The 55,139-nt window shown below is 66.7% G+C and carries 58 protein-coding genes (2 of these 58 cut by a window edge); 34 read left to right on the top strand and 24 right to left on the bottom strand.

The annotated features are described in order from the left end of the window. From M5C96_RS06370 to M5C96_RS06340, 7 genes are all read right to left on the bottom strand, one after another. A protein-coding gene (locus M5C96_RS06370; protein ID WP_272567953.1) for a class I SAM-dependent methyltransferase crosses the window boundary here: on the bottom strand, positions 1-331 show its 5' portion. Its footprint begins 842 nt before the window's first position; the window shows 331 of its 1,173 coding nt (coding positions 1-331); the start codon lies at positions 329-331; its stop codon lies beyond the left edge, outside the window. A 39-nt stretch (positions 332-370) separates the two neighbouring features. Next, positions 371-892 carry a GNAT family N-acetyltransferase gene (locus M5C96_RS06365; protein ID WP_092744242.1) on the bottom strand — a complete coding sequence of 174 codons (522 nt, stop codon included), beginning with the start codon at positions 890-892 and terminating at the stop codon, positions 371-373. A 119-nt stretch (positions 893-1,011) separates the two neighbouring features. Further along, complete coding sequence (locus M5C96_RS06360) at positions 1,012-2,448, bottom strand: coniferyl aldehyde dehydrogenase (protein ID WP_272567952.1); 1,437 nt, start codon at positions 2,446-2,448, stop codon at positions 1,012-1,014. A 222-nt stretch (positions 2,449-2,670) separates the two neighbouring features. Then, on the bottom strand, positions 2,671-3,015 hold the full coding sequence (locus M5C96_RS06355; protein WP_272567951.1) for a hypothetical protein: 345 nt from the start codon (positions 3,013-3,015) through the stop codon (positions 2,671-2,673). 28 nt (positions 3,016-3,043) lie between these two features. Beyond that, positions 3,044-5,653: an ATP-dependent chaperone ClpB gene (clpB, locus tag M5C96_RS06350; protein ID WP_272567949.1), complete on the bottom strand. Its 2,610-nt coding sequence runs from the start codon at positions 5,651-5,653 to the stop codon at positions 3,044-3,046. A 175-nt stretch (positions 5,654-5,828) separates the two neighbouring features. Beyond that, a complete protein-coding gene (gene moaE, locus M5C96_RS06345) occupies positions 5,829-6,350 on the bottom strand; it encodes a molybdopterin synthase catalytic subunit MoaE (protein WP_272567947.1) in 522 nt (173 codons plus the stop codon). A 34-nt stretch (positions 6,351-6,384) separates the two neighbouring features. Next, a complete protein-coding gene (locus M5C96_RS06340) occupies positions 6,385-6,624 on the bottom strand; it encodes a hypothetical protein (RefSeq protein WP_272567946.1) in 240 nt (79 codons plus the stop codon). 178 nt (positions 6,625-6,802) lie between these two features. Here M5C96_RS06340 and M5C96_RS06335 point away from each other — a divergent pair, with 178 nt between their 5' ends. The 4 genes from M5C96_RS06335 (at position 6,803) to M5C96_RS06320 (ending at position 9,351) form a co-directional block, all read left to right on the top strand. Further along, complete coding sequence (locus tag M5C96_RS06335; RefSeq protein ID WP_272567945.1) at positions 6,803-7,057, top strand: hypothetical protein; 255 nt, start codon at positions 6,803-6,805, stop codon at positions 7,055-7,057. A 12-nt stretch (positions 7,058-7,069) separates the two neighbouring features. Continuing rightward, positions 7,070-7,396: a hypothetical protein gene (locus M5C96_RS06330; protein ID WP_272567944.1), complete on the top strand. Its 327-nt coding sequence runs from the start codon at positions 7,070-7,072 to the stop codon at positions 7,394-7,396. A 379-nt stretch (positions 7,397-7,775) separates the two neighbouring features. Further along, on the top strand, positions 7,776-8,084 hold the full coding sequence (locus M5C96_RS06325; RefSeq protein ID WP_272567943.1) for a hypothetical protein: 309 nt from the start codon (positions 7,776-7,778) through the stop codon (positions 8,082-8,084). A gap of 310 nt (positions 8,085-8,394) precedes the next feature. Beyond that, positions 8,395-9,351 (top strand): dihydrodipicolinate synthase family protein, encoded by a 957-nt coding sequence (locus M5C96_RS06320; protein ID WP_284428023.1) that lies wholly within the window; start codon positions 8,395-8,397, stop codon positions 9,349-9,351. A 34-nt stretch (positions 9,352-9,385) separates the two neighbouring features. Here M5C96_RS06320 and M5C96_RS06315 read toward each other — a convergent pair whose 3' ends face one another. From M5C96_RS06315 to M5C96_RS06285, 7 genes are all read right to left on the bottom strand, one after another. Continuing rightward, entirely contained in the window at positions 9,386-9,823 is a 438-nt protein-coding gene (locus tag M5C96_RS06315) for a nuclear transport factor 2 family protein (protein ID WP_272567941.1), read from the bottom strand. Between the two features lie 36 nt (positions 9,824-9,859). Next, positions 9,860-10,117, bottom strand: a complete 258-nt coding sequence (gene moaD / locus M5C96_RS06310; protein ID WP_272567939.1) for a molybdopterin converting factor subunit 1 — start codon at positions 10,115-10,117, stop codon at positions 9,860-9,862. Next, positions 10,114-11,346, bottom strand: coding sequence for a molybdopterin molybdotransferase MoeA (locus M5C96_RS06305; protein WP_272567936.1), 1,233 nt, complete (start codon positions 11,344-11,346; stop codon positions 10,114-10,116). The genes moaD and M5C96_RS06305 overlap by 4 nt, the downstream gene beginning before the upstream one ends. Further along, positions 11,347-11,904, bottom strand: a complete 558-nt coding sequence (gene mobB, locus M5C96_RS06300; RefSeq protein ID WP_272567934.1) for a molybdopterin-guanine dinucleotide biosynthesis protein B — start codon at positions 11,902-11,904, stop codon at positions 11,347-11,349. Between the two features lie 96 nt (positions 11,905-12,000). Next, entirely contained in the window at positions 12,001-13,428 is a 1,428-nt protein-coding gene (thrC, locus tag M5C96_RS06295) for a threonine synthase (RefSeq protein WP_272567933.1), read from the bottom strand. Beyond that, positions 13,428-14,789 carry a homoserine dehydrogenase gene (locus tag M5C96_RS06290; protein ID WP_272567932.1) on the bottom strand — a complete coding sequence of 454 codons (1,362 nt, stop codon included), beginning with the start codon at positions 14,787-14,789 and terminating at the stop codon, positions 13,428-13,430. The genes thrC and M5C96_RS06290 overlap by 1 nt, the downstream gene beginning before the upstream one ends. 76 nt (positions 14,790-14,865) lie before the next feature. Continuing rightward, positions 14,866-16,095: a pyridoxal phosphate-dependent aminotransferase gene (locus M5C96_RS06285; protein ID WP_272567931.1), complete on the bottom strand. Its 1,230-nt coding sequence runs from the start codon at positions 16,093-16,095 to the stop codon at positions 14,866-14,868. Positions 16,096-16,265: 170 nt separating this feature from the next. Between M5C96_RS06285 and M5C96_RS06280 the strand changes: the two genes are divergently transcribed. The 4 genes from M5C96_RS06280 (at position 16,266) to M5C96_RS06265 (ending at position 19,634) form a co-directional block, all read left to right on the top strand. Beyond that, on the top strand, positions 16,266-16,637 hold the full coding sequence (locus M5C96_RS06280; protein ID WP_272567930.1) for an Mth938-like domain-containing protein: 372 nt from the start codon (positions 16,266-16,268) through the stop codon (positions 16,635-16,637). A 163-nt stretch (positions 16,638-16,800) separates the two neighbouring features. Continuing rightward, the gene (locus M5C96_RS06275; RefSeq protein ID WP_272551605.1) at positions 16,801-17,286 is read left to right on the top strand and encodes a peroxiredoxin; all 486 of its coding nucleotides are present in this window, start codon (positions 16,801-16,803) and stop codon (positions 17,284-17,286) included. A gap of 154 nt (positions 17,287-17,440) precedes the next feature. Continuing rightward, on the top strand, positions 17,441-19,252 hold the full coding sequence (locus M5C96_RS06270) for a PhoH family protein (RefSeq protein WP_272567929.1): 1,812 nt from the start codon (positions 17,441-17,443) through the stop codon (positions 19,250-19,252). A 16-nt stretch (positions 19,253-19,268) separates the two neighbouring features. Continuing rightward, positions 19,269-19,634, top strand: coding sequence for a hypothetical protein (locus M5C96_RS06265; RefSeq protein WP_272567928.1), 366 nt, complete (start codon positions 19,269-19,271; stop codon positions 19,632-19,634). A gap of 92 nt (positions 19,635-19,726) precedes the next feature. Here the strand turns inward: M5C96_RS06265 and dnaB are convergent, their stop codons facing one another. The 5 genes from dnaB to rpsF all read right to left on the bottom strand — a co-directional run bounded on the left by dnaB (position 19,727) and on the right by rpsF (position 22,774). After that, positions 19,727-21,139 (bottom strand): replicative DNA helicase, encoded by a 1,413-nt coding sequence (gene dnaB / locus M5C96_RS06260; protein ID WP_272567927.1) that lies wholly within the window; start codon positions 21,137-21,139, stop codon positions 19,727-19,729. 185 nt (positions 21,140-21,324) lie between these two features. After that, positions 21,325-21,777, bottom strand: a complete 453-nt coding sequence (rplI, locus tag M5C96_RS06255; protein ID WP_272551600.1) for a 50S ribosomal protein L9 — start codon at positions 21,775-21,777, stop codon at positions 21,325-21,327. A 12-nt stretch (positions 21,778-21,789) separates the two neighbouring features. Beyond that, the gene (gene rpsR, locus M5C96_RS06250) at positions 21,790-22,071 is read right to left on the bottom strand and encodes a 30S ribosomal protein S18 (protein WP_011794373.1); all 282 of its coding nucleotides are present in this window, start codon (positions 22,069-22,071) and stop codon (positions 21,790-21,792) included. A gap of 18 nt (positions 22,072-22,089) precedes the next feature. Continuing rightward, complete coding sequence (gene priB, locus M5C96_RS06245) at positions 22,090-22,380, bottom strand: primosomal replication protein N (RefSeq protein ID WP_272551598.1); 291 nt, start codon at positions 22,378-22,380, stop codon at positions 22,090-22,092. A 16-nt stretch (positions 22,381-22,396) separates the two neighbouring features. Continuing rightward, on the bottom strand, positions 22,397-22,774 hold the full coding sequence (gene rpsF, locus M5C96_RS06240) for a 30S ribosomal protein S6 (protein WP_272551597.1): 378 nt from the start codon (positions 22,772-22,774) through the stop codon (positions 22,397-22,399). A gap of 218 nt (positions 22,775-22,992) precedes the next feature. On the opposite strand from rpsF, the gene grpE reads away from it, so the two are divergent. The 9 genes from grpE (at position 22,993) to leuB (ending at position 31,875) form a co-directional block, all read left to right on the top strand. Further along, positions 22,993-23,553 (top strand): nucleotide exchange factor GrpE, encoded by a 561-nt coding sequence (gene grpE / locus M5C96_RS06235; RefSeq protein ID WP_272567926.1) that lies wholly within the window; start codon positions 22,993-22,995, stop codon positions 23,551-23,553. A 104-nt stretch (positions 23,554-23,657) separates the two neighbouring features. Continuing rightward, entirely contained in the window at positions 23,658-25,613 is a 1,956-nt protein-coding gene (dnaK, locus tag M5C96_RS06230) for a molecular chaperone DnaK (RefSeq protein ID WP_272567923.1), read from the top strand. A gap of 88 nt (positions 25,614-25,701) precedes the next feature. Continuing rightward, entirely contained in the window at positions 25,702-26,847 is a 1,146-nt protein-coding gene (gene dnaJ, locus M5C96_RS06225) for a molecular chaperone DnaJ (RefSeq protein ID WP_272567922.1), read from the top strand. 150 nt (positions 26,848-26,997) lie between these two features. After that, positions 26,998-27,933 (top strand): LysR family transcriptional regulator, encoded by a 936-nt coding sequence (locus M5C96_RS06220; RefSeq protein ID WP_272567919.1) that lies wholly within the window; start codon positions 26,998-27,000, stop codon positions 27,931-27,933. Between the two features lie 39 nt (positions 27,934-27,972). Beyond that, the gene (gene leuC / locus M5C96_RS06215; RefSeq protein ID WP_272567918.1) at positions 27,973-29,394 is read left to right on the top strand and encodes a 3-isopropylmalate dehydratase large subunit; all 1,422 of its coding nucleotides are present in this window, start codon (positions 27,973-27,975) and stop codon (positions 29,392-29,394) included. Between the two features lie 67 nt (positions 29,395-29,461). Next, the gene (locus M5C96_RS06210; protein ID WP_372588273.1) at positions 29,462-29,560 is read left to right on the top strand and encodes an entericidin A/B family lipoprotein; all 99 of its coding nucleotides are present in this window, start codon (positions 29,462-29,464) and stop codon (positions 29,558-29,560) included. A gap of 41 nt (positions 29,561-29,601) precedes the next feature. Continuing rightward, the gene (locus M5C96_RS06205) at positions 29,602-30,009 is read left to right on the top strand and encodes a hypothetical protein (RefSeq protein WP_272567914.1); all 408 of its coding nucleotides are present in this window, start codon (positions 29,602-29,604) and stop codon (positions 30,007-30,009) included. A gap of 38 nt (positions 30,010-30,047) precedes the next feature. Then, a complete protein-coding gene (leuD, locus tag M5C96_RS06200) occupies positions 30,048-30,713 on the top strand; it encodes a 3-isopropylmalate dehydratase small subunit (protein ID WP_272567913.1) in 666 nt (221 codons plus the stop codon). A gap of 91 nt (positions 30,714-30,804) precedes the next feature. Next, positions 30,805-31,875 carry a 3-isopropylmalate dehydrogenase gene (gene leuB, locus M5C96_RS06195; RefSeq protein WP_272567912.1) on the top strand — a complete coding sequence of 357 codons (1,071 nt, stop codon included), beginning with the start codon at positions 30,805-30,807 and terminating at the stop codon, positions 31,873-31,875. A gap of 102 nt (positions 31,876-31,977) precedes the next feature. Here leuB and M5C96_RS06190 read toward each other — a convergent pair whose 3' ends face one another. Further along, a complete protein-coding gene (locus M5C96_RS06190) occupies positions 31,978-32,775 on the bottom strand; it encodes a hypothetical protein (protein ID WP_272567911.1) in 798 nt (265 codons plus the stop codon). Between the two features lie 307 nt (positions 32,776-33,082). On the opposite strand from M5C96_RS06190, the gene asd reads away from it, so the two are divergent. The 7 genes from asd (at position 33,083) to accD (ending at position 41,838) form a co-directional block, all read left to right on the top strand. Further along, entirely contained in the window at positions 33,083-34,213 is a 1,131-nt protein-coding gene (gene asd, locus M5C96_RS06185; RefSeq protein WP_272567910.1) for an aspartate-semialdehyde dehydrogenase, read from the top strand. A gap of 263 nt (positions 34,214-34,476) precedes the next feature. Beyond that, entirely contained in the window at positions 34,477-37,176 is a 2,700-nt protein-coding gene (locus tag M5C96_RS06180; protein WP_272567909.1) for a FimV/HubP family polar landmark protein, read from the top strand. Between the two features lie 49 nt (positions 37,177-37,225). After that, positions 37,226-38,065, top strand: coding sequence for a tRNA pseudouridine(38-40) synthase TruA (truA, locus tag M5C96_RS06175; protein ID WP_272567907.1), 840 nt, complete (start codon positions 37,226-37,228; stop codon positions 38,063-38,065). Further along, positions 38,062-38,811 (top strand): phosphoribosylanthranilate isomerase, encoded by a 750-nt coding sequence (locus M5C96_RS06170; protein ID WP_272567906.1) that lies wholly within the window; start codon positions 38,062-38,064, stop codon positions 38,809-38,811. Before truA ends, M5C96_RS06170 begins: the two co-directional genes overlap by 4 nt. Beyond that, positions 38,811-40,079 (top strand): tryptophan synthase subunit beta, encoded by a 1,269-nt coding sequence (gene trpB / locus M5C96_RS06165; RefSeq protein ID WP_272567905.1) that lies wholly within the window; start codon positions 38,811-38,813, stop codon positions 40,077-40,079. The genes M5C96_RS06170 and trpB overlap by 1 nt, the downstream gene beginning before the upstream one ends. Next, positions 40,076-40,897 carry a tryptophan synthase subunit alpha gene (gene trpA / locus M5C96_RS06160; protein ID WP_272567903.1) on the top strand — a complete coding sequence of 274 codons (822 nt, stop codon included), beginning with the start codon at positions 40,076-40,078 and terminating at the stop codon, positions 40,895-40,897. Before trpB ends, trpA begins: the two co-directional genes overlap by 4 nt. Positions 40,898-40,965: 68 nt before the next feature. Then, the gene (gene accD, locus M5C96_RS06155; RefSeq protein WP_272567902.1) at positions 40,966-41,838 is read left to right on the top strand and encodes an acetyl-CoA carboxylase, carboxyltransferase subunit beta; all 873 of its coding nucleotides are present in this window, start codon (positions 40,966-40,968) and stop codon (positions 41,836-41,838) included. A 104-nt stretch (positions 41,839-41,942) separates the two neighbouring features. Here the strand turns inward: accD and M5C96_RS06150 are convergent, their stop codons facing one another. Continuing rightward, entirely contained in the window at positions 41,943-42,491 is a 549-nt protein-coding gene (locus tag M5C96_RS06150; RefSeq protein WP_272567900.1) for a YggT family protein, read from the bottom strand. 81 nt (positions 42,492-42,572) lie between these two features. On the opposite strand from M5C96_RS06150, the gene M5C96_RS06145 reads away from it, so the two are divergent. Genes M5C96_RS06145 through M5C96_RS06135 form a run of 3 tightly spaced genes read left to right on the top strand, consistent with a single transcriptional unit; the run spans position 42,573 to position 45,733 of the window. Beyond that, positions 42,573-43,241: an LON peptidase substrate-binding domain-containing protein gene (locus M5C96_RS06145; protein ID WP_272567898.1), complete on the top strand. Its 669-nt coding sequence runs from the start codon at positions 42,573-42,575 to the stop codon at positions 43,239-43,241. A 40-nt stretch (positions 43,242-43,281) separates the two neighbouring features. After that, positions 43,282-44,400, top strand: a complete 1,119-nt coding sequence (locus M5C96_RS06140) for a glycosyltransferase (protein ID WP_272567897.1) — start codon at positions 43,282-43,284, stop codon at positions 44,398-44,400. 7 nt (positions 44,401-44,407) lie between these two features. Then, positions 44,408-45,733, top strand: coding sequence for a sugar transferase (locus M5C96_RS06135; protein WP_272567896.1), 1,326 nt, complete (start codon positions 44,408-44,410; stop codon positions 45,731-45,733). 76 nt (positions 45,734-45,809) lie between these two features. Here M5C96_RS06135 and M5C96_RS06130 read toward each other — a convergent pair whose 3' ends face one another. Next, on the bottom strand, positions 45,810-46,751 hold the full coding sequence (locus M5C96_RS06130; RefSeq protein WP_272569625.1) for a GDP-L-fucose synthase family protein: 942 nt from the start codon (positions 46,749-46,751) through the stop codon (positions 45,810-45,812). 23 nt (positions 46,752-46,774) lie between these two features. Then, entirely contained in the window at positions 46,775-47,860 is a 1,086-nt protein-coding gene (gmd, locus tag M5C96_RS06125) for a GDP-mannose 4,6-dehydratase (RefSeq protein WP_272567895.1), read from the bottom strand. A 47-nt stretch (positions 47,861-47,907) separates the two neighbouring features. Between gmd and M5C96_RS06120 the strand changes: the two genes are divergently transcribed. The 7 genes from M5C96_RS06120 (at position 47,908) to M5C96_RS06090 (ending at position 54,995) form a co-directional block, all read left to right on the top strand. After that, positions 47,908-49,185 carry a lipopolysaccharide biosynthesis protein gene (locus M5C96_RS06120; protein ID WP_272567894.1) on the top strand — a complete coding sequence of 426 codons (1,278 nt, stop codon included), beginning with the start codon at positions 47,908-47,910 and terminating at the stop codon, positions 49,183-49,185. Continuing rightward, positions 49,175-49,975 carry a DUF268 domain-containing protein gene (locus M5C96_RS06115; protein ID WP_272567893.1) on the top strand — a complete coding sequence of 267 codons (801 nt, stop codon included), beginning with the start codon at positions 49,175-49,177 and terminating at the stop codon, positions 49,973-49,975. Before M5C96_RS06120 ends, M5C96_RS06115 begins: the two co-directional genes overlap by 11 nt. Next, the gene (locus M5C96_RS06110; RefSeq protein ID WP_272567892.1) at positions 49,972-50,829 is read left to right on the top strand and encodes a hypothetical protein; all 858 of its coding nucleotides are present in this window, start codon (positions 49,972-49,974) and stop codon (positions 50,827-50,829) included. Before M5C96_RS06115 ends, M5C96_RS06110 begins: the two co-directional genes overlap by 4 nt. Beyond that, positions 50,826-51,617, top strand: coding sequence for a glycosyltransferase family 2 protein (locus tag M5C96_RS06105; protein WP_272567891.1), 792 nt, complete (start codon positions 50,826-50,828; stop codon positions 51,615-51,617). The genes M5C96_RS06110 and M5C96_RS06105 overlap by 4 nt, the downstream gene beginning before the upstream one ends. Positions 51,618-51,692: 75 nt before the next feature. Further along, a complete protein-coding gene (gene lysS, locus M5C96_RS06100; RefSeq protein WP_272567890.1) occupies positions 51,693-53,231 on the top strand; it encodes a lysine--tRNA ligase in 1,539 nt (512 codons plus the stop codon). Positions 53,232-53,352: 121 nt separating this feature from the next. Continuing rightward, positions 53,353-54,333 carry a GGDEF domain-containing response regulator gene (locus M5C96_RS06095; RefSeq protein ID WP_272569624.1) on the top strand — a complete coding sequence of 327 codons (981 nt, stop codon included), beginning with the start codon at positions 53,353-53,355 and terminating at the stop codon, positions 54,331-54,333. A 32-nt stretch (positions 54,334-54,365) separates the two neighbouring features. Continuing rightward, positions 54,366-54,995, top strand: a complete 630-nt coding sequence (locus tag M5C96_RS06090; RefSeq protein WP_272567889.1) for a mechanosensitive ion channel family protein — start codon at positions 54,366-54,368, stop codon at positions 54,993-54,995. Positions 54,996-55,070: 75 nt separating this feature from the next. On the opposite strand, the gene M5C96_RS06085 is transcribed toward M5C96_RS06090, so the two are convergent. Further along, on the bottom strand, positions 55,071-55,139 hold the end of the coding sequence (locus tag M5C96_RS06085; RefSeq protein WP_272567888.1) for a DUF3300 domain-containing protein. 1,827 nt of this gene lie beyond the right edge of the window; only the last 69 of its 1,896 coding nucleotides appear in the window; the start codon falls outside the window, past its right edge; it ends in the stop codon at positions 55,071-55,073.

The following is a 55,139-nucleotide window of genomic DNA, read 5'->3' as shown; positions in this document are numbered from 1 at the left end:
CACGTTGCGCCTGGGCCTGCCGGTGCAGATGGAAGGCCTGAGCAGGGATCGTGCTCTCGGCTGCAGAGCCTGCGGCCTGGGCCTTGCGACCGCCCTTGGCCCCTTTGGCCTTGGGCTTCTTGTCCGCGCGGCGCATGAGCGCCTGGAGCAGGTGCCGCGCGTTCTGGAAATCGCCGCGCCACAACAGGCCCGTGCCCTCGCACGCCAGCCGATAGGCGGTGTCGGCCGCGAGCGTGTCGTCGGCCAGCACCACGCGCCGGGGCGCCGCAGCGTTGCTCTCGCTGCGCCAGGGCGCTGAGCGCTCCTCGCCGTGCTCGGTCCAGTGGATCATGAAGGGTGTGCGAAAAGGAAAGTCAGGGGAGGCTGCAGATCAGTTCAAGGGGCGCTTGAGGCGCACTTCCTCGATCTTCACACCGCCGACGACAGCGGTCTTGGCCGTGGACATTTCGCGCTTGAAGCCGGCCAGTTCATGGAAGCGCAGCGCGCGCTCGTTGCGCAGCGGCACCCAGGCGGTGACGTTGGTGCAGCCCTCTTCCTGCAGGCCGTCGCGTGCGGCGTCCCAAAGGGCCACGCCCACGCCCTGGCTCCAGTGGGTGGGGGCGGCGTAGATGGCCCAGATTTCACCGGTGGTGGGGCGCGATTTTTCATCGCGCGAGCGGTCGAAGCCGACGAAGCCGACGATCTTGTCGCCGTCCACGGCCACCTGGACCTGGGGCTCACAGTACTCGATGGCCTCGCGCCAGTAGGCTTGGCGCTTCTCGACCGAAGAGAGGGATTTCAATTGGTCGTCAGGCAACAAGCCACGGTATACCTCGGCTGCGGAGACGGTATGGATCTGTGCAATGGCTTTGGCATCGCGAAGCGTGGCGGGACGGACCTGGATACTGGACATGGAAAAAACGGGACGAAAACAGGGGATGAAAAAACGAAAGGAGCGGCATTGTCGCCGCAAATGGTTTTTCCACTCCAGCCCCCGGCTGTCCCGGGCCCTGTGCGAGGGCCCCGTGGCGGCTAAAGCCAGCGGCGCAGCAGGCCCATGACGCGGTCGAAACGCGCGCCATACGGCGGGTAGAGCGCCGAGCCCATGGACCAGCGCGATTGCACCAGCACCGACTTCTGGTGGCAAAAGCGCAGAAAGCCCGCCTCGCCGTGGTAGGCGCCCCAGCCACTGTCGCCGACCCCGCCGAACGGCAGGTTGTCGTGCGTGATGTGCATGAGCGTGTCGTTCACCGTGACGCCGCCGCTCACCGTGCGGCGCAGCACATCGTCGCGCACGGCTTCGTTGCGGCCGAACCAATACAGCGCCAGCGGCCGCGGCCCGGCGTTGATGTGCGCGATGGCGTCGTCCAGCCGCTCGTAGCCCAGCACGGGCAGCACGGGGCCGAAGATCTCTTCCTGCATCACCTGCATGTTCAGGCTGGCGTTGAAGACCAGCACCGGCGGCATCTGCCGCCCCACCCCGTCTCCGATGCCCTGCGCGGGCGGTGGCGGGGAGCCGGGCACGGGTTCGAGCACCTGCACGTCGGCGCCTTGCGTCTGCGCCTGCTGCAGCATGGTGCGCAGGCGAGCCAGCTGCCGGGGGTTGATGACGGAGGCGTAGTCGGGGTTGCCCTCGAAATACGGAAAGAGCCGTGCCACGGCGGTGCGGTAGGCCTCGCCGAACGCGGCTTCGCGCCCGCGCGGCAGCAGCACATAGTCCGGCGCGATGCAGGTCTGGCCCGCGTTCAGCAGCTTGCCGTGCGCGATCTTGAGCGCGGCGTCCTGCAGGTCGCAGTCCGCATCGAGGATGCACGGGGACTTGCCGCCCAGCTCCAGCGTAGTGGGTGTCAGGTGCACGGCGGCGGCCTGCGCCACCTTGCGCCCCACCGCCGTGGAGCCGGTGAACACGAGGTGATCGAACGGCAGCGAGGCGACCAGCGCCGCCACCGCGGCATCGCCCTGCACCACGCAGAACTCGTCGGGCGAAAAGAACTGCGAGACCAGGGAGGCCAGTTGCGCAGAGGTGTGGGGCGTGAGTTCGCTGGGCTTGAGCATCACCCGGTTGCCTGCCGCTAGGGCGCCGATGGCCGGTGCCAGCGCCAGCTGCACGGGATAGTTCCACGGCGCGATCACGCCCACCACGCCGAGCGGCTGCCGCTGCACCCAGGCATGCGCCGGCTGCAGGAACATCGGGGTGAAGACCTTGCGGGGCTTGGCCCAGCGGGCCAGGTGGCGCAGCGTGTGCGACAGCTGCGCGCGCAGCACGAACAGATCGGCCACCTCGGTCAGGCGCGGCGACCGCATGCCGAAATCGGCCTGCACCGCCGCCGCGAGCACCGGGCCGTGTTCGTCCAGCATCTTGCGCACCCGCAGCAGGCGCTCTCGGCGCACCAGCAGGGGCACGTCGGCATGGTCCCGGCTGGCACGCCGCTGGATTTCGAACTGGTGGCGGATATCGGCAGGGGTCATTGCACGCATCATAGGCAGCGCCCTTGCAACCGCCTGTAAATCCAGGTCTCCAAGTGCCTCATTCAGAAAAATAAGCGGGGAAACGCTTGCCCGATGGCCGCTGGCCCAGGCCGAGCCGGGCGCGGTGCGATCCCGGGCGCGGTGCGATCCCGGGCGCGGCCCGGCACCGATGTCCCAACACAAAGGCAGGCGAGCGGGCCACCGCTCCGCCGCGCCGCCGGCTCAGGACACGTCGCGCGCCTGCACGTCGGTCACCTCACGCGCGCCGGGCAGTTCGCGCGAGCGCACCGCCGGCTCGGCGGGGCAGTCCGCCACCGGGCGGCCGCCCGGGGCAGCGGACCAGCGCGCCGTGCTGCGGTACACCGTGCTCCAGCCGGCACGCGGGTCCATTCGCATGGCCCAGGGCGTCACGGGGCGGCCGGTCACTCGCGCCCACAGGGCACGGGCGCCCCAGACCACCGCCAGCAAAGCGGCCACGGTCAGCAGGCTCAGGAAAAAGACCACGCCGACGGCCACCACAGCCAGGCGCACCATCCACCGGATCACCCCGGCTGCAAAATCGTTCAAACCACGTCCTTTCCTGAGAAGGCCCGGCTCAACCCTGTATCAGGGCCTCGCCGAAGCGGAAAACGCCCGGATCGAGCACCGGGTCCACATCGACCGGAATCACGCTCTTGGGCGCGAACCGGCCTTCCAGCAGCAGCTTGGACAGCGGATTCTCCAGCCGCTGCTGGATCGCCCGCTTGAGCGGCCGCGCACCGAACACGGGATCGAATCCCACCTTGGCCAGCTCGGCCAGGGCCGTGTCGGACACCTGCAGGTGCAGGTCCATTTTCGCCAAACGCGCTTCGAGCAACTGCAACTGGATGCGTGCAATCGCTTCGATGTTCTTCGCATCCAGCGCGTGGAACACCACCGTCTCATCGATACGGTTCAGGAATTCGGGTCGGAAATGGTTCTTGAGTTCCCCCCAAACCGCTTCCTTGATGTCGTCCGAGTCCTGCCCCACCATGGCCTGGATGAGGTGCGAGCCGATGTTGCTTGTCATCACGATCACCGTGTTCTTGAAGTCCACGGTGCGGCCCTGGCCATCGGTCAGGCGGCCATCGTCCAGCACCTGCAGCAGCACGTTGAACACGTCGGGGTGGGCCTTTTCCACCTCGTCGAGCAGCAGCACGCTGTAGGGCTTGCGGCGCACGGCCTCGGTGAGGTAGCCGCCTTCTTCATAGCCCACGTAGCCGGGCGGCGCGCCGATCAGGCGGGCCACCGAGTGCTTTTCCATGAACTCGCTCATGTCGATGCGGATCAGGTGGTCTTCGCTGTCGAACAAAAAGCCCGCCAGCGCCTTGCACAGCTCGGTCTTGCCCACGCCCGTGGGGCCCAGGAACAGGAACGAGCCCGTGGGCCGGTTGGGGTCGGACAGGCCCGAGCGCGAGCGGCGGATGGCGTTGGCCACCGCGGCAATGGCCTCGTCCTGGCCCACCACGCGCTCGTGCAGCTTGTCCTCCATCTGCAGGAGCTTGTCCTTCTCGCCCTGCATCATCTTGGCCACGGGGATGCCGGTGGCGCGGCTGACCACCTCCGCGATCTCCTCGGCGCCCACCTGGGTGCGCAGCAGGCGCGGGGCGCTGCCTGCGCCGTCCTTGCCGGCTTCCTTGGCCTGCGCTTCCTTGAGCTGCTTTTCCAGGTCGGGCAGCTTGCCGTACTGCAGCTCGGCCACCTTGTTGAAGTCGCCCTTGCGGGTGAACTCCTCGATCTGGAACTTGAGCTTGTCGATGGCCTCGCGCACGTGCGCGCTGCCCTGGGCCTGGGCCTTTTCGGACTGCCAGATCTCGTCGTAGTCGGCGATTTCCTTTTGCAGCTTGGCGATCTCTTCCTCGATCAGCGCGAAGCGCTTTTGCGAGGATTCGTCCTTCTCGCGGCGCACGGCCTCGCGCTCGATCTGCAGCTGGATCAGCCGACGGTCGAGCCGGTCCATGACCTCGGGCTTGGAGTCCATCTCGATCTTGATCTTGGACGCGGCCTCGTCAATGAGGTCGATGGCCTTGTCGGGCAGGAAGCGGTCGGTGATGTAGCGGTGCGACAGCTCGGCCGCGGCCACGATGGCCGGGTCGGTGATGTCCACGCCATGGTGCACCTCGTACTTTTCCTGCAGGCCGCGCAAGATGGCGATGGTGGCCTCCACGGTGGGCTCGCCCACCAGGATCTTCTGGAAGCGCCGCTCCAGGGCCGCATCCTTTTCGATGTACTTGCGGTATTCGTCGAGCGTGGTCGCGCCCACGCAGTGCAGCTCGCCGCGCGCCAGCGCCGGCTTGAGCATGTTGCCCGCATCCATGGCGCCCTCGCCCTTGCCGGCGCCGACCATGGTGTGCAGCTCGTCGATGAAGACGATGGTCTGGCCCTCGTCCTTGGCCAGCTCGTTCAGCACGCTCTTCAGGCGCTCCTCGAACTCGCCGCGGTACTTGGCGCCAGCCAGCAGGGCCGCCATGTCCAGCGACAGCACGCGCTTGCCCTTGAGCGATTCCGGCACCTCGCCGGCCACGATGCGCTGGGCCAGGCCCTCCACGATGGCGGTCTTGCCCACGCCGGGCTCGCCGATCAGCACGGGGTTGTTCTTGGTGCGGCGCTGCAGCACCTGGATGGCGCGGCGGATCTCGTCGTCGCGGCCGATCACGGGGTCGAGCTTGCCGATGCGGGCGCGCTCGGTCAGGTCCAGGCAGTACTTGGCGAGGGCGCCGCGCTGGCCTTCGGCCTCGGCGCTGTCCACCTTCTGGCCGCCGCGCACGGCGTCGATGGCGGCCTCCAGGCTCTTGCGGGTCAGGCCGTTGTCCTTGGCGATCTGGGCGGCGTCACCCTTGCTGTCCACCAGCGCGAGCAGGAACAGCTCGCTGGCGATGAACTGGTCGCCGCGCTTGATGGCCTCCTTCTCGGTCGCCTGCAGCACGCGGCCCAGCTCGGGGCCGCCCTGCACCTGGTCCTGCCCGTGCACCTGGGGAAGGCGCTTGACCGCGGCCTCGGCCGCGGACAGCAGCCCCGGCACATTGGCGCCGGCGCGCTGCAGCAGTGCCCGCGGACCGTCTTCCTGGCGCAGCATGGCGACCAGCATGTGCACGGGTTCGATGTAGGCGTTGTCGTTGCCCAGTGCCAGCGACTGCGCGTCGCTCAGGGCTTCCTGGAACTTGGTGGTGAATTTGTCGAGACGCATGGTTGAAATGTCCTCCGAATTGCAACGCAGTTGGGGGAGGTGGAGGCACATTTCAAGCGCGCGCCCCACAGCAGGCCATGCGCCAGATCAAATTCAGGCGGGCATTTCAAAAAATGCCAAATGCTCACTTATTGATAGCACCATGCCCTAGTGGAATATGCGGTGAAGGCCTTTTTTACCTCAAACCCTGATCCGCATTGGGAAGGGCCGCGATGCCCCAGCGCGCCAGCGCGGCATCGTCGGTCACGCGGGCGTCGACCCAGCGCGCGCCCTGGGGCGTGACCTCCTTCTTCCAGAACGGCGCCTGGGTCTTGAGGTAGTCCATCAGGAACTCGCAGGCCTGAAAGCCCTGGCCCCGGTGGGCCGAGGTCACCGCCACCAGCACGATCTGGTCCTGCGGCTGCAGCAGCCCCACGCGGTGCACCACCCGGGCGCCGAACAGCTCGAAGCGGCGCAGCGCCTCGTCCACCATGGCTTCGATGGACTTCTCGGTCATGCCGGGGTAGTGCTCCAGCTCCATCGATGCGACGGCGTCGCCGGCATTGTGGTCGCGCACGGTGCCCACGAAGCAGCACACTGCGCCCACCCGCGGATCGCCGGCGCGCAGGGCCGCCAGTTCGGCGGACACGTCGAAGTCGGCCGCCTGGACGGCCACGCGGGGCGGGGTGATGGGGTGTGGAGCGGAAACGGGGTTCATGGCCGCTGCGAAAGGGATCTGTCGCCGGTGCGGCTCATGGCGAGCGGTGCAGGCGCGGGGCGGAGAGCAGGCCGCGCTCTTCCTCGATGATCTGGTCGAGCTGGCGCCGCGCGGGGGACGCCGGCACGCGCGCCAGCATGGCCTGCAGCCGCACCACGTCGTTCACCGACGGCGCGACCTTCACCTGCGCGATGGCCGCCTGGGTGTTGCCGCCCTGGATGAGGGCGAAGACCTTGCCGGCCCACTCGTCTTTGTCTCTCGAATTGCGTGCCATGCGGCGGTGTCCTTGTGCGTGCGTTCGCAAATCGCGATTGTCACGGAAACCGCCCGGCCGCCGGCGCCGGCCGGGAAAAGAGCGCCTTTGCTAAAGTGGCCGGCTTGCCAGGCGTGCCGCCGCGCCCACCTCTTGCGCTTCGCACCGCTGCCACACCCCCCTTCGCTCTCCTTTCCGCATGGCCACCCAGACCGTCACCACCGACCGCTACAAGCTCTTTCCGTCGCCGCGCAACCAGCACCGCGTGGTGTTCGAGCACGAGGTCTTCCAGCCCCACCCCTACGCGCTGATCGACCTGCCCAGCTACGACCTGCGGGGCCGCTACAGCCTGTTCGCCGCCCACCGCCTGGCGGACGGCAAGATGGGCCAGCTCGCCACGTTCGAACTGGCCGAGGACGCCGAGCGGTTCGCGCGCCTGTTCACGCCCGACTGAGCCGCATCCGCCATGCACGACGAGAACCAGATCCACGTCCCGCCCTCGTTCCTGGCGGTGTACAGCGATGCCCGCCAGCGCCTGTCCGAGCCGGTCGCCGTGGTCCGCGAGCGCTACGAGCTGTGCGAAGACCTGGCCAGCCATCTGGTGGAGCAGGCGCAGACGCTCTACCACGTGCAGGCCCCGTCGGAGGCCGAGATCCTGCTGCGCATCCACGCCGGGCTGGCCACGCCCGGCTCCGGCGTGGCGCCACCCGAGGCGCGCTGGATCACGCTGCGCCTGGCCGAACTGCTGAACTGGCGCTGCCCGGAACTGCCGCAAGCCCCGTCCGCGCCGTGACGCCTTCCGGTGGCCTCTTTCGCTGCACTGCCGCTGCGATCCCGCCTCGACACGGACCGACCGCTACACAGCGCCCATTCGCATGGAGCGGCATGGCTTCGCTTTTCCCCTCATCTTTTCACGGACCAGAACGCACCATCCCCTCCTTTTAAGGAGTTTGACCGTGGGAAACGCATGCATTCGTGGAGGCGCCACCTCCAGCCCGCCTCGCCGGGCACCATCCTCTGACGTCCAGTCACCAGCATCAGGCCAGGTCCGTGCGTCTTCGACGGCATCGTCGGGCGGCATCCTCTCGGGCCTGACACGCCGCGGTGGGACGGCGCCTGCAACGCAGACCCGGACACAACGCCTGAACAGCACCTACGCCGAGGTCAACAACATGCTCAATAACGTGCATGTCCAGCGCATCGCCCACTCGAGTGCGGCGCTGAGGGCTTCCGAAAACGATTTGCATCAGCTTCAGGGCGAGATTTCGGCAGCGGTCTATGGCGATGCCACGCCACCCAATCTCAGCCAGCGCATCACGGACCTTCGCGAACAATTGAGCGGGCTGCAGGAAATGACCTGGGACAGCGAGGTCGTGCACCACTCTGGCGAACTGGACACCACCGAATACCTGCAAGACAGGACCATGACGAACTCGTGCGAACTGGATCCCTCCGTCTACCGGCAATTCGAGGGGCGATGAGCGAAGCGGCGGCCGGTGCGCCCGATGGGTGCCGGCACCGCAACGCGCCGCGCCGCGCTGGCTATACTGCCCCCCATGCCTTCGCACACCCCCTCGCCTTCGCGGACCCTCCGGTCCGTGGCGGCGTGCGCAGGCAAAGCCAAAAAACCCCAGCTCATCTGACCGGAGCTGCGGTTCCGTCCGGATGAGCGACGGAACCGCGCGGCAGGCACCCTCTCCCCTTTTTTTCTTTTTGAACGCCTGCCGCTTTGCCGGTCGGCGCACGCATCCCTGGACGGCTCCCTCGGTCGTTGCCTGAAAGGATGTTCCCGTGCGTTCACATTCCACCCCTTCCCATGCCACCACCCGCCCTGCCACCCCGCGGGCCCGTGGCGATTTCTCCGGCCTCTGGATTCCCCTGGTCACCCCGTTTCGCCACGGCGCCGTGGACCATGCCGCCCTGAAGGCCCTCGTGCAGCGGCTGCGCGGCACGGGCATCGCGGGGTTCATGGCCTGCGGCTCCACCGCCGAAGCCGGGGCGCTGGACACGCCGGAGCAGGACGCCGTGCTGGCCACGGTGCTCGCGCACGCGGGCGGCCTGCCGGTGGTGATGGGCGTGTCGGGCTGCCACATGGGCCAGGTGCTGGCGCGGGTGCGCAGCCTGGCCCCGCAGCCGCTCGCGGGGCTGCTGGTGTCGGCACCGCATTCCATCCGGCCGTCGCAGGCCGGGCTGCAACAGTGGTTCGGGGCGATCGCCGATGCCAGTGCGGTCCCGCTCATCGTCTACGACATTCCCTACCGCACCGGCGCCACGCTCGACCTGGCCACCTTGCGCAGCCTGGCGGCGCACCCGAACCTCCGCGCCGTGAAGGATTGCGGCGGCAGCCCGGCGAAGACGCAGGCGCTGATCGCAGACGGCACGCTGCAAATGCTGGCGGGCGAGGACGCCCAGGCATTCACCACCGTCGCGCTCGGGGGCGCCGGGGCCATCGCCGCGAGCGCGCACTGGCAGACGGCCGAATGGGTGGCCTGCCTGGATGCCGTCGCGGCCGGGGACCTGGTGCAGGCACGCGGGCTCTGGCAGCGGATCCTCCCGTGGGTGGAGCGTTTCTTCGCCGAGCCCAACCCCGCCCCCATCAAGGCCCTGCTGGCCGCGCAGGGCGAGATGGCGGACGAACTGCGCGCGCCGATGACGTCGGCCTCACCGGCACTGGTACAGCGGCTGCAAGAGGCCCTGGCGGCCTTGCCGCGCGGCGAGCCGGCCGTCACCGCACCCCAGGGCGCCTAAGAGCCTGCGGGAGACGGGCCTCGGGCCGCCGCCATCAAGGCGGCGGCACCCCTTCGGCCCGTGCCATCGGGGGTTCGGATTCGCCGGGGCCGTCGGGCGCGGCAGGCGTGCCCTGGTGGAAGCGCATCTGCCACCCGCGCGCAGACCGCTCCCACACCGAGGTGCGCAGCGTCCACCGCTCCAGGGTTCCGTCGTCCAACCGCTGCGCCGATCGGTACGTGAGCAGCGCGGCGCATTCACCGAGACGCCGGACCTCGAAGCGGTCCGCGACCAACACGGCATGCTGCGCCTGGGCCGGCAGTTGCGACAGCAGGTCCGCCTTGGTGTAGACCGCGCCGGAGCGCCCGAACTCGCGGAAGTCGTCGTGCAGCAGTGCGTCCAGCCGGGCCGCGTCCTGGCGCGCGGCCGACCGGTGCAACTCCACCTCCAGGGCCTGCAGCAACGGCAAAAGGGACGTGTCGGAAGCAGGCATCGAAAAGGGCGCGTCAGGCCACGGGCGCGCCGGCCTTCAGCCGCCCGTGACGGGCGGAAAGAACGCCACTTCCGCCCCATCGGCCAGCGCTGCGGATTCGTCGCTCAGCGTCTGGTCGAGCGCCATGCGCACCGCGCGGTCGCGGCCCAGGCTGTGCGCCCAGGGCCCGCCGCGCGCGATCAGCTCGTCGCGCAGCGCGCCCAGCGTGGCCGCCTGCGTCGCCAGGCGCTCGCTGCCCTGCCCCACGGCCTCGCGGATCGCGGCGAAGTAGCGCACGGTGACGGTGCGGCTCATGACTGCAGCTCCGCCCAGGGAATGAAGCGCACGGTATCGCCCCGCGCGATGGTCTGGCCGGCCGGGGTGTCCACCACGCCGTCGCCCCAGGCGACCGAGGTGAGCACGCCCGATCCCTGGTGGGGAAACAGGTCCAGCCCGCCCGCCGCGTTGCGCCGCACGCGCAGGAACTCGCGGCGCCGGTCCGCGCGCGGCCAGTCGAAGTCGGCCGTGGCCTCCACGCTCTGCGGGGCGACGGCCTGCACGCCCTGCAGCCGCAGCAGGAACGGGCGCACCAGCAGCGCGAAAGTCATGAAGCTCGATACCGGGTTGCCCGGCAGCCCCATGAAGTGCGCCGCGCCGATGCGGCCATGGGCGAAAGGCTTGCCGGGCTTCATGGCGATCTGCCACAGGTCCAGCCGGCCCAGGGCCTCGACGGCGGGCTTGACGTGATCTTCCTCGCCCACCGAGACGCCGCCGCTGGTCAGGATCAGGTCGTGCTCCAGGCTGGCGCCGCGCAGCGCCTCCAGGGTGGCATCGCGCCGGTCGGGCACGATGCCCAGGTCGGTCACCGCGCAGCCCAGGCGGCGCAGCAGCCCCCGCAGGAAGAACCGGTTGCTGTTGTAGATGGCGCCGGGCGGCATGCGGGCCGGGTCCACCTCGCCGGGCATGACGAGTTCGTCGCCGGTCGAAAACAGCGCCACGCGCGGGCGCCGCGCCACGGTGAGCCGCGCCAGGCCGATGCTCGCGGCCAGACCCAGCGCGGCCGGCGTGAGCCGCGTGCCCGCGGCCAGCACCTCGGCCCCGAGCGCGATGTCCTCGCCCGCGCGGCGAATCCACTGGTGGACGGCGGGCACGGCATCGATCTGCACGCGGTCGCCCTCCAGCGCCTGGCAGTCTTCCTGCATCACGATCGCATCGGCCCCGGGCGGCACCGGCGCGCCCGTGAAGATGCGCGCCGCCGTGCCGGCGGCCAGCGGCAGGCCCGCGCTGCCGGCCGCGATGCGCTGCGACACGGGCAGTTGCGCCCCGGCCGCGGCCACGTCGGCCCGGCGCACGGCATAGCCGTCCATGGCGCTGTTGTCATGGGGCGGCACCTGCAGCGGCGATACGGCCGCCACGGCCAGGACGCGGCCATCGGCATCGAACGTGTCCACCGTGTCGGTGCCGGCCAGGGGCACGGCTTGGCCCAGCAGCTCGGCCAGCGCCTCGTCCAGGGGCTTCATCGGGGGGCGGGCGGCAGCGGGCATTCAGCGGACTCCAGGCGGTGGCGGAACATAGTGAAAGCGCGAGCCCTGGGCGATCAGCCAGTCGGCCAGGGCATCGACCGGGCCGGCCCAGCCATCGAAGACGGGCAGCCCGGTGGGCACGGGCAGGCGGGCGGGGGCATCGGTCACCACGGCGACGACGAACGGGTCGTGCGCATAGCGCACGCTGCGCTCGGTGTAATCGGGCGACGGCGAGCGCCACACCTCCACCTTGGGCAGATCGCCCTCCTTGAAGCCCTCCACCAGGGCCCAGTCCACCCGGTCATCCAGCTCGGCCAGCAGGCCGTGCACGCCGGGTTCGGTGGGCTGGGCGAACTCGCGCATCAGCACCATCCGCCGGTCCGAAGCCGCCACCACCTCGAACGCCCCGGCCTCGCGGTGGCGCCAGGTGTCCTTGCCGGGGTGATCGACGTCGAACCGGTGGTGCGCGTGCTTGACCACCGATACGCGCTGCCCGCGCCGGCCTAAAGCGGGAATGAGCCGCTCGATCAGCGTGGTCTTGCCGCTGCCCGAGAACCCGGCAAAGCCCACCACCTTCATTGCGATCTCCTGGTTTTTGCTATTAATTTAATAGCAAAAGGGACAATAAGCACTATGGCATCGGCCCGATTCGGCACAAAACCCGCCTGGAAGGACTCAGGCGCAGTGGCGGCTGATGTAGGCCTTGACCAGCACCACGTCGGCCGGCATGACCTGCACGCGCTTGGGCAGCGCCTCGATGCCCTCGAACTTGGCCGGCCGCTCGGGCGGTTGGCCCAGCGCCTCGACGATGGTCTCGGCGAACTTGATCGGCAGCGCGGTTTCCAGCACCAGCATCGGCACGCCGGGACGGATGTGCTCGCGCGCCACCTTCACGCCGTCGGCGGTGTGGGTGTCGATCGTCACGCCGAAACGCTGGAACGTGTCGCGGATGGTCGCGATGCGGTCCGCATGCGTGCTCTTGCCGCTCACGAAGCCGTAGCGCCCCGCCGCTTCGGCGAAGGCTGGATCGCCGCTCAGGTCGAACGCGCCGTCCCGGGCCAGGGCCTCACCGAACAGCGCCTGCGTGCGGGCGCCGTCGCGGCCGAGCAGGTCGAACACGAAGCGCTCGAAGTTGCTCGCCTTGCTGATGTCCATGGACGGGCTGGAGGTCTCGTGCGTGTCGGCGCTGCCGCGCACGCGGTACACGCCCGTGCGGAAGAACTCGTCCAGCACGTCGTTCTCGTTCGTCGCCACCACCAGCTGGTCGATCGGCAGGCCCATCATGCGCGCCACGTGGCCCGCGCAGACGTTGCCGAAGTTGCCCGACGGCACGGTGAAGCTCACCTTCTGGTCGTTGGTGTCGGTGGCCTGCACGTAGCCGGCGAAGTAATACACCACCTGCGCCAGCAGGCGCGCCCAGTTGATCGAATTGACCGTGCCGATCTTGTACTGGCGCTTGAAGGCCAGGTCGTTGCTCACGGCCTTGACGATGTCCTGGCAATCGTCGAACACGCCCTCGATGGCGAGGTTGTGGATGTTCTCGTCCTGCAGGCTGAACATCTGCGCCTGCTGGAACGCGCTCATGCGGCCGTGCGGGCTGGTCATGAAGACGCGCACGCCCTGCTTGCCCTTCATGGCGTATTCGGCGGCGCTGCCGGTGTCGCCGCTGGTCGCGCCCAGGATGTTGAGCGTCTCGCCGCGGCGCGCCAGTTCGTATTCGAACAGGTTGCCCAGCAGCTGCATCGCCATGTCCTTGAAGGCCAGCGTGGGGCCGTTGGACAGGGCTTCGAGCCACAGGCTGTTTTCCAGGTGGCGCAGCGGCACGATCTCGCCGGTGCCGAACACCTCGGCCGTGTACGTCTTCTCGCACAGGCGCTTGAGATCCGCCGCGGGAATGTCGTCGATGTAGAGCGACAGGATCTGGAAGGCCAGCTCCGCGTAGCCCTGCTCGTGGTAGGCACGGCGCAGGCGGGTGAGCGCCGCGTCGTCGATCTGCGGGTAGCGCTCGGGCAGGTACAGGCCGCCATCGGGCGCGAGGCCTTCCAGCAGGATGTCGCAGAAATGCTTGCGGTCGGCGTGACCGCGGGTCGAGACGTAAAGCATCAGTTCAGCTCCTCCTTGCGGATGCGCGTGATGGGGCCCAGCACCGTGGGCAGCGCCTGCATCTGCGCGATGGCGTCGTTCATCGTGCCCTCGCGCGTGTCGTGCGTGAGGATGATGAGGTCGGTCTGCGTGGAACCCTCGCCGCCCACCTCGTCGGCCTCGCGCTGCAGCACCGCGTCGATGCTGATGCCGGCCGTGGCCAGCAGGCCCGTGACCTTGGCCAGCACGCCGGCCTCGTCGGCCACGCGCAGGCGCAGGTAGTAGCTGGTGACGACCTCGCTCATGGGCAGCACGGGCAGCGTGCCCATGGCCTGGTCGAGCGTGTGCGACTGGAAGGCCAGGTGCGGCACGCGGTGCTCGGGGTCGGCCGAGGCCAGGCGGGCGATGTCCACCAGGTCGGCGATCACGGCGCTGGCCGTGGGCTCGCTGCCGGCGCCCTTGCCGTAGTACAGCGTGGTGCCCACGGCATCGCCCTGCACGACCACGGCGTTCATGGCGCCTTCCACGTTGGCGATCAGGCGCTTGGCGGGCACCAGCGTGGGATGCACGCGCAGCTCCACGCCGTCGGTCTGGCCGGAGGCCGCGCCCGCGCCGGAGCGGCGCTTGGCGATGCCCAGCAGCTTGATGCGGTAGCCCAGTTGCTCGGCGTAGCGGATGTCGGCCGCGCCGAGCTTGGTGATGCCTTCCACGTAGGCCTTGTCGAACTGCACCGGGATGCCGAAGGCGATGGCCGACATGATGGTGGCCTTGTGCGCGGCGTCCACGCCTTCGATGTCGAAGGTCGGATCGGCCTCGGCATAGCCCAGTCGCTGCGCCTCTTTCAGCACCACGTCGAAGTCCAGGCCCTTGTCGCGCATCTCGGACAGGATGAAGTTGGTGGTGCCGTTGATGATGCCGGCGATCCACTGGATGCGGTTGGCGGTGAGCCCTTCGCGCAGCGCCTTGATGATCGGGATGCCCCCGGCCACGGCGGCCTCGAAGGCCACCATCACGCCCTTGGCCGACGCGGCCGCGAAGATCTCGGTGCCGTGCACGGCCAGCAGCGCCTTGTTGGCGGTGACCACGTGCTTGCCGGCGGCAATCGCCTCCAGCACCAGGGCCTTGGCGATGCCATAGCCGCCGATCAGCTCGACCACGATGTCGATGTCGGGGTTGGCGATGACGGCGCGCGCATCGCTCACCACCTGGGCGGTGTCGCCCACGACGGTCCTGGCGCGGGCCGCGTCGAGGTCGGCCACCATGGCGATCTCGATGCCACGGCCGGCGCGGCGGCGGATTTCCTCCTGGTTGCGTTGCAGCACGTTGAAGACGCCGCTGCCGACGGTGCCAATGCCCAGCAGGCCCACTTGGATCGGTTTCATGATCGAATTACCAGTCAAATTGCACTGCAGCGCTAGTTGAATATGCGCTGGCAGCTATGAAAATAGGAGTAAAGGCTCAGGCGGTGCCGTGCTGCTGCCGGTACCTGGCGAGGAAATCCGCCAGGCGGCCGATGGCCACGCGCAGGTCGTCCTCGTGGGGCAGGAACACGATGCGGAAGTGCTGTTGGTCGGGGTAATTGAAGCCCGAGCCCTGCACCAGCATCACGCGCGTGGCGCGCAACACCTCCATGAAGAATTGGCGGTCGTCGGCGATGGGGTACATCGCGGGGTCCAGGCGGGGGAACATGTAGAGCGCCGCCTTGGGTTTCACGCAGCTCACGCCCGGGATCGCCGAGATGAGTTCATAGGCCAGGTCGCGCTGGCGCCGCAGGCGCCCGCCTTCCCGGACCAGGTCGTTGATGCTCTGGTAGCCGCCCAGCGCCGTCTGGATGGCCCACTGGCCGGGCACGTTGGAGCCCAGCTTGATGTTGGCGAGCATGTTGATGCCCTCGATGTAATCGCGGGCCACTTCCTTGTTGCCCGAGATCACCATCCAGCCCGCGCGGTAGCCGCACGAGCGGTAGGCCTTGGAGAGCGAGTTGAAGGTCAGCGTGAGCACGTCGGTGGACAGGCTGGCCAGCGCCGTGTGCGTGACGCCGTCGTACAGCACCTTGTCGTACACCTCGTCGGCCAGCAGCACCAGGCCGTGCTCGCGGGCGATCTGCACCAGGGCCTTGAGCAGCTCGTCGGAGTACATCGCGCCCGTGGGGTTGTTGGGGTTGATGACCACCAGCCCCTTGGTCCGCGGCGTGATCTTGGCGCGGATGTCGTCCAGGTCAGGCATCCAGCCGTTGGCCTCGTCGCACAGGTAGTGCACGGGCTTGCCACCCGACAGGCTGGCGACGGCGGTCCACAGGGGGTAGTCGGGCGCGGGCACCAGCAGTTCGTCACCGTCGTCGAGCAGCGCGTTGGTGGCCATGCCGATCAGGTCGCTCGCGCCGTTGCCCAGGTAGATGTCGTCGAGCGTCACGCCCGTAACGCCCTGCTGCTGGCTGTAGTGCATCACCGCCTTGCGCGCGCCGAAGATGCCCTTGCTGTCCGAATAGCCCGCCGAGTTGGGCAGGTTGCGGATCATGTCCTGCTGGATTTCCTCAGGGGCGTCAAAGCCGAACGGCGCGAGGTTGCCGATGTTCAGCTTGATGATCTTCTGCCCCTCGTCCTCCATCTGCTTGGCCGCGTCCACGATCGGGCCCCGGACATCGTAGAGAACGTTATTGAGCTTCGCGGATTTTTGGATGGTCTTCATGCGCTGGCGAAAAAAGGACGGGAGCCGGACACGGGGGACTCAGAGACCCGCCAGGAGGCATTGCCTCTGTGGCGAAACCTATAATTTGACCACAGTTCCCGCAGCGCCCTGGCACCCTTTGGCCCCTCGTAGCACACCTTTTCCCACAAACGGATATCCATCCAAAGCGAATGAAATTCCAGCCCGACCGCTCCGAAACGCAGACCATCAGCGCCTACGGCCCCGGCTGGATCGGCGTGGACGGCGAAAAGCTCACGACGAGCGTGATCCTCGGCTCGCGCGGGCTCCGCCAGGCGTGGGACTGCACGAGCTTCGAAGACCTCACGCCGGCGCACTTCGCGCAACTGGCCGGGCTCGATGCGGAACTCATCCTTTTCGGCAGCGGCACGCGCAACCGCTTTCCGCCGCCCGCCTGGCTGCAGCCGCTGATGGCCAAGCGCATGGGGCTGGAGACCATGGACACCCCGGCGGCCTGCCGCACCTACAACATCCTGGCGGGCGAGGGGCGCAACGTGGTCGCCGCCCTGCTGCTGGAGCCTTGATCGCCAGTTGTGTACTTTGGTTACAGACTGCAGGGCCTGAAAGAGTGCGAAAGAGTCCGTTTCAAGGTAAAATCTCCGGTTGCGGTCGGGGGCCCTCCAAGAGCAATAACACACACCGCTCCCCCGGCTTTTCAACGACTTTCATCCTGAGAGATTGAGTGCCATGGCGATCGTTGTCAACAAACCCCTACCTGAATTTGAAGCCAACGCGACCGGGGGGATCAAGGTCTCCAATACCTCGCATCTTGGCCAGGTTCTGATTCTGTACTTCTACCCCAAGGACAACACCCCTGGCTGCACCACCGAAGCCATGCAGTTCCGCGACAAGTACAAAGACTTCGTCAAGGCCGGCGCAGCCGTCTTCGGCGTGTCGCGCGACAACATGAAGTCGCACGACGACTTCAAGGAAAAGCTCGAACTTCCGTTCGAACTGATCGCCGACACCGAAGAAAAAATGTGCCACATGTTCGGCGTGGTCAAGAACAAGATCATGTACGGCAAGAAGGTCAAGGGCATCGAACGCAGCACGTTCCTGGTCGGCCCCGACGGCATCCTCGCCCATGAATGGCGCGGCCTCAAGGTGCCGGGCCATGTGGACGAAGTGCTCAAGGCCGTGAAGTCCATCAAGGCGCTCAAGAAAGCCGCCTGAAGCCGGCTGCGGCAGGCTGCCGCGGGCCGTCATGGGGAGCATGCATAATGGGTCGATGCTGCTGAGAAACGCAACGCCCTCCCCTCACCCAAAAGCCGCCTTGGCCTCCAGGCGGCTTTTTGCTTTCTGAACATCCCATCGAGACCATTGCACCATGCCCCTGCCCCCCGCCCCCACCCGGCGCGCCGCGCTGCTTTCTCCGGATGCTTACCACCAGACCGCGGCCCGTGCGGACCTGACCGCCGTTGACGAACCGGTCGAAGCCTTCGAACCCGCCAACCCTCCCGCCACCCGTTCCACCCGCAAGCCCGCGCGCACGGCCCCGTCCGCCCGCGACGCTGCACCCCGCAATGAAAGCACTGGCGTGCGTGCACCCGCGCCAGTGGCCAGCGAGGCACCGCCGCAACTCGAGCAGCGCGCGCCGTCGCGCCGCCGCGCCGCGCCGGCCCCTGCGCCGGTGCAGGCCCGTGAGTCCGCCCTGGCCGAGCCGGTGCAGGCACGCACCGCGGCACCCGAGCCCGCACCAGCCCCCGCCGCGGCGCCCAGCGCGCGCAGCCGCAAGGTGCGCAGCAACGGCCCCAAAAAGATGTTCGTGCTGGACACCAACGTGCTGCTGCACGACCCCACCAGCCTCTTCCGATTCGAGGAGCACGACATCTTCCTGCCGATGATCGTGCTCGAGGAGCTCGACGGCCACAAGAAAGGCATGACCGAGGTCGCCCGCAACGGACGCCAGGCCAGCCGCACGCTCGACGCCCTGGCCGCCGCGCAGGGCGCCGACATCGCGCGCGGGCTCAAGCTCGACTCCACCGGCCAGCGCGCGGCCGGCGGCTGCCTGTATTTCCAGACGGCGCCGCTCGACTACAGCCTGCCCACCAGCCTGCCCCAGGGCAAGGCCGACAACCAGATCCTGGGCGTCGTCGAAGCGCTGCGCAAGCTGCATGCCCCGCGCGAAGTCGTGCTGGTGTCCAAGGACATCAACATGCGCGTCAAGGCGCGCGCGCTCGGCCTGAACGCCGAGGACTACCAGAACGACAAGACGCTCGAGGACGGCGACCTGCTGTACTCCGGCCTGCTCGCGCTGCCGGCCGACTTCTGGATCAAGACCGGCAAGAACGTGGAAAGCTGGCAGAGCGGCGTGCACACGTACTACCGCATCGGCGGACCAATCGTGCCGCAGCTGATGATCAACCAGTTCGTGTACTTCGAGGCGCCAGGCGAGCCCAGCCTGTTCGCCCGCGTGACCGAGATCCGCGACCGCACCGCGGTGCTGCAGACGCTCAAGGACTACGGCTCGGCCAAGAACGCCATCTGGGGCGTGAACACCCGCAACCGCGAGCAGAACTTCGCCATGAACCTGCTCATGGACCCCGAGGTGGACTTCGTCACCCTCACCGGCACGGCCGGCACCGGCAAAACGCTGATGGCGCTGGCCGCGGGACTCACGCAGGTGCTGGACGAGCGCCGCTACACCGAGATCATCATGACCCGCGCCACGGTGAGCGTGGGCGAGGACATCGGCTTCCTGCCCGGCACCGAAGAGGAAAAGATGGGCCCATGGATGGGCGCGCTGGACGACAACCTGGAGTTTCTGGCCAAGGGCGACGGCGGCAACGCCGGCGAATGGGGCCGCGCCGCCACCAACGAGCTGATCCGCAGCCGCATCAAGATCAAGAGCATGAACTTCATGCGCGGGCGCACCTTCCTCAACAAGTACGTGATCATCGACGAGGCGCAGAACCTCACGCCCAAGCAGATGAAGACGCTCATCACGCGGGCGGGCCCGGGCACCAAGATCATCTGCATGGGCAACCTGGCGCAGATCGACACGCCCTACCTGACCGAAGGCTCGTCCGGCCTGACCTACGCGGTGGACCGCTTCAAGGGCTGGCCGCACAGCGGCCACATCACCCTGGCGCGCGGCGAGCGCTCACGCCTGGCGGACTTCGCCAGCGAAGTGCTGTGAGCGGGAGCACCCGGTAATGGCCGTGGGATGGATGACCGCGCTGAAGCTGGTGCCATGGGGCGACGTGATCGAGGCGACGCCCCAGATACTGCAGGCCGCCCGGCGGCTGCTGGGCCAGACGCAGAAAGGGCCGGCCGCCCCGGCGGCGCCCCTGCCCAACGGCACGGAGGACGGCCTGGCCGCGCTGCGCCAGCGGGTGCAGGCGCTGGAGGCCGAGCAGCAGGCGTCGGCCGTGCTGATCGGATCGCTCGCCGAGCAGAACGCACAGCTCGTGCGCGCGGTGGATGCGCTGCGGGTGCGCAGCCAGCGCCTGACGATCGCCGTGGCACTGACCGGCGTCGCCACCGTGGGGCTGCTGGCCTGGGCGCTGGGCGGCAGCTGACCGGACCCGCACCGCATTCCAGGCATTGCTATTTAATTGATAGCGATATGCCCTAGAAGAATATGCGCTGGAGGCCTTTTTGACCCAGGTGCTTAGAAATCGTCGCCGGAGCCCATGGCGAGGTTTTCGAAGCGCGTCTGGTTCTTCTGGAAGAACAGCTTCACCGTGCCGGTGGGGCCGTTCCGTTGCTTGCCGATGATGACCTCGGCCACGTTCGGCTCCTTGCTGTCCTTGTTGTAGTAGTCGTCGCGGTAGATGAACATGATGATGTCGGCATCCTGCTCGATGGCGCCGGATTCGCGCAGGTCGGACATCATCGGCCGCTTGTCGGTGCGCTGCTCCACCGAGCGGTTGAGCTGCGACAGCGCGATCACCGGGCACTGCAGCTCCTTGGCCAGCATCTTGAGGCCCCGGGAGATCTCGCCCAGTTCAGTGGCGCGGTTGTCCGAGCTGGACGAGCCCGAGCCGCTCATGAGCTGCAGGTAGTCGACCACGATCAGCCCCAGCTTGCCGCACTGGCGCGCCAGGCGGCGCGCGTTGGCGCGCAGTTCGCTGGGCGTGAGGCCCGGCGTCTCGTCAATGTGCAGCGACACCGTGCGCAGGCGCTCGATGGCCTCGGTCAGCCGCGGCCATTCTTCGTCGGTCAGCTTGCCGGTGCGCAGGTTGCCCTGGTTCACACGGCCGATGGAGCCCACGATCCGCACCGCCAGCTGGGCCGCGCCCATTTCCATCGAGAAGATGGCGACTGGCAGGCCTTCGTTGAGCGCCACGTGCTCTGCGATGTTCACGGCGAACGAGGTCTTGCCCATGGACGGCCGCGCCGCCAGCACCACCATGTCGCCCGCCTGCAGGCCGGACGTCATACGGTCCAGGTCGGCGAAACCCGTGGGCACGCCCGTGACGTCCACGGGGTTGTCCGCCATTTCCTGGACGCGGTCCAGCAGGTCCACCACCAGCGTGTCCAGCGACTGGAAGCCCTGCTTCATGCGCGAGCCTTCTTCGCCGATGGCGAAGATCTTGGACTCGGCCTCGTCCAGGATCTTTTCCACGGTCCGGCCCTTCGGATTGAAGGCGTTCGTGGAGATCTCGTCGCTGGCCGTGAGCAGCTTGCGCAGGATCGAACGCTCCCGCACGATCTCGGCATAGCGCCGGATGTTGCTCGCGCTCGGCACGTACTGGGCGAGGCTGTTGAGGTAGGCCAGCCCGCCGATCTCCTCCGCCTTGCCCAGCCCCTGCAGCCGCTCGTACACCGTGATCACGTCGGCGGGCTTGCTGGCGTTCACCATGGCGCCGATGGCCGAATAGATGAGCTGGTGCTCGTGCCGGTAGAAATCGCCGTCCACCAGCAGGTCGCCCACCCGGTCCCAGGCCATGTTGTCGAGCAGCAGGCCGCCCAGCACGCTGGACTCAGCCTCCAGGGAATGCGGCGGCACGCGCAGCTGAGCGACTTCGCGGTCCGGCGCCGGAGCGAAATCCTCGTCGATGGAAAGGGACTCGAGGGTCATGGCAAAAGGTCCTCTCGCGGCGGGCGCGGTGGGTTACCGTCAGGCAGATGGGAAGACTGGGATGACAAGTCTGTGGACAAGCTGTTCACAGGCGGTGGGTGACCGGTGCATGGAACAGCAGGCCAGAAACGCGAAAGCCGCCCGAGGGCGGCTTCGCGATCGATGCCAGAGGCAGCGCTTTTTCGTTAAGCGGTTTCGCCGTAGACCGACACGGTCACGTCCACCACCACGTCGGTGTGCAGGGCCACGCTCACCGTGTTGTCGCCGACGACCTTGATCGGGCCGTTGGGCAGGCGGATCTGCGACTTGACGACCTTGTAGCCTTGCTTGTTCAGCTCTTCAGCGATGTCGTGGTTGGTCACGGAACCGAACAGGCGGCCGTCCACGCCGGCCTTTTGCGTCAGCTTGATGGTCGTGCCACCGAGCTTTTCGCCTTGGGCCTGGGACTCGGCCAGCTTTGCAGCGGCGGCCTTTTCGAGTTCGGCGCGCTTGGCTTCGAACTCGGCCTTGGCGGATTCGGTGGCGCGGCGTGCGCGTCCCGAAGGAATCAGGAAGTTGCGGGCGTAGCCGTCTTTGACCTTGACGATTTCGCCGAGGTTGCCGAGGTTCACAACCTTGTCGAGCAGGATGATTTGCATGACTGTTGCTCCTTAGATCTTGTGCTGGTCGCTGTAAGGCACCAGGGCCAGGAAGCGCGCGCGCTTGATGGCGGTGTTCAGCTGACGCTGGTAGATGGCGCGCGTGCCGGTCAGGCGTGCGGGGATGATCTTGCCGTTTTCGGCGATGAAGTCACGCAGCGTGTCGACATCCTTGTAGTCGATCTCTTCGACGCCGGCGACGGTGAAGCGGCAAAAGCGCTTGCGCTTGAACAGCAGCGACTGGGTGTTGCGCTTCGGGCGCTTGTCTTTGTTGAACTTCTTGAACGTGGCCATTTTCGGACCTCTTGAAAATTAATCTTGTTGAATATCCTGGATGTGGAACACCAGCCCCTTGCCGTTGCGCGACGTCGCCAGAAACCCCCGGAAGATCCAGAGGCTGCCGAGCGCCTGTCTTGCCAGCCGCTCTGCGAGCGTGCCGAAGGCAATGGCCTTCACGACCGCCTTGACCTCGCGCTGTGCACCGGCTTCCTGCTGCTGAGACCCGTGTTCGAGCTTCAGGTCCAGGGCCGGCAGGCCAGCGGGCGTGTAGCGCAGGGCCTGAGCCTCGGCGATACAGGCGGTGAGGACAACGTGGTTTTCCACTCCTCCAGTCGATGGATCAGCGCTCGCCTGAAGCGGCGAACTCGGCCTGGCTGGCCTTGCGGGCTTCTTCGCGCTCGACGGTCTTCATCATCGAGGAAGGACCCGTGTCGGCCTTCTTCTTTTGAACCGTCAGGTGGCGCAGCACGGCGTCGTTGAACTTGAAGGCATGCTCCAGTTCAGCCATCACGGCCTGGTCGGCTTCGATGTTCACGCACAGGTAGTGGGCCTTGGCCAGCTTGTTGATCAGGTACGCCAGTTGACGGCGGCCCCAGTCTTCCACGCGGTGCACCTTGCCGCCGCCGGCGACGATCATGCCCTTGTAGCGCTCCAGCATGGCTGGAACTTGTTCGCTTTGATCCGGATGGATCAACAAAATGATTTCGTAGTGACGCATGCAAACTCCTTGTGGATGAAACCACCCGCTGCGTCTAGAAGCGGTGTGGCAAGGCAAAGCCGGCGATTATAGCCCCAAGGCCGGTCGCTTGTACACTCACGCCGGCCGAGACCGACGCCAGCCCGACGCATCTGCGTGCAAACGTCGCCTTTTCGCTTGAAATCCGCCGCATGGCACCCATTTGCCGCGCGTATCGTTCACTTTCAGAAGAAATCGACATGTCCGATCAAAACAATCCAGCCACCGCCTCTCATGGGGACGCCTCCCCCTCTCCTGAAGAAGTCGAAGCCGCGATGGCGGCACATGCCTCCGATGAACTGGGCCGCCTGCAGGGCGAACTGGCCGAGCTGAAGGCCAAGAGCGCCGATCTCGCCGACCAATTCCTGCGCGCCAAAGCCGAGGCCGAGAACGCCCGCCGCCGCGCCGAGGAGGAAATCTCCAAGGCCCGCAAGTTCGGCATCGAGAGCTTCGCGGAAAGCATGCTCCCCGTGGCCGACAGCTTGGCCGCGGCCTTGGCCATCAAGGACGCCACGATCGAACAGCTGCGCGAAGGCTCGGACGCCACGCTGCGCCAGCTCACCTCCGCCCTGGAGCGCAACAAGGTGCTGGCCATCAACCCCAACGCGGGCGACAAGTTCGATCCGCACCAGCACCAGGCCATCAGCATGGTGCCGGCCGACCAGGAGCCCAACACGGTGGTGTCCGTGTTGCAAAAAGGCTACGTGATTGCCGAGCGCGTGCTGCGCCCGGCCCTGGTCACGGTGTCCGCGCCCAAGTAAGCACCCGCCGACCCAAAGAAAAACTGTAGGCGACGGCTTGAAGCCGGCCAAGTTATCCACAAGTTATCGGCATCCAAATCTTTTTCAAAATCTCGGAGAACAACATGGGAAAAATCATCGGTATCGACCTGGGCACCACCAACAGCTGCGTGTCCATCATGGAAGGCAACACCACTCGGGTGATTGAGAACTCGGAAGGCGCGCGCACCACGCCCTCCATCGTGGCGTACCAGGAAGACGGCGAAGTGCTGGTCGGCGCCTCGGCCAAGCGCCAGGCCGTCACCAACCCGCAGAACACGCTGTACGCGATCAAGCGGCTGATCGGCCGCAAGTTCACCGAAAAGGAAGTGCAAAAGGACATCGACCTGATGCCCTACAAGATCACGGCGGCCGACAACGGCGACGCCTGGGTCGAAGTGCGCGGCAACAAGATCTCGGCCCAGCAGGTCAGCGCCGACATCCTGCGCAAGATGAAGAAGACCGCCGAGGACTACCTGGGCGAGGCGGTGACGGAAGCCGTCATCACGGTGCCCGCGTACTTCAACGACGCCCAGCGCCAAGCCACCAAGGATGCCGGCCGCATCGCGGGCCTGGACGTCAAGCGCATCATCAACGAGCCCACGGCCGCGGCCCTGGCCTTCGGCCTGGACAAGCAGGAAAAGGGCGACCGCAAGATCGCCGTGTATGACCTGGGTGGCGGCACGTTCGACGTGTCCATCATCGAGATCGCCGACGTCGACGGCGAAAAGCAGTTCGAAGTGCTGTCCACCAACGGCGACACGTTCCTGGGCGGCGAAGACTTCGACCAGCGCATCATCGACTACATCATTTCCGAGTTCAAGAAGGACCAGGGCGTCGATCTGTCCAAGGACGTGCTGGCCCTGCAGCGCCTGAAGGAAGCGGCCGAGAAGGCCAAGATCGAGCTGTCCAACAGCGCGCAGACCGACATCAACCTGCCCTACATCACGGCGGACGCCTCGGGCCCGAAGCACCTGAACATCAAGCTCACGCGTGCCAAGCTCGAAGCGCTGGTGGAAGAGCTGATCGAACGCACGATCGCCCCCTGCCGCACGGCCATCAAGGACGCCGGCATCAGCGTGTCGGACATCCATGACGTGATCCTGGTGGGCGGCATGACCCGCATGCCCAAGGTGCAGGACAAGGTCAAGGAGTTCTTCGGCAAGGATCCGCGCAAGGACGTGAACCCGGACGAAGCCGTGGCCGTGGGCGCCGCCATCCAGGGCCAGGTGCTGTCGGGCGACCGCAAGGACGTGCTGCTGCTGGACGTGACGCCGCTGTCGCTGGGCATCGAGACGCTGGGTGGCGTGATGACCAAGATGATCAGCAAGAACACCACGATCCCGACGAAGTTCGCGCAGACCTTCTCGACCGCCGACGACAACCAGCCGGCCGTGACGATCAAGGTGTTCCAGGGCGAACGTGAACTGGCCAGCGCCAACAAGCTGCTGGGCGAGTTCAACCTGGAAGGCATTCCGCCGGCAGGCCGCGGCGTGCCGCAGATCGAGGTGAGCTTCGACATCGATGCCAACGGCATCCTGCACGTGGGCGCCAAGGACAAGGGCACCGGCAAGGAAAACAAGATCACCATCAAGGCGAACTCGGGCCTGTCCGAGGAAGAGATCCAGAAGATGGTGAAGGACGCCGAACTGAACGCGGCCGACGACAAGAAGAAGCTGGAACTGGTCCAGGCGCGCAACCAGGGCGAAGCCGCCGTGCACAGCGTGACCAAGAGCCTGGCCGAGCACGGCGACAAGCTCGATGCCGCCGAGAAGGAGCAGATCGAGTCGGCCGTGAAGGCCCTGGAAGACGCGCTCAAGGGCGAGGACAAGGCCGCCATCGACGAGAAGACGACCGCGCTGATGACCGCCAGCCAGAAGCTGGGCGAGAAGATGTACGCCGAAGCGCAGGCCGCCCAGGCCGCGGCAGCAGGTGGCACGGAAGGTGCAGCGCCCCAGGGCGGTGCCTCGTCCTCCGCCGGTGCAGCACCGCACGACGACAACGTGGTGGACGCTGAAGTGAAGGAAGTGAAGAAAGGCTGAGCGCGCTCGCGTGCCCGACTAGCCGCCGCGCCGGGCCCTGCACAGGGGCCAGCGCGGCGTTCCTGTTCCAACCGAGCTCGGAAAGACCATGTCCAAGAGAGACTTTTACGAAGTTCTGGGCGTTCCAAAGAACGCCTCGGACGAAGAGATCAAGAAGGCTTATCGCAAGCTCGCGATGAAGCACCACCCTGACCGCAACCAGGGTGACGCGGCCAAGCCTGCCGAAGAGCGGTTCAAGGAAGCCAAAGAGGCTTATGAAATGCTCTCCGATCCGCAGAAGCGGGCCGCCTACGACCAGTACGGCCACGCGGGCGTGGACCCGAACATGCGCGGCCCCGGCGGCGCGGGTGCGGAAGGCTTCGGTGGCTTTGCCGAGGCCTTCGGCGACATCTTCGGCGACATGTTCGGCCAGGGCGGCGCGCGCGGGCGCGGCCAGGGCGGGCGCCAGGTCTATCGCGGCAACGACCTGAGCTACGCGATGGAGGTCACCCTCGAAGAGGCGGCCAAGGGCAAGGACGCGCAGATCCGCATTCCCTCCTGGGAATCGTGCGAGACCTGCCACGGCAGCGGCGCCAAGCCGGGCACCAGCGCCAAGACCTGCACCACCTGTGCCGGCGCCGGCACGGTGCAGATGCGCCAGGGTTTCTTCAGCGTGCAGCAGACGTGTCCGCACTGCCGCGGCACGGGCAAGATCATTCCCGAGCCCTGCACCACCTGCCACGGCCAGGGCAAGGTCAAGAAGCAGAAGACGCTGGAAGTGAAGATCCCCGCCGGCATTGACGACGGAATGCGCATCCGCAGCACCGGCAACGGCGAGCCGGGCACCAACGGCGGCCCGCCGGGGGACCTGTACATCGAGATCCGCCTGAAGAAGCACGACATCTTCGAGCGCGACGGCGACGACCTGCATTGCCAGGTGCCGGTGAGCTTCATCACGGCCGCGCTGGGCGGCGAGATCGAAGTGCCCACGCTGCAAGGCAAGGCGGCCATCGACATTCCCGAAGGCACCCAGGCCGGCAAGCAGTTCCGCCTGCGCGGCAAGGGCATCAAGGGCGTGCGGGCCAGCTACCCCGGCGACCTGTACTGCCACATCGCGGTGGAAACGCCGGTCAAGCTGACCGAGCACCAGCGCAAGCTGCTGCGCGAGCTGGAGGAGTCGCTCAAGAAAGGCGGTGCCAAGCACTCGCCCAGCGGCGAGAGCTGGACCGACCGGCTGAAGAACCTGTTCAGCTGATCGCAGCCAGGCCTTGACCGCCAACGGCGCCTTCGGGCGCCGTTTTTTTGCGTGAATGGGCAGCAAAGCCATCGCATACCACGATGGCTCACGGCATTTTCATGAGAGAAAATACGGCAACTCTCTGATTCAGAGAATTCTCCAACCACGATGAAAAGCTCCGAGCGCAGTTTTGCGCGCCGAATCGACCTCACCTCGCTGCAGCTCTTCGTGGCCGTCTGTGAGCTGGGAAGCATCGGCCGCGCGGCGGAGCGGGAGTTCATCGCCGCCTCCGCCGTCAGCAAGCGCCTGTCCGACCTGGAAACCGCGGTGGACACCGCCCTGCTCTACCGGCACAGCCGCGGCGTCACCCTCACGCCCGCCGGCGAAAGCCTGCTGCACCACGCCCGCACCGTGCTGTTCGGCCTGGAGCGCATGCAGGGCGAACTGAGCGAATACGCCGACGGGGTGCGCGGCCATGTGCGCATGCACGCCAACATCTCGGCCATCGTGCAGTTCCTGCCCGAGGACCTGGGGGCCTTCGCCCGCGCGCACAGCCAGGTCAAGATCGACCTGCAGGAACACCTGAGCCCCGACGTGCTGCAGGCCGTGCGCGAGGGCGCGGCCGACCTGGGGCTGTGCCACACCGGCACCGCCGCCGAACCCGAGGGCCTGCAAAGCCGCCCCTACCGCAGCGATCGTCTGGTGCTCGTCGTGCCGCAAGGGCATGCATTGTCCCGGCATGCTGCTATCAAATTTGAAGCAATCCTCGACTGCGACATCGTGGGCCTGCAGGCCAACAGCAGCATCAGCCTGGCCATGCACCAGGCGGCCGCGCAGGCCGGGCGCCCGCTGCGCCAGCGCATCCAGGTCACCGGGCTGGACGCCATGTGCCGCATGATCGACAACGGCCTGGGCGTGGGCCTGCTGCCGGACCGGGCCTTCGCGCTGATGCGCGGCGTGGGCCAACTGCAATCCGTCGCGCTCGACGAACCCTGGGGCCAGCGCGAGTTGCGCCTGGTGGCCCGCGACTTCGACACCCTGCCGGTCACGGCCCGGCTGCTGGTCGAACACTTGGTGCCACCTGCCCCGCCCGAGCCTTCCTAAAATCATCCACCCCACCTGAAACCCACCAAAGAGACCGCCATGGGACGCACCCTGTACGACAAGATCTGGGACGAGCACGTCGTCCACACCGAAGAGGACGGCACCGCCATCCTCTACATCGACCGCCACCTGGTGCATGAAGTGACCAGCCCGCAGGCGTTCGAGGGCCTGCGCCAGGCCGGCCGCAAGGTCTGGCGCGTCAGCTCCATCGTCGCCACGGCGGACCACAACACGCCCACCACCGGCTGGGAGCGGGGCTACGACGGCATCACCGACCCGATCAGCAAGGAGCAGATCACCACGCTCGACAAGAACATCGCCGAGGTCGGCGCGGCGGCGTTCTTCCCGTTCATGAGCAAGCGCCAGGGCATCGTCCACGTGATCGGCCCCGAGAACGGCGCCACGCTGCCCGGCATGACGGTGGTGTGCGGCGACAGCCACACCAGCACGCACGGCGCCTTCGGCGCGCTGGCGCACGGCATCGGCACCAGCGAGGTGGAGCACGTCATGGCCACGCAGACCCTGCTGGCCAAGAAGGCCAAGAACATGCTCATCCGCGTGGACGGCCAGGTCGCGCCCGGCGTGACGGCCAAGGATATCGTGCTGGCCATCATCGGCAAGATCGGCACGGCGGGCGGCACGGGCTACACCATCGAGTTCGGCGGCCCGGCGATCCGCGCCCTCAGCATCGAAGGCCGCATGACGGTCTGCAACATGGCCATCGAGGCGGGCGCGCGCGCCGGCCTGGTGGCAGTGGACGACAAGACCATCGACTACGTGAAGGGCCGGCCGCTGTCGCCCTCGGGCGTGGAATGGGACCAGGCGGTGGCCTACTGGAAGACGCTGCAGTCGGATGCTGACGCGCACTTCGACACGGTGGTCACGCTGAACGCCGCGGACATCGTGCCGCAGATCACCTGGGGAACCTCGCCCGAGATGGTGCTGGGCGTGGATGCCCGAGTGCCCGATCCCGACAAGGAAAAGGACGCCAACAAGCGCGGCGCCATGGAGCGCGCGCTCACCTACATGAACCTGGAGCCCGGCAAGGCGCTGAACGACATCTTCGTGGACAAGGTGTTCATCGGCTCGTGCACCAACAGCCGTATCGAGGACATGCGCGAAGCCGCTGCCGTGGTCAAGAAGCTGGGCCAGAAGGTCGCCAAGAACATCAAGCTGGCCATGGTGGTGCCCGGCTCCGGCCTGGTGAAGGAGCAGGCCGAGCGCGAAGGCCTGCACGAGATCTTCAAGGCCGCGGGCTTCGAATGGCGCGAGCCCGGCTGCTCGATGTGCCTGGCCATGAACGCCGACCGCCTGGAGCCCGGCGAGCGCTGCGCCTCCACCAGCAACCGCAACTTCGAAGGCCGCCAGGGCGCGGGCGGACGCACCCACCTGGTCTCGCCGGCCATGGCCGCCGCGGCCGCCGTGCACGGCCACTTCGTGGACGTGCGCCAGTTCGCCTGAGCGCCACGGCTGCATTCCATTCACCCCAAGGACACTTGCCGTGAACAAGACCGCCACCCTTCTCACCCTGGCCCTGGCTTGCCTGCTGGCCGGCTGCAACACCGTCAAGGGCATGGGCCAGGACGTGCAACGCGCGGGCAGCGCCATCGAGCGGGCCGCCAAATGACCGGCCACGCCACGCCCCAGACTTTCAGAAAGGACCGCCGCATGAAAGCCGTCGTCTGGCCCTTCTTTGCCGCCTGCATCCTGGGCGGTTCCGCCACCGCCCTGGCGGCCGACCGCGCCTGCGTGATCGAAGGCAACGTGCCCGTCGCCGGCAAAACCGTGGCGGTGAAGGACTGCATGGAGTTCACCGCCGGCATTCCGGCCGAGCAGCTCAAGGCGAGCTGCGACGGCCTGGCGCAGACCTCGGCCCAACTCGGGGGCAAGGCAGGCAAGGTGACCTTCCTAGCGCAGTGCCCTCGGCCCGCCAGTGGCGCGTGCAAGGGGCTGATGGGCCAGCCGCTGGACTCCTACTACTACAACCTGTCGCCCGAAGCCGTGCAGGAAAAACGCAAGGCCTGCGAAACATCCACCGCCGCCATCAAAGGCGGCACCTGGAGCAACGGGCAGTAACGCACCGCTGCCTTCGAGCCCTCTTCCGGACACACACCATGCAGAAATTCACCCTCCACCAAGGCCTCGTGGCCCCCATGGACCGCGAGAACGTCGATACCGACGCCATCATTCCGAAGCAGTTCCTCAAGTCGATCAAGAAGACCGGCTTCGGCGTGAACCTGTTCGACGAATGGCGCTACCTGGACCACGGCGAACCGGGCCAGGACCCGGCGAGCCGCAAGCCCAACCCGGACTTCGTGCTCAACCAGCCTCGCTACGCCGGCGCGTCCATCTTGCTGGCGCGCAAGAATTTCGGCTGCGGATCGAGCCGAGAGCACGCGCCCTGGGCGCTGGACCAATACGGCTTTCGCGCCGTGATCGCGCCGAGCTTCGCGGACATCTTCTTCAACAACTGCTTCAAGAACGGCCTGCTGCCCATCGTGCTGCCCGAGGCCACCGTGGCGCAGCTGTTCGATGAGGTGCACGCCTTTCCCGGCTACCAGCTCACCATCGATCTGGAGCGCCAGGTGATCGTGCGCCAGAACCGCGACGAGGTCGTGGGCGAAGAGATTCCGTTCGAGGTGAACGCCTTTCGCAAGTACTGCCTGCTCAACGGGTTCGACGACATCGGCTTGACCCTGCGGCAGTCCGACAAGATCAAGGTGTTCGAGGCCCAGCGCCTGGCCACCAAGCCCTGGCTGGCCCACACCATGGCGGGCTGATCTGCCTGCCGGCAGCCAAACATCAAGTATCCAATCGGCCCGCAGCGCAATAAGCACTAGGGCATATCGCTATCAAAAGAGAAGCAATTACATGAAAATCGCAGTTTTGCCGGGCGACGGCATCGGCACGGAAATCGTGGCAGAGGCCGTCAAGGTGCTGGACGTGCTGGGCCTTCCGTTCGAGATGGAGTCCGCCCTGGTCGGCGGCGCCGCCTACGAGGCCCACGGCCACCCGCTGCCCGAAGCCACGCTGAAGCTGGCGCAGGACGCCGACGCCGTGCTGTTCGGCGCCGTCGGCGACTGGAAGTACGACAAGCTCGACCGCCCCCTGCGCCCCGAGCAGGCCATCCTGGGCCTGCGCAAGCACCTGGGGCTGTTCGCCAACTTCCGCCCGGCCATCTGCTACGAGCAGCTGGTGGGCGCTTCGAGCCTCAAGCCCGAGCTGATCTCGGGCCTCGACATCCTCATCATCCGCGAGCTGACGGGCGACATCTACTTCGGCCAGCCGCGCGGCCGGCGCACGGCCGTGGACGGCCACTTCCCCGGTGCCGAAGAGGCCTTCGACACCATGCGCTACTCCAAGCCGGAGATCGAGCGCATCGCCCACGTCGCGTTCCAGGCCGCGCGCAAGCGCAGCAAGAAGGTCACCAGCGTGGACAAGGCCAACGTGCTGGAAACCTTCCAGTTCTGGAAGGACGGGGTCACCGAAGTGGGCCAGCAGTACCCCGACGTGGAACTGCAGCACATGTACGTGGACAACGCCGCCATGCAGCTGGTGAAGGCCCCTAAGGCCTTCGATGTGGTGGTCACCGGCAACATGTTCGGCGACATCCTGTCGGACGAGGCTTCCATGCTCACCGGCTCCATCGGCATGCTGCCCTCGGCCAGCCTCAACAGCAAGAACCAGGGCCTGTACGAGCCCAGCCATGGCAGCGCGCCCGACATCGCCGGCAAGGGCGTGGCCAATCCGCTGGCCACCATCCTCAGCGCCGCGATGATGCTGCGCTTCAGCCTGAACCAGGAAGCGGCCGCCCAGCGCATCGAAGCGGCCGTGCAGAAGGTGCTGGCCCAAGGCCTGCGCACGCCGGACATCTGGAGCGAAGGCACCACGAAGGTGGGCACGGCGCAGATGGGCGACGCCGTGGTGAAGGCCCTGGGCTGACCGCTGCAGCCCGGCACGCGCTGAAGCGGGCCGTTCCTGCCCAAAAGGGTGGCCCGCCGGCCACCCTTTTTTTATCGGTCCAGGCGTTGGCGATCGCTGGTATCAGCGCGCGTCGGGTGCGGCCTGCGGCGCGGCCGATGCCGCGCGAACGAAGGACCTGCGACGCACCCAGAAGGCCAATGCCCCCAACGGCGCGGAGATGGTGAGGATGAGCGGAGCCTGGGGCCCCGCCTTCACAAAGCCCGCCCCCAGCAGTTGCAGGCTCAACCACTGCGCGGACCATGCGCCCGTGGTCCAGTCCAGATAGCACTGCACCACGCCCACCGCGACCACGGCACACCACAGCCACTTGCGCTTCGGGATCGGCGTGCGGACGCAGACCCACAGCGTATAGACGATCCCGAGCGGAATGCCGATCGCGAGCGCCAGGAACAGGTAGTGGCCAGGCGTTTTGCCTTCCAGCGAAAAGCGGTGGGTGGCGGCCAGGGACTGCGACGCCGGCGTCACCTGCAGTGCATTGAAGACGACCGCGCCGTCGCGTTGCTCCAGCATGGCAGAGACGACCAGCCAGGACTGCGGATACTCGTACTCGAGCGTGAGGTGGTGGAAGGTCGCGGAATCGGTCTTCAGAACCTGAACGCCCACCGTCTCGGTGGATTGGGGCGGTCCCGGGGGGATCAATGCCGCCATCCGGCCCAGGTTCTGCTGCAGATCGGCGGTGCGCAGCCGGGGCGCCAGCCGGGCCTCGACGGCCGGAAAATCCTGGCGGGCCAGCTCATCGACGGCGTCGCGAACCCTCTGCGTCTCCTGCGGCGCGATCGATGCCGGGCTGTCCTGTGAGGCATTGCAGCCGCTCAACAGAGCGGCCAGGGCAAGAAAGGCGGTGGCGACGATGCGCATGTGAGGGACCTTTGACGTGGAAAAAGGCCGGATGTTAAACAACACCTCCCGCCACCCCTCAAAAAACAGCACCGTCGGCAAAAGGCCTTCCGCTACAATCGCCGCCTATGTTTGCCGCCCGCCCGTTCACCCTGCTGAACACTGCACCCGCCGCCTTGGCCGGTGGGGACGCGCGCGCAACCACCACCAAAACCACGACCATTAAGGGCTGATCCAGCCTGGTTCGTCGTGCGCCCTTCCTGGCCAGACGAGCCAGGCGAAAAGTCCCGGTCGGGTACTGTTTCTTAAACTGAATAGGGGCGTTGAAATGAGCAAGTTGGTAGGTTTGGTCGGCTGGCGCGGCATGGTCGGCTCCGTATTGATGGACCGCATGCAGGCCGAAGGCGATTTCGGTCTCATCGAGCCCATGTTCTTCTCCACGTCGAACGCAGGTGGCAAGGCCCCGGCGCAGGCCAAGAACGAAACCACGCTCCAGGACGCCTTCGACATCAACGCCCTCAAGCGCTGCGACATCATCCTGACCGCCCAGGGCGGCGACTACACCACCGAAGTATTTCCCAAGCTGCGCGATGCCGGCTGGAACGGCCACTGGATCGACGCCGCCTCCACGCTGCGCATGAAGGAAGACGCGGTCATCGTGCTGGACCCGGTCAACCTGCCCGTGATTCAGGATGCCCTGGCCAAAGGCGGCAAGAACTGGATCGGTGGCAACTGCACCGTGAGCTGCATGCTGATGGGCGTGGGTGCGCTGTACAAGGCCGGCCTGGTCGAGTGGATGAGCACGCAGACCTACCAGGCAGCCAGCGGCGGCGGCGCCCAGCACATGCGCGAACTGCTCACGCAATACGGCACGTTGAACGCGGAAGTGCGCTCGCTGCTGGACGATCCCAAGAGCGCCATCCTGGAAATCGACCGCAAGGTCATCGCCAAGCAACGCAGCCTGTCGGATGCGGAAACTGCCAACTTCGGCGTGCCCCTGGGCGGCAGCCTGATCCCCTGGATCGACAAGGACCTGGGCAACGGCATGTCCAAGGAAGAGTGGAAGGGCATGGCCGAGACGAACAAGATCATGGGCCAGGGCGAAGGCTTCGACACGCCCGCGGTGCCTGTGGACGGTTTTTGCGTGCGGGTGGGCGCCATGCGCTGCCACAGCCAGGCCCTGACCTTCAAGCTGAAGAAGCATGTGCCCGTGGCCGACATCGAGGCCATGATCGCCGCTGACAACGAGTGGGTGAAGGTCGTGCCCAACACGCGCGAAGCCACCTTGAAGGACCTGACCCCCGTGGCCGTCACCGGCACCATGACGATTCCCGTGGGCCGCATCCGCCAGATGGCGATGGGACCGGAATACATCGGCGCTTTCACCATCGGCGACCAACTGCTGTGGGGTGCCGCCGAGCCGCTGCGCCGCATGTTGCGCATCCTGCTGGCCGAATGACGCGGCGGGCGCTGACACCGAACCGGTGCCAGCGCCTTTAATCACCAACGTTTTGTTACTGCTCGTTGTCCTTTGACAACATTGCTGCAGTGCACATTGCCCTTCTGAAAGGCGCCCAAAGGTTGCGCCATGGCTCAGCTTGTCAGTGCAAAACATTGATGCTATTGTGCTTTTTACACATTTTCACGCTTACGCGCGGAACCAAAACTGCCTGAATCTGGCACCTTGCCAGACCGCACAATCCTCTTTTGTTGATGGCACACATGCATCGTTGGAAACTCTCAATCCTGGCCGCCGCGGCCGTCATGTCGGCCGGCCTGTATGCCACCGATGCGAATGCTCTCGCCCTGGGCCGCCTCACCGTGCAGTCCGCCCTTGGCGAGCCCCTGCGCGCCGAGATCGAGCTGCCCCAGATCACTGCCGCCGAAGCGGATTCGCTGCGAGCAGCCCCCGCGTCCCCCCAGGTGTTCCGGGCCCAGGGGATGGAAGTGTCTCCCGCGCTGAACAGCCTGCGCGTGCAACTGCAGCGCCGCAGCGATGGCTCGATGGTGTTGCAACTCACCAGCGACCGCCCCATCAACGACCCCTTCGTCGATCTGGTGCTGGATGCCACCTGGAACTCCGGCCAGATCGTACGCAGCTACACCATGCTGTTCGACCCGCCGGCCCTGCGCCGCGCGCCCGCCACCGTGACCGCATCGCCCCAGGTGACGGCGCCGTCCGCCCCGGCCGCTGCGCCGGCCCCTCGCACGCCCCGGGCTGCTGAGTCCGCTCCGTCCCAAACGGCGGCCACCGCCACGCCACGCCCGGCGCCAGCCCCCACGCCCCGCCCTGCCGCAGCGCCGGCCCCGGCGGGTGCCGCCGGCTCGGTCACCGTGCAAGCCGGCGACACCGCGGGCCGCCTGGCCGCCGCCAACCGCCCCGCCGGCGTGTCGCTCGACCAGATGCTCGTGGCGATGATGCGTTCCAACCCCGACGCCTTCATCCGTGGCAATGTGAACCGGCTGAAATCGGGCGCGGTGCTGCAGCTGCCCGATGAAACGCAGGCACGGGCCACTCCCCCCGGCGAGGCACGCCAGATCATTGCCGCGCAAAGCCGCGACTTCAACGAATTCCGCCGCCGCCTGGCCGGTGCCGCACCCTCCGCCGAGGTGGCCGCTGCAGAGCGTTCGGCCAGTGGCAAGGTACAGACCCAGGTCGAGGACCGCAAGCCCGCCACGGCCGCGCCAGACAAGCTCACCCTGTCCAAGGGCGCCGTGCAAGGCCAGAAGGCCGCCGAAGACCAAGTGGCGAAGGACAAGCAGGCCAGCGCCGCGTCGGCGCGCATGGCCGAGCTGTCGAAGAACATCTCCGACCTGAACAAGCTTGGAACCGCCTCCGCGCCGGTGTCCACGGGCTCCGGCAACGCGCCCGCAGCCACCGCCAGCGCCGCCACGGGCGCAGCCGTGGCCACGGGCACCGTGGTGCCGCTTGCTGCGGCGCCCGCGCCGCAAGCCCCCGCCAGCGTGGCCAGCGCCCCTGCGGCCCCCGCTGCTGCCGTGACGCCCGCCAGCACGGCGGCAACCCCGGCATCCAGCGTGGCGAGTGCCGAGCCGACCCCGCCCGTGGTGGCAGCCCCTGCGCCCGCACCGGCGCCAGCGCCCGTTGCCGTGCCCGCCCCAGCCCCCGACACGGAGGAGCCAGGCTTCTTCTCCAACCTGTTCGACGACCCCATGCTGCCGCTGGCCGGCGGTGCCTTGCTGGCATTGCTGCTGGGCTACGGCGTCTACCGCACGGTCCAGAACCGCCGCAACCAGCACGCGGTGGACAGCTCGTTCATGGAAAGCAAGCTGCAGCCGGATTCGTTCTTCGGCGCCAGCGGCGGCCAGCGCGTGGACACAGCCAGCAGCCAACTGAGCACCGGTTCTTCGATGGCCTATTCGCCCAGCCAGCTCGATGCCGGCGGCGATGTCGATCCCGTGGCCGAAGCCGACGTGTATCTGGCCTATGGCCGCGACCTGCAGGCCGAAGAGATCCTCAAGGAGGCTGTGCGCCACAACCCGGACCGCACCTCGGTCCACGTCAAGCTCGGCGAGATCTATGCCAAGCGCCAGGACCGCAAGGCGCTGGAAGCCGTGGCGCAGGACGTCTTCCGGCTGACCGATGGCCAAGGCCCCGACTGGGCCCGCGTGTCCGAACTGGGCCGCGAACTCGACCCCGAGAATCCGCTGTACCAACCCGGCGGCCGCCCTGGCGTGGTCCTGGACGACGACGGCCCCAACACCGGCAATGGCTTTGCCAGCACCTTGACGGACGGCCGTCCGCAGATGGCCGGCGCCACCAGCGCGGCCCTGCCACCCGATCTGGACCTCGACCTCGATCTGGCGGACGACTCCCTGACCGAAGCGCCGCCCGCGCCACCTGCCGCACCGGGTGCCTTCGCCGCTGCGGCCGCCGCTGCCGGTGCCATGGCCGCCGCGCCGGCCTGGGCTCCCGCACCGACGCCCGCTCCCGCTGTTTCGGAGCCTCCCGCACTGGACACGGGGGCCCTGGACCTGCCCGAACCGTCGTGGGACAAGCCGGTGGCCACCGCGGCCGCCCCGCTGTCGCCGCCTCCGGACACCGCCGACCTGGAATTCCTGACCGACCTGCGTCTGATGGATTCCGCTCCGGCACCGCTGTCATCCGCCGAGGCCCCTCCGTCGGGCCCGGCGCCGCTCGAATTCGACCTCGGAGCGCTATCGCTGGACCTGGACACGCCTGCCGGCAATACCAGCCCATCCGACAGCCCAGCCGTACAGGATCTGCCGCAAGCGACTCCGCCCCTGCCCGACGATCCGCTGGCGACCAAGCTTGCCCTGGCGGAAGAATTCAACGCCATCGGCGACAGCGAAGGTGCACGCACCCTCATCGAAGAAGTCATCGCCGAATCGTCCGGCGCGCTCAAGACACGGGCGCAACGCCTGCTGTCCGAACTGGGCTGATGCACGGCACCAGCGCAGCCACGCTCCCTGCCGCACCGGGACGCCATCCATGAGGATGGCGCTCGGCGTCAGCTACAACGGGCAGGGCTACAACGGCTGGCAAAGCCAGTCTTCCGGCAGAACCATCCAAGACCATCTGGAAGCGGCCCTCGGCCGCTTTGCCACGCAACCCGTCTCCACCATCTGCGCCGGCCGCACCGATGCGGGTGTGCACGGGCTCATGCAGGTGGTCCATTTCGATACGCCGCTCGACCGCACGCCGTTTTCCTGGGTGCGCGGCACCAACACCTTCCTGCCTGCCGACATCGCCGTGCAATGGGCGCACCCGGTGCCGGAGACGTTCCATGCGCGTTTTTGCGCCACGTCCCGCCGTTACGCCTATGTGCTGCTGCAGTCGCCCGTGCGACCCAGCGTGGACAGCGCGCGCGTGGGTTGGGTGTTCCATCCACTGGACGGCAACGCCATGCGCGAGGCCGCCGCCCACCTGCTCGGAGAGCACGACTTCACCTCGTTCCGGGCATCGGCCTGCCAGGCCAAATCGCCCATCAAGACCTTGCAGCGCATCACGATCACGCGGCGGGGCCCCGCCGAAGGCGATGCCGGCCCGCCGGCCAACGCACCGCCGCACGACTGGCAGCCCTGCTATTGGCGATTCGAGTTCGAGGGCAACGCGTTCCTGCACCACATGATCCGCAACATCATGGGCTGCCTGGTCGCGATCGGGCAGGGAAATCAACCCGCAGGCTGGATGCAGGAGGTGTTGCTGGCCCGCTCGCGCGATGCGGCCGCGCCCACGTTTTCGCCCGACGGGCTGTACTTTCAGGGACCGCTCTACGATGCCGCATGGGGCCTGCCCCTGCGCACCGCTGCGTATGATTGGCTTCCATGAGCCGCTCCCAGCCTGCCAGCCCTTCACCCGCCCCCATCTCCCCCCACCACCGCACCCGTGTCAAGATCTGCGGCCTCACCCGCGAAGATGATGTGGATGCGGCCGTGGCGGCCGGTGCCGATGCGGTGGGGTTCGTGCTATACGCCGCCAGTCCAAGGGGCATCACGCCGCAACGGGCCGCGGCCCTGGCCCGCAGACTGCCTCCGTTCGTGACGCCGGTGCTGTTGTTCGTGAATGCCGTCGCTACAGAAGTGATAGCAGCCTGCACAATGATTCCGTCGGCAACGGTGCAATTCCATGGGGATGAATCGCCCCAAGACTGCTGGGCGGCCACGGCGGATGGAGCCAGGCCGTTCCTGCGGGCGGCACGCATTCCCCTTGGCGACGGTGCGGCGCGGTTCGACCTCGTACAATTCGCGGCAACCCACTCCCGCGCCCAGGCCATCCTGCTCGACGCCCATGTCGAAGGTTATGGCGGTGGCGGCAAGGCATTCAATTGGTCACTTCTACCTCCAAGCGTCGGCTCTCACCTCGTTTTGTCTGGTGGACTCACGCCTGCAAACGTGACCGATGGCATCTTGCAGGTGCGGCCGCGCGGCCTGTCGCTCGCGGTTGACGTCAGTTCCGGCGTGGAAGCCGATGGCCCCGACGGCAAGCCGTTGCGGGGCATCAAGGACGCCGGCAAGATCCAACGCTTCATCGCCGCCGTGCAGGCGGCCGATGCGCAATTTGCAAAGATTCATTGATGCTTTCCTACCAGCAACCCGACGCCGCCGGCCATTTCGGCCCCTATGGCGGCAGTTTCGCGAGCGAAACGCTCACCCATGCCCTGACCGAACTGCGCGAGGCCTATGCCCGCTACCAGAACGATCCGGAGTTCCTGGCCGAATTCCATTCGGAACTGAAGCACTTCGTGGGGCGCCCCTCCCCCGTCTATCACGCAGCACGCATGAGCCGCGAGATGGGCGGCGCGCAGATCTACCTCAAGCGCGAAGACCTCAACCACACCGGCGCCCACAAGATCAACAACGTGATCGGCCAAGCGATGCTCGCCCGGCGCATGGGCAAGCCGCGCATCATCGCCGAGACGGGCGCAGGCCAGCACGGCGTCGCCACGGCCACCATCTGCGCGCGCTACGGCCTCGAATGCGTGGTGTACATGGGCTCGGAGGACGTCAAGCGCCAGAGCCCCAACGTGTACCGCATGAAGCTGCTGGGCGCGACCGTCGTGCCCGTTGATTCGGGCAGCAGGACGCTCAAGGACGCGCTGAACGAAGCCATGCGCGACTGGGTGGCCCATGTGGACGACACCTTCTACATCATCGGCACGGTGGCGGGCCCGCACCCCTACCCCATGATGGTGCGCGATTTCCAGAGCGTGATCGGCACCGAGTGCCTGGAGCAGATGCCGGCCATGCTGGCCGAGCAGAAGGCCAGCACCCAGCAGCCCGACGCGGTGATCGCCTGCGTGGGCGGCGGCAGCAATGCCATGGGCATCTTCCACCCCTACATTCCCCATGAAAAGACACGCCTGATCGGCGTGGAAGCCGCCGGCGAGGGGCTGGACAGCGGCAAACACTCCGCCTCGCTGCAGCGCGGCAGCTCGGGCGTCTTGCACGGCAACCGCACGTTCATCCTGCAGGACGAGAACGGCCAGATCACCGAAACGCACAGCATCAGCGCGGGCCTGGACTACCCGGGCGTCGGGCCCGAGCACGCGTGGCTGCAGGAAATCGGCCGTGCCGAATACGTCGGCATCACCGATGCCGAGGCGCTCGCCGCCTTCCATTACCTGTGCCGCACCGAAGGCATCATTCCGGCGCTGGAGTCCAGCCATGCCGTGGCCTATGCCATGAAACTCGCCAAGACCATGCCGACGAATCAGTCCATCCTGGTGAACCTGTCAGGCCGCGGGGACAAGGACATCGGCACGGTCGCCGACCTGTCGGGGGCCGATGTGTACGACCGGCCCTCCATGCGCGGCCTCGGGGTCAAGGGAGGGCCTGCCGCATGAGCTCGCCGCGCAACCGCATTGCGAACACCTTCGCAGAACTGCAGGCCAAGGGGCGCAAGGCGCTCATTCCCTATGTGACCGCCGGCTTTCCGTTCGCCGACATCACGCCGGCGCTCATGCACGGCATGGTCGAGGCCGGGGCCGACGTGATCGAACTGGGCGTGCCCTTCTCCGACCCCATGGCCGACGGCCCGGTGATCCAGAAGGCCGGGGAAAAGGCGCTCTCGCTGGGCGTGGGCATGCTGCAGGTTCTGGGCCATGTGCGCGATTTCCGCCAGCGCAACGACAAGACGCCCGTCGTGCTGATGGGCTACGCCAACCCGGTGGAGCGCTACGACCAGATCCATGGCTCAGGCGCCTTCGTGCGCGATGCCGCCGAGGCGGGCGTGGACGGCGTGCTCATCGTCGACTACCCGCCCGAGGAAAGCGAAGCGTTCGCCGCCAGCCTGCGCGAGCGCGGCATGGACCTGATCTTCCTGCTGGCACCCACCAGCACGGAAGAGCGCATGCAGCAGGTCGCGCGCGTGGCCAGCGGCTACGTGTACTACGTGTCCCTCAAGGGCGTGACCGGCTCGCGCGCGCTCGATACGACCGCCGTCGAGGCCATGCTGCCGGTGATCCGCCGCCATGTGCACATTCCCGTGGGCGTGGGCTTCGGCATCCGTGACGCGGCCACGGCCCAGGCGATCGGGCGCGTGGCCGATGCCGTGGTCATCGGCAGCCGCATCATCCAGTTGCTGGAAGACCAGCCGCACGAGAAGGTGGTGCCCGTCACCATCGACTTCCTGCGGGGGGTGCGCAAGGCGCTGGACGCATAATTGCAGCCCGCGCGCCCGGTCCGTGGCGCGCCGGCTGAGACTTGAAGCGAAGCGAAGAGGAAACCGATATGTCCTGGCTCGAAAAACTCCTGCCCTCCAAAATCCAGCAGACCGACCCGACCGAGCGCCGCCAGGTGCCGGAAGGCCTGTGGATCAAGTGCCCGAGCTGCGAGACGGTGCTGTACAAGACCGATCTGGAGCAGAACCAGAACGTCTGCCCGCACTGCAGCCACCACCACCGCATCAATGCTCGCCCCCGCCTGAACGCGTTCCTGGACGCCGAAGGCCGTTATGAAATCGGCCAGGAAGTGCTGCCGGTCGATGCGCTGAAGTTCAAGGACAGCCGCAAGTACCCCGACCGCCTGAAGGAAGCCCTGGAAAACACCGGGGAAACCGATGCGCTCATCGTGATGGGCGGCTCGGTGCGCAGCATCAACATCGTGGTGGCGTGCTTCGAGTTCGACTTCATGGGCGGCAGCATGGGCAGCGTGGTGGGCGAGCGCTTCGTGCGCGGCGTGGAAACCGCCATCGAGCAGAAGGTGCCCTTCCTGTGCTTCACCGCCACGGGCGGGGCGCGCATGCAGGAAGGCCTGCTCTCGCTGATGCAGATGGCCAAGACCAACGCGGCCCTCACCCGGCTGGCCAAGAAGGGCCTGCCCTACATCAGCGTGCTGACCGACCCGACCATGGGCGGCGTCTCGGCCGGCTTTGCCTTCGTGGGCGACATCGTGATCGCCGAGCCCAAGGCACTGATCGGCTTTGCCGGACCGCGTGTGATCGAATCGACCGTGCGCGTGACGCTGCCGGAAGGCTTCCAGCGCGCTGAATTCCTGCAGACCAAGGGCGCGGTGGACTTCATCTGCGACCGCCGCGAACTGCGGGGCACCGTGGCCAAGAGCCTTGCGATGCTGCAGCGCCTGCCGGCAGACTCGGTGGCCTGATCGCCCACACGCTTCGGCCCGCTACCAAAACAATAGCCGCCACCGCTGACGGGATCAGCGGTGGCGGCTATTTTTTATGGCGGGCCAATTCCGCTGTCGAGCCCCTACCGCAGCACCCATCCCTGTACGTTGCCCACCACGATCAGGCACACCTGCAGCAACACCAGCACCACCAGCGGCGACAGATCCACCCCGCCGAGGAGCGGCACCACGCGCCGCACGGGGCGCAGCAACGGCTCGCACAAGCGGGCAATCACGTCGGCAAGGGGTGAGCGCGTCTGCACCCACGAGAGCACGGCATAGACGATCAGCAGGCCGATCAACCCGTAGATCGCCGCGCGCACCAGACCGAACACGGCCAGCCAGAGCAGCAGCACCAGGCCCGGGCCGGCGCCCAGCAGCAGCCACAGCAACAGGTACTGCACCAGCTGGATCAAAATCGCTGCTACCAAGCTGGCCCAATCCCAGCGCCCCGTGGCAGGCACGATCCTGCGCAGGGGCAAGACCAGCCAGTCGCTCAGCGCGAAAACCAGTTGCCCGATAGGGTTGCCAAAAGGCACGCGCTGCAGTTGCATGTAAAGCCGCAGCAGGCAAGCCCCGGCCAGCAGGCCGCCCACCACGTCCAGCAGGAAAGAAGCGATCTGGTAAAGCATGAAACCTCGTGATGTGGAGAATCTGGAGCGATGGTGCGGAGGGTTCCGCCGTGGGATGATAGCGGGCCAACCCGCCTGCCTATGACCTTCGTGCCCCCACCTTCCGAGCCGTCATTGCCGCCGCTCACGCTGACCTCCCTGCCGCTCTTTCCGCTGGGGACCGTGCTGTACCCGGGCGGGATGCTCTCTCTTCGCGTCTTCGAGGTGCGCTATCTCGACATGGTGCGCAAATGCCAGCAGGCGGGCGCACCGTTCGGCGTCGTCGCGCTGACGAGCGGCCAGGAAGTGCGCCAGGCGGGAGCAGCGCCCGAGCAGTTCCACGATGCCGGGACGCTGGCGAACATTGCGGAGATCGACACATCGCACCCCGGCTTCATCGTCCTGCGTGCCGAAGGCACGGCCCGCTTTCGCATCGTGCGCCGCCACCTGCTGCCGCACGGGCTGTGGGTGGCCGACATCGAGCAGATGCCCCCGGACGTGCCCCTCCCCGTTCCGGAGGACCTGCGCAACACGGCCGCTGCGCTGGAGCAGGTGCTTGCACGCCTGCGCCACCGGGGTACGGACGACCCCTCCAGCCTCCCCGACCCCACCCCCGAGCAACTGGACGATTGCGGCTGGGTCGCCAATCGCTGGTGCGAACTGCTCCCCGTGCCGCTGGACCTGAAGCAGCAGCTCATGCAACTCGACAGCCCGCTGCTGCGCCTGGAACTCGTGGGAGACGTGCTGGAGCGCACGGGCATCGCGCCGTGAACACGAAGGGCGCAGCGGCCCGGCCTGGCGCGGCCCTGCCGTGAAGGTCCTGCAGGTCATCACCAAGGGCGAGGTCGGGGGCGCGCAGAGCCATGTGCTCACCCTCTGCCGGGAACTTACCCGCCAGGGCGTCGCGGTACAGGTGGCCATCGGCGGCGCCGACCCGCATCCGCCACTGGCCCACGCCCTGGAGGCTTCGCACCTCGCGGTGCATCGCGTCCCCGCGCTGGGCAATACGCTCAATCCGGTGCACGTGATGCGCGCCGCCTGGGCCCTGCGGGGCATGGTGCGCGAACAATCTCCGGATCTGCTCCATGCCCACAGTGCGATGGCCGGCGTCGTGGCCCGGTTGGCCGGTGCGCTGACCCGCACCCCCGTGATCTACTCCGTGCACGGCTTCGCCTTCAAGGCGGGACATCCCTGGAAGCGCCGCACAGTGGCCTTTGCCATGGAGTGGCTGCTGGCCCCGCTGACCCGGCGCATGATTTGTGTCTCGGACCATGAGCGCCGGCTGGCGCTCGTGTTGCCGCTGCTTTCGCGGCGGGTGTCCGTCATCCACAACGGCGTCGAGGATGTGGCAGTCCCGGGCAACAGCGCAGCATCGACCGCGGAGGCGGCGCCGGCGATAGCGATGGTTGCCCGCATGGCTCCGCCCAAGCGCCCGGACATCCTGCTGCACGCACTCGCCCAGTTGCGTGGTGCCCTGAGGCACGAAGTCCCCGCCACCTTTTTCGGCGGCGGCCCCGAGTTGGCAGCGCACTGCGCACTGGCTCATCGATTGGGCCTGCAAGCGGTGCGTTTCACCGGCGATGTGGATGATGTTGCAGCCCAACTGGCCCAGCATGCCATCTTCGTGCTGGCATCGGATCACGAAGGCCTGCCCATTTCGCTGATCGAGGCGATGCGTGCGGGCATGGCCATCGTGGCCAGTGATTTGCCGGGCATTCGCGAATTGCTGCCGGACGCTGCTCATGCGCGCCTGGTGGCGCCCGATCCCGCAGCATGGGCCGCGGCGTTGCGGCAACTGATAGAGTCGCCAGCACTGCGCGCCCGCATGGGCGCGGCAGCACGGCAACGCTACGAGCAGCACTACACCGCACAGCGCATGGTCCTGGCCGTGCGCTCGGTCTACGCCGAGGCGACTTCGCGCACCCACTGACGACTCCATGAACAGCATTCCACGCCGCGAGCTCGGCTCCTCCACGGCGCACCGACAGGGTGCCGTGCTGCGCTGGGCGCTAGGTGGCACCTTGATTCTGCTAGTAAGCTATCTGGCGGGGCTCGGCCTGGAGCGGTACGACTGGGTGACCTACCAGTTTCCGCAGACGGTGCTGTGGTGCACCATCCCGTATGCCATGACAGCCCACTGGCTCTACAACGGCGCCTATCTGCCCCAGTTCGAGGGACGACGCTTTCTCTTCGTGGCGACCGCAGCCCCCTACCTTGCCGCCCCGCTGGGTTTCGCCTTGCTGCAGCAGCCCTATTCCCGCGGCGCCGTTCTTCTTGTGTACCTGCTCTCATCGGCATGGTTCCTGGTCGGCCATTGGCGCAACCGGCGGCACCAAGTGCTGTCCCTGGCCTATCTCGACGATACCGTGCCCCTGCGCCTTCGGGAGCTGCTGGGCGACACGGCCCAGGCCAGCCAGCAACACATCGCGCTGCTGCCCTGGACGCCCCTGGAAGCATCCGGCACGGACACCGGCACAACCCACGCCACTCCCCAGTGGGCCGGCGTGGTGCTGGATCGCCATGCCCCCTCCAGCGCCGCACGCGAGCGATGGATCAGCGATTTGCGCCTGCAGCATGTGCGGCTCTACAGCGTGGAGGCCGTGGCCGAACTGCTGAGCGGCCGCAAAATCCTGCCCAACCAACAGACCCAGGACCTGTGGACGCTGGACGGCAACCCGGCCTACGACACCTTCAAGCGACTGACCGACCTGCTCCTCACGATGGCAGGGCTGCCGGTGTGGCTGCCGCTGTGCCTGGCAGCCGGCCTGGCGGTGAAACTGGACTCGTCAGGGCCCATGCTTTTTTCCCAGATCCGAGTCGGCCGCAATGGCCGTGCGTTCCGCATCTGGAAGCTGCGCAGCATGCGCCATGCCGGCGACGACCGCACAGCGCGCTTTGCCCAGCCCAACGACGACCGGGTGACCTCCGTGGGCCGATTCATCCGCCGCACCCGTTTGGACGAACTGCCCCAGCTATGGAATGTGCTGAAGGGCGAGATGAGCCTGATCGGTCCGAGGCCAGAGCAAACGGAGTTCGTGCGCGTGTTCGCCGACCGGATTCCCGCATACCCCTACCGCCACCTCGTGCGCCCCGGTCTGACGGGCTGGGCCCAGGTCCAGCAGGGTTACGCCGACAGCGAGGAGCAGACTGCCATCAAGCTCAGCTATGACCTCTACTACGTGGCGCACTACTCCGTGGCCCTGGACTTGCTGATTGCGTACAAGACGCTGCGCATCGTGGCGGGCGGATTCGGGTCGCGTTAGGTTCATTCGGCGCTGACAGGGCCAGAAAGCGCGGCGAAGACTTCCGGCCTGCCCCATCTACCGCACCTCCCACGGCTCATCCCCGCGCTTCGGGCGTTTCGAGGAAAGACCGATAGGTCTGGGCAACCCCGACATCCAGCGGAATGCGCGCGCTCCAGCCACGGCGCTGCAGCATGCCCACGTCCAGCAGTTTGCGCAGCGTGCCATCGGGCTTGCTCGGGTCGAAAGCCAGCGTGCCCTCGAAACCGGTCACCCCCATGATCCGGCGGGCCAGCTCTTCAATCGTCACGTCGGTTCCCGTGCCAACATTGAACAGACCGTCCGTAATGTCGAGTTGCTCCATCAGGAACACACAGGCGTCCGCCATGTCGTCCACGTGCATGAACTCGCGGCGCGGCCGCCCCGAGCCCCATAGCTTCATTACAGTGTCGCCACGCCGTTTCGCCTCATGGGCCTTGCGCAACAGCGCGGGCAGCACATGCGAGGTTTTCAGGTCGTAGTTGTCGTTGGGGCCGTAGAGATTCGTCGGCATCGCGCTCACGTAATGCCGGCCGTACTGACGGTTGAAACTCTCGCAGAGCTTGATGCCCGCGATCTTGGCAATGGCATAGGGTTCGTTGGTAGGCTCGAGCGGCCCCGTCAGCAAGTACTCCTCCTTGATGGGCTGCGGGCAGTCGCGCGGGTAAATGCAACTCGATCCCAGGAATAGCATCCGCTGCACATCGGCAGAATGCGCGGCATGGATCACGTTGGCCTCGATCATGAGGTTCTGATAGATGAAGTCTGCCCGCGACACGTTGTTGGCGTGTATGCCACCCACCTTGGCCGCGGCAAGGAATACGTAGTCGGGCTTTTCATGCGCCATGAAGGCATGTACCGCAGACTGATCCAGCAGGTCCAGTTCGGCATGCGTGCGCGTCACCAGGTTTTCGTAACCGCGCTCGGCCAGCTTGCGCACCAAGGCCGAGCCCACCATGCCACGGTGGCCTGCTATATAGATCTTGGTGTTCCTGTCCATATCCACCCTCGTCAACGTTGCCGTCATTCGTTGTAGTCGTAGGCAGAAAAACCGTACTTCTTGACCAGTTCGTCGCGCTGGGCGCTTTTCAGATCCTCGCGCACCATCTCGGCCACGAGTTCGCCAAATCCAATGCGCGGCGTCCAGCCGAGCTTCTCGCGCGCCTTGGTGGGATCGCCGAGCAAAGACTCGACCTCCGTGGGCCGGAAGTATCTCGGGTCCACCTTGACAATGGCACGGCCCTGGGCGTCCCGGCCAACCTCGTCCACACCATGGCCCGACCATTCGATCTGCATGCCGAGCTCATGCGCCGCCGCCGAAACAAAGTCTCGCACGCTGTGCTGCACACCCGTCGCGATGACGAAGTCTTCAGCCACATCCTGCTGCATCATGAGCCACTGCATTTCCACGTAGTCCTTCGCGTGGCCCCAATCGCGCAGCGCATCGAGATTGCCAAGGTACAGGCAATCCTGCAGGCCCAGGTGAATGCGCGCCATGGCGCGCGTGATCTTGCGCGTCACGAAGGTCTCGCCGCGCACGGGGCTTTCGTGGTTGAACAGGATGCCGTTGCAGGCATACATGCCGTAAGCCTCCCGGTAGTTGACCGTAATCCAATAGGCATAGAGCTTGGCCACGGCATAGGGGCTGCGCGGGTAGAACGGCGTGCTTTCCTTCTGCGGCACTTCCTGCACCAGCCCGTAGAGTTCGGAAGTGCTGGCTTGGTAGAAGCGCGTCTTGCGCTCCATGCCCAGGATGCGGATCGCTTCCAGGATGCGCAGCGTGCCAATGCCGTCGACATTGGCCGTGTACTCGGGCGTCTCGAAGCTGACAGCCACGTGGCTCATGGCCGCGAGGTTGTAGATTTCATCGGGCTGTGATTGCTGGATGATGCGAATCAGGTTCGTGCTGTCGGCCAGATCACCATAATGCAGGATCAAATGGCGGTCAGTAATGTGGGGATCTTGATAGAGATGGTCGATGCGATCGGTATTGAACAACGATGCCCGGCGTTTTATGCCGTGCACGATGTAACCCTTGCCCAGCAGGAATTCGGCCAGATAGGCCCCGTCCTGGCCCGTGATGCCGGTGATAAGCGCGACTTTTTGCATGTATAGAGGTCAGGAAGACGACCCAATCATAGGCGCTGCGCTCTTTCATGTCCCTTAAGCGCAACATTTTGGCTAACTACGTCGGCTCGGGCGCGGTCGCGCTCGCGCCCATCCTCGCCCTGCCTTGGTATCTCGCTGCGCTCGGCCCCCTGCAATTCGGCTTCGTGGGCTTCGTCACGACACTGCAGGCAGTGCTCAACCTGCTCGACGCAGGCATGAGCCAGGCCTTGGTGCGCGAGATCTCGTTGCGTGCCGCTGGCGAAGGTGCGGCCAAGCCGCGCACAGCCGCACTGCTGTACGGCTTCGAGCGCATTTACTGGACGCTTGCACTGCTGATCGGCCTCGGGCTGGTCCTGCTCGCAGCCCCGATCGCACGACACTGGCTCCATCTGGATGAGGCCGCTCAGGCCAGCGGCCACGCCGCGGTGATCGGAGCGGCTGCCATCTTCGCAACGATGTTCCCGGGATCGCTTTACCGCAGCCTCCTTGTCGGCACGGAGCATCAGGTGGCATTGAACAAGATTCTGTTCGTGGCCACGCTGCTCCGCCACGGAGGCGCCGTGCTCGCCGTGACAACCTGGCCATCGCTGACCACCTATCTGGCCTGGCACGTCGCGGCAGGCCTGTTTGAAACTGCGTTGCGTGCCCACGTTGCCTGGTCTGCAACCGGAACGCATCGCGGCGACGCACGGTGGCAAGGCGATGTGGTCCGCCAAGCCTGGCCGGCGATCGCGGGTCTCGCGGCCGCTTCGGGCCTGGGCGCGCTCACGATGCAGCTGGACAAGGTGCTGCTCAGCAACCTGATACCGATCGCGGACTTTGGCTACTATGTGATCGCCTCTTCCGCAGCGGCGGGCGTGCTGCAGTTGGTGTACCCGCTGATGCAGGCAGTCCTGCCCCGCGCACTTCGCCTCAAGGACGACCCAGCCGCCCTGCGCCATCTGTACGGACGGCTCTTCGGACTGATTGCATTGGCCGCAGCCATCGGCATCGCCATCTATGCCGCCGGAGGCGAACGGCTATTGGGGTGGTGGCTGAAGGACATACATGCCGTTTCCGTGGTCTACCCGCTGCTCGGCTGGCTGCTGTTCGGTGCCATCATCAACGCGTTCTACAACGTGGGCTACGCCCACTGGCTGGTGCGTGGAAAAATCCAGCGCATCCTGCAAGTCAACCTGCTGGCCGGGGTGCTGTGTCTGCTGGTCATTCCTCCCATGGTGTCGCGTTTCGGCATGGTTGGCGCGACATCGGGTTGGCTCATCATCAATTTCATCGGCTTTATCGCCAGCCTGCCCGGGCTCCTCAAGATCGACCATGAACGCTAAGCTGAAGAAGTTTTACTGGATCCTCTCGGAGCAGTTCGGCATCGACCCGCGGCGACTGCTCCGCTCGCTGCGCGGCACGCCGCGCTACTTGCGCGATCTTTTGCGCTTCCGACGCCAGTACCAAGGACGGCTCGAGCTCATGCCCTGCCTCCATGACTGGTACGAAGAGGGCGGTACGACCAAAAGCGAGTATTTCCTGCAGGATCTGCACGTGGCGCAGCAGATCCACCGGCATGGGCCGGAGCGCCATGTCGACATCGGGTCCCGTGTCGATGGCTTCGTGGCGCATGTCGCCAGCTTTCGTGACATCGAAGTCTTCGACATCCGCGCCATCTCCACGGAGCTGCCGAGCATCCGCTTCAAGCAGGCCGATCTGATGAACCCAGCTCCGGAGCTGGCGAACTACTGCGACTCGCTGTCATGCCTGCATGCCCTGGAGCATTTTGGACTTGGCCGCTACGGCGATGTGCTCGATCCCGCAGGCAGCGCCACAGGCCTGCGAAACATGGCCCGCATCGTGCGTCCGGGTGGTCGGCTCTACCTTTCGGTGCCCGTCGGCATCGAACGCGTGCTGTTCAACGCCCACCGCGTTTTCTCGCCACGCAGCATCGTCCGAATGGCCGAGGCGGAAGGCCTGTCGCTGCGCCAGTTCGCGGCGGTCGGTGCCGAACGGCGCGTGATCGACTATCCGGAGTGGGAGGTCGAACTGGACCGAATCGAGCAGCAGGACTACGCCCTCGGCATCTTCACCTTCGAGCGCATGCCCCCTCACACCGGCGAGCCCATATGACGACCACACGCGTTTTTCTGCGCGGCGGGCTCGGCAATCAGTTCTTCGAATGGCTGCACGCGCTGACGCTCGCCGAGTCGGGAGCCGATGTTGCACTCGACACCAGCTTCCTGCGCAAAGTGCCAGGCAACCAGGCCATCGGCGCGCTGGAATTGGCCAAGGTGTTCACCGACCTGCGATTGCCGACTCGCCGCACTGAAGGGCTGTGGCGTGCCGAGCGGGTGCTCGTACGTGCAGCCCGGTTGCTGGGCCAACTACACACCGATGCAACCCCTGCCCACGGCGATTGGCATGCACGCTATCACTACGGCTACTACCAGCATTCGCGCCACCACAGCGAGAGCGCGCTGCGACAGGCACGCGAACTGTTACGCCCGGCGTTTCGTGCCGCCCCCCCAGGCCTGTCACGCTATGCAGCCCTGCACGTGCGAGGGGGCGATTACGCTGCCTCGCGTTACAACCGCGAACAGATCGGACCGCTCGGCGAAGGCTACTACCGCGGCGTGCTGCAGGTTCTGGAGCGCAACTGGCCTGAACTGCAGTGGCTCGTCATTTCCGACGACTATGCCCATGCGCGGGCCATGCTTTCGCCCTTGGCGGCACCGGACCGCTGCCTGTTCCTCGACACCCACCTCGGCGGCAAGGAAACGGCCGACCAGGCGTTGCAGGCCTTGATCAACGCTGACGTGCTGGCCTGTGCCAACAGCTCGTTCAGTGCGCTGGCTGGCTATGTGGGCCGCGCTCACACCGTGTTCGCGCCCACGCCGTGGTTCCGCGGCCTCGCACTCACCTCGACCGACCCTTCATTGCCCCTGTGGCATCGGCTCGACGCTGACTTCGCCATGGAACCATGAGCCTGCCGCGCGTTTCCGTCGTCATCCCTGTCTACAACGCCGAAGCGACCTTGCGGCGCGCTCTGGACTCGATCCGCAATCAGACCTTGCCGCCATTCGAGGTGATCTGCGTGGATGACGGCTCGTGCGACGGATCCGTCTCCTTGGCGGAGCGCTATGACACCGCAGGCGCCTTCGTGATGCGTATGGTGAAGCAGCCGGGCAACGCAGGCGCCGCAGCCGCGCGCAACCGCGGCCTGGACCTGGCCGCCGGCGAGGTCGTCGCCTTTCTGGACGCAGACGACATCTGGTCGCCCGACAAACTCGAGCGCCAGCTGCAAGCCATGCACCACCAAGGCCTGGATCTGGTCGGGGGCCACTCCGGGGTACGCATGCAGGAGATGCCGGCTTTCGTGCTGGACAGTGCGTCCCAACCGCTGAATACCCGCGTTGTCGGCCTGCTTCCTGCCATGCTGTCGAATCCGTTTCACACGTCCTCCGTGCTGGTGCGGCGCGATGCGTGCGTGCGCTTTCCCGACAATGGCCAACTCAGCGAAGACTACGCACTCTGGCTGCAGCTGATCGCGGCCGGCTGGCGCTGTGCACACCACTCCCAGCAGTTGTCGTTCATGTACAAGCCTGCCTTCGGCAGCTCCGGCCTGAGCGCACAGCTGTGGCGCATGCAGCGCGGTGAGCTGGCTGCGCTCCGCGCCGTCGGCCAACGCGGGCACCGGGGCGTGCTGGCGCTGGCGCTGCCGGTCTCTTGCTTGAAGTTCGGCGTCAGGCTGTTGCGCACTTGGCTGCGCTAAGGCCGCTGGTTTGACTTGGCTCTTAAAATGGCCGGTTTCGTCGCGCGACGCCTCTCTTCGCCATCATTTCAATCTATGTCCGACACTCCCACCCCTGCCATTGACCACAACCAGCTCATCGCCGAGCGCCGCGAAAAACTCAAGGCCCTGCGGGAGGCCCAGGCAGCAGGCAAGGGCGTGGCGTTTCCCAACGATTTCAAGCCTGCCCACCATGTGGCGGACCTGCAGGCGCAGTACGCCGAAAGCGCGGCGGATGCGCTCGAGGCGAGCCCTGTCACCGTGAGCGTCGCCGGCCGGATGATGCTCAAGCGCGTGATGGGCAAGGCCAGTTTCGCCACCGTGCAGGACGGCTCGCTGGGCACGACGGGAGGCCGCCTGCAGCTGTACGTCACGCGCGATGCGCTGGGTGAAGAGCTGTACGCCGCTTTCAAGCACTGGGACCTGGGCGACATCGTGGGTGCGGAAGGCACGCTCATGAAGACCAAGACCGGCGAGCTGTCGATCAAGGTCACCACGCTGCGCCTGCTCACCAAGAGCCTTCGGCCCATGCCTGACAAGTTCCACGGCGTGGCCGACCAGGAGGTGAAATACCGCCAGCGCTACGTGGACCTGATGACCGATGAAACCGCGCGCAGCCGTTTCATCGCCCGCAGCAAGGCCGTGAGCGGCCTGCGCGAATTCATGGTGCAGCACGGCTTCCTGGAAGTGGAAACGCCCATGCTGCACCCGATTCCCGGCGGCGCGAATGCCAAGCCGTTCGTCACCCACCACAACGCGCTGGAGCAGGAGATGTACCTGCGCATCGCGCCCGAGCTGTATCTGAAGCGCCTGGTGGTGGGCGGCTTCGAGCGGGTGTTCGAGATCAACCGCAACTTCCGCAACGAAGGCATCTCGGTGCGCCACAACCCCGAGTTCACCATGATGGAGTTCTACGCGGCCTACTGGAACTACCGCGACCTGATGGACTTCACCGAACAACTGGTGCGCGATGCGGCCATGAAGGCGGCCGGCACGCTGCAGCTGACCTACGGCGGCCGCGAGGTGGACCTTTCCCAGCCGTTCCAGCGGCTGACCATCCGCGAGGCGATCTTCCAGTACACCGAAGCCGGCGCCCATGTGGATGATGCCGCCTGGCTCGTCAGCGCCCTCAAGAAGCTGGGCCTGAACGAAGAGAAGAACCAGCTGTCCAAGCGCACGCTGGCCAGCCTGCAGGTGCTGTACTTCGAAGAAACGGTGGAAGACAAGCTCTGGCTGCCGACCTTCATCATGGAGCACCCGACCGAGATCAGCCCCCTGGCCCGGGCCAACGACACGCGCCCCGAAGTGACCGAGCGTTTCGAGCTCTACATCACCGGCCGCGAGTTCGGCAACGGCTTTTCCGAGCTGAACGACGCCGAGGACCAGGCCGCGCGCTTTCAGGCGCAGGTCGCGGCCAAGGATGGCGGCGACGACGAGGCCATGTTCTTCGACCACGACTTCGTGCGGGCGCTCGAGTACGGCATGCCTCCCACGGGTGGTTGCGGTATCGGCATCGATCGGTTGATGATGTTGCTTACCGACAGCCCCAGCATCCGCGACGTGATCCTGTTCCCCGCCCTGCGCCGCGAACATTGATCGGCTGAGGACTGCGGCCTTCGGGGCCGAAAGGCCTGCACCTGCCTCCAGGAAAGGGACCGTGATGACCACCACCCATCCCACCCCGCTGCCCCCCAGTGGGGGCCGCATCGAGGACACCATGCCCTTCACCGTGCTGGTCGTGGAGGATCAGGCCTCCCTGCGCGCGGTGCTGGTGGCGGAACTGCGCCATGCCGGCGTGGTCGATGTGCTGGAGGCCGCATCGGGCGACAAGGCGCTCGACCTGTTCCAGTTGCACCGGCCGGACCTGGTGCTGCTGGACATCCGCCTGTCGGATCACAACGACGGCTACTGGGTCGCGCAGCAGATGCGCGAGGCCGAACCCGGGGGCTGGACGCCCATCATCTTTCTCTCCGGCCTGGACGGCGACCTGGACGTGTGGCGCGGCATCGAGTCGGGGGGCGACGACTACCTGGTCAAACCGGTCAAGCCGATCGTCCTCGTTGCCAAGCTTCGCGCCATGCGGCGGCTGCTGGACATGCGCCGCCGGCTGGTGTCGCTGTCGCAGGAGTTGCACCTGGCCAACCAGCGGCTCAATGAGATGGTCGAGGTGGATGCCCTGACCGGGCTGGTGAACCGCCGCGGCCTGGACCGCATCCTGCACAACGAGATCGCCGCGGCGCGGCGGGAGGGCGAGCCGCTCACCCTGATGCTGTGCGACCTGGACCACTTCAAGCGCTACAACGATTCAGCCGGCCACCTGCAGGGCGATGCCTGCCTGAAGGACGTGAGCCGCCTGCTGCGCGACGTGTGCACGCGCCCGCGGGATGTCGCGGCGCGCTACGGCGGCGAGGAGTTCGCCCTCATCCTGCCCGGCACGCCCCGCTCCGGCGCGATGACCTTTGCACGGGCGCTGGGCAAGCTGCTGTCCGTGCGCGCCCTGCCCCACCCCAATTCGCCGCTCGGCCCGACGCTTACGCTGTCCGGCGGCATCACCACCTGCATTCCTGACGAAGGCACCAGCGCGGAGGCCATGCTGATGCGCGCGGACCAGGCGCTGTATGCCGCCAAGGCCCAGGGACGCGCCCGCTTTTTCAGCTTCGAGATGCAGATGGACACCGTCGAGCAGCTGCGCGGCTGACAGGAGACCTTTTGCCGAACGACTGGACCTTCATGCTGCGCCTGCAACCTTACCTGCCCGACTGGATCCGGGACTGGCTCGACATCATCGTGCCGGGCTTGCAGATCCTCTTGATCCTGATCGTCGCCGTGGTGCTGCAGCGCACGCTGCGACGGCTGGTGGGGCGTGCCGGCCACCATTACCAGTGGCCCATCGAGATGATGGTGCCGATCAACGGCCTGCTGCGCTGGATCATCATGGGCAGCGCGCTGCTGCTCGTGCTGGAGCGCCTGGGTGTCTCCGCCACCGTGCTGTGGACCGCCTTCACCGGATTCGCCACCGTGGGTGCCGTGGCCTTCTTTGCCGCGTGGAGCGTGCTGTCCAACCTGTTCTGCGCGCTGCTCATCTTCACCGTGGGCCCGTTCCGCCTGGGCGACTACATCGAGGTGCTGGACACGGCGGAAAAGCCCGGCGCCAAGGGGCGCGTGATCGACATCAACCTGCTCTACACCACGCTGGAAGACTTCGACGCAGGGCCGGACGGCGCGCTACTGCAGATTCCCAATACCCTGATCTTCCAGCGCGTGGTGCGGCGTTGGAAGGGCGGGCCTCCGCGCAGGACGGATGCCGCGCCGGAAGATGCTGCCTCAGCCGAGGCCTCTTCCAGCCTGGAAACGGCCTGACCCTGCGAGGCAGGCTGACGGCGCACGCACGGCCGCAGCCCTTTTTTAGCCCGGCACGCGCCACCCACTGTCCATTCAGGTTTCGCCGTGCCTGCGCCCCTCAGGCCGATGGGCCGGTTCCGGCCCGTGGCCATGCTGCGCTGG

It is taken from the genome of Acidovorax sp. GBBC 1281, assembly GCF_028473645.1.
In the GTDB taxonomy this organism is placed as follows: domain Bacteria; phylum Pseudomonadota; class Gammaproteobacteria; order Burkholderiales; family Burkholderiaceae_C; genus Paracidovorax.
Note: the sequence above shows the minus strand (reverse complement) of the source record. Positions and strands in the feature narration are given on the sequence as shown.

Bases quoted from the DNA above. Each gene is read 5' to 3' on its own strand.
- M5C96_RS06365 (WP_092744242.1), bottom strand. From the start codon at position 892: ATGTCCAGTATCCAGGTCCGTCCCGCCACGCTTCGCGATGCCAAAGCC.
- M5C96_RS06360 (WP_272567952.1), bottom strand. From the start codon at position 2,448: ATGACCCCTGCCGATATCCGCCACCAGTTCGAAATCCAGCGGCGTGCC.
- clpB (WP_272567949.1), bottom strand. From the start codon at position 5,653: ATGCGTCTCGACAAATTCACCACCAAGTTCCAGGAAGCCCTGAGCGAC.
- moaE (WP_272567947.1), bottom strand. From the start codon at position 6,350: ATGAACCCCGTTTCCGCTCCACACCCCATCACCCCGCCCCGCGTGGCC.
- M5C96_RS06340 (WP_272567946.1), bottom strand. From the start codon at position 6,624: ATGGCACGCAATTCGAGAGACAAAGACGAGTGGGCCGGCAAGGTCTTC.
- M5C96_RS06335 (WP_272567945.1), top strand. From the start codon at position 6,803: ATGGCCACCCAGACCGTCACCACCGACCGCTACAAGCTCTTTCCGTCG.
- M5C96_RS06330 (WP_272567944.1), top strand. From the start codon at position 7,070: ATGCACGACGAGAACCAGATCCACGTCCCGCCCTCGTTCCTGGCGGTG.
- M5C96_RS06325 (WP_272567943.1), top strand. From the start codon at position 7,776: ATGCTCAATAACGTGCATGTCCAGCGCATCGCCCACTCGAGTGCGGCG.
- M5C96_RS06315 (WP_272567941.1), bottom strand. From the start codon at position 9,823: ATGCCTGCTTCCGACACGTCCCTTTTGCCGTTGCTGCAGGCCCTGGAG.
- moaD (WP_272567939.1), bottom strand. From the start codon at position 10,117: ATGAGCCGCACCGTCACCGTGCGCTACTTCGCCGCGATCCGCGAGGCC.
- M5C96_RS06305 (WP_272567936.1), bottom strand. From the start codon at position 11,346: ATGCCCGCTGCCGCCCGCCCCCCGATGAAGCCCCTGGACGAGGCGCTG.
- mobB (WP_272567934.1), bottom strand. From the start codon at position 11,904: ATGAAGGTGGTGGGCTTTGCCGGGTTCTCGGGCAGCGGCAAGACCACG.
- thrC (WP_272567933.1), bottom strand. From the start codon at position 13,428: ATGCTTTACGTCTCGACCCGCGGTCACGCCGACCGCAAGCATTTCTGC.
- M5C96_RS06290 (WP_272567932.1), bottom strand. From the start codon at position 14,789: ATGAAACCGATCCAAGTGGGCCTGCTGGGCATTGGCACCGTCGGCAGC.
- M5C96_RS06285 (WP_272567931.1), bottom strand. From the start codon at position 16,095: ATGAAGACCATCCAAAAATCCGCGAAGCTCAATAACGTTCTCTACGAT.
- M5C96_RS06280 (WP_272567930.1), top strand. From the start codon at position 16,266: ATGAAATTCCAGCCCGACCGCTCCGAAACGCAGACCATCAGCGCCTAC.
- M5C96_RS06275 (WP_272551605.1), top strand. From the start codon at position 16,801: ATGGCGATCGTTGTCAACAAACCCCTACCTGAATTTGAAGCCAACGCG.
- M5C96_RS06270 (WP_272567929.1), top strand. From the start codon at position 17,441: ATGCCCCTGCCCCCCGCCCCCACCCGGCGCGCCGCGCTGCTTTCTCCG.
- M5C96_RS06265 (WP_272567928.1), top strand. From the start codon at position 19,269: ATGGCCGTGGGATGGATGACCGCGCTGAAGCTGGTGCCATGGGGCGAC.
- dnaB (WP_272567927.1), bottom strand. From the start codon at position 21,139: ATGACCCTCGAGTCCCTTTCCATCGACGAGGATTTCGCTCCGGCGCCG.
- rplI (WP_272551600.1), bottom strand. From the start codon at position 21,777: ATGCAAATCATCCTGCTCGACAAGGTTGTGAACCTCGGCAACCTCGGC.
- rpsR (WP_011794373.1), bottom strand. From the start codon at position 22,071: ATGGCCACGTTCAAGAAGTTCAACAAAGACAAGCGCCCGAAGCGCAAC.
- rpsF (WP_272551597.1), bottom strand. From the start codon at position 22,774: ATGCGTCACTACGAAATCATTTTGTTGATCCATCCGGATCAAAGCGAA.
- grpE (WP_272567926.1), top strand. From the start codon at position 22,993: ATGTCCGATCAAAACAATCCAGCCACCGCCTCTCATGGGGACGCCTCC.
- dnaK (WP_272567923.1), top strand. From the start codon at position 23,658: ATGGGAAAAATCATCGGTATCGACCTGGGCACCACCAACAGCTGCGTG.
- dnaJ (WP_272567922.1), top strand. From the start codon at position 25,702: ATGTCCAAGAGAGACTTTTACGAAGTTCTGGGCGTTCCAAAGAACGCC.
- M5C96_RS06220 (WP_272567919.1), top strand. From the start codon at position 26,998: ATGAAAAGCTCCGAGCGCAGTTTTGCGCGCCGAATCGACCTCACCTCG.
- leuC (WP_272567918.1), top strand. From the start codon at position 27,973: ATGGGACGCACCCTGTACGACAAGATCTGGGACGAGCACGTCGTCCAC.
- M5C96_RS06205 (WP_272567914.1), top strand. From the start codon at position 29,602: ATGAAAGCCGTCGTCTGGCCCTTCTTTGCCGCCTGCATCCTGGGCGGT.
- leuD (WP_272567913.1), top strand. From the start codon at position 30,048: ATGCAGAAATTCACCCTCCACCAAGGCCTCGTGGCCCCCATGGACCGC.
- leuB (WP_272567912.1), top strand. From the start codon at position 30,805: ATGAAAATCGCAGTTTTGCCGGGCGACGGCATCGGCACGGAAATCGTG.
- M5C96_RS06190 (WP_272567911.1), bottom strand. From the start codon at position 32,775: ATGCGCATCGTCGCCACCGCCTTTCTTGCCCTGGCCGCTCTGTTGAGC.
- asd (WP_272567910.1), top strand. From the start codon at position 33,083: ATGAGCAAGTTGGTAGGTTTGGTCGGCTGGCGCGGCATGGTCGGCTCC.
- M5C96_RS06180 (WP_272567909.1), top strand. From the start codon at position 34,477: ATGCATCGTTGGAAACTCTCAATCCTGGCCGCCGCGGCCGTCATGTCG.
- truA (WP_272567907.1), top strand. From the start codon at position 37,226: ATGAGGATGGCGCTCGGCGTCAGCTACAACGGGCAGGGCTACAACGGC.
- M5C96_RS06170 (WP_272567906.1), top strand. From the start codon at position 38,062: ATGAGCCGCTCCCAGCCTGCCAGCCCTTCACCCGCCCCCATCTCCCCC.
- trpB (WP_272567905.1), top strand. From the start codon at position 38,811: ATGCTTTCCTACCAGCAACCCGACGCCGCCGGCCATTTCGGCCCCTAT.
- trpA (WP_272567903.1), top strand. From the start codon at position 40,076: ATGAGCTCGCCGCGCAACCGCATTGCGAACACCTTCGCAGAACTGCAG.
- accD (WP_272567902.1), top strand. From the start codon at position 40,966: ATGTCCTGGCTCGAAAAACTCCTGCCCTCCAAAATCCAGCAGACCGAC.
- M5C96_RS06150 (WP_272567900.1), bottom strand. From the start codon at position 42,491: ATGCTTTACCAGATCGCTTCTTTCCTGCTGGACGTGGTGGGCGGCCTG.
- M5C96_RS06145 (WP_272567898.1), top strand. From the start codon at position 42,573: ATGACCTTCGTGCCCCCACCTTCCGAGCCGTCATTGCCGCCGCTCACG.
- M5C96_RS06135 (WP_272567896.1), top strand. From the start codon at position 44,408: ATGAACAGCATTCCACGCCGCGAGCTCGGCTCCTCCACGGCGCACCGA.
- M5C96_RS06130 (WP_272569625.1), bottom strand. From the start codon at position 46,751: ATGGACAGGAACACCAAGATCTATATAGCAGGCCACCGTGGCATGGTG.
- gmd (WP_272567895.1), bottom strand. From the start codon at position 47,860: ATGCAAAAAGTCGCGCTTATCACCGGCATCACGGGCCAGGACGGGGCC.
- M5C96_RS06120 (WP_272567894.1), top strand. From the start codon at position 47,908: ATGTCCCTTAAGCGCAACATTTTGGCTAACTACGTCGGCTCGGGCGCG.
- M5C96_RS06115 (WP_272567893.1), top strand. From the start codon at position 49,175: ATGAACGCTAAGCTGAAGAAGTTTTACTGGATCCTCTCGGAGCAGTTC.
- M5C96_RS06110 (WP_272567892.1), top strand. From the start codon at position 49,972: ATGACGACCACACGCGTTTTTCTGCGCGGCGGGCTCGGCAATCAGTTC.
- M5C96_RS06105 (WP_272567891.1), top strand. From the start codon at position 50,826: ATGAGCCTGCCGCGCGTTTCCGTCGTCATCCCTGTCTACAACGCCGAA.
- lysS (WP_272567890.1), top strand. From the start codon at position 51,693: ATGTCCGACACTCCCACCCCTGCCATTGACCACAACCAGCTCATCGCC.
- M5C96_RS06095 (WP_272569624.1), top strand. From the start codon at position 53,353: ATGCCCTTCACCGTGCTGGTCGTGGAGGATCAGGCCTCCCTGCGCGCG.
- M5C96_RS06090 (WP_272567889.1), top strand. From the start codon at position 54,366: ATGCTGCGCCTGCAACCTTACCTGCCCGACTGGATCCGGGACTGGCTC.